This window comes from Caloramator proteoclasticus DSM 10124 (assembly GCF_900129265.1).
GTDB lineage: Bacteria > Bacillota > Clostridia > Clostridiales > Caloramatoraceae > Thermobrachium > Thermobrachium proteoclasticum.
In genome coordinates this window covers 1-51,655 of sequence record NZ_FQVG01000011.1, presented here as the reverse complement: position 1 = coordinate 51,655, position 51,655 = coordinate 1, and the positions used below count along the sequence as shown (strand labels likewise).

Genomic DNA, 51,655 nt, shown 5'->3' with positions numbered 1-51,655 from the left:
AAATAGCCTCAAGAATAGTAAGAAGTAGTCGCTACATAATATTTAAGCTTTGCAGTAGCTACGCATATAAAAATGATTTTTATGAGATTGTAGCAAATATTCACAAGTTAGAATGAAATTCTTTTATTATTGTTCTTTGATAAGTTCAAAAAGTAAAATTTTATACTATAGGTGAAATCTATTCTTCTTTAATGTAAATATCTGTAATTTATGAAAATTTTATTCATATAACAATTATACTAAGATTTCTTATAAATATTTTTCAGTTTAATTTTTGGTTGGTGAATAATTCAGGATAATTATACATTAACTATAAAAATTTATAGTTCTACAGACAGTTTACAATATTGCTGTAGAGCTAATCATAGTAAAATATTATTTCAGTCCTTGCTTTCTTCTAACAATTTCATTAACCTTTGCAATCATAATATCTATTGCTACTTTATTGTATCCACCTTCAGGTATAATTATATCTGCATATCTCTTTGTAGGTTCAACAAATTGTAGATGCATTGGTCTAACCACATTAATGTATTGATCAATAACAGAGTCTAATGTCCTTCCTCTCTCTTTTATATCTCTCTTAATTCTTCTTATTATTCTAACATCAGCATCTGTGTCTACAAATATCTTAATATCTAACATATTTCTAATTTCTGGCTCAACTAAAATCATAATACCTTCTAAAACTATTATGTCTCTTGGTTCAACCCTGACAGTTTCTTTTTTTCTTGTATGATTTGAAAAATCATATATAGGCTTGTCTATTGCCTCTCCCATTGACAACTTTTTTAGGTGTTCAAGTAACAAGGCTGTATCAAAGGCATCTGGATGATCATAATTAGTTTTTATTCTTTCCTCAAATGAAAGATGGCTTTGATCTTTGTAATAATTATCCTGTTCTATAACTGCAATGCTCTCTTCTGGGAGACTATTATAAATCTCCTGTGCTACCGTACTTTTACCAGAACCTGTTCCTCCTGCAATACCAATAATTATAGGTCTACTCATTTCAATCCCCTTTCTCTTTTACCAACATATCGTATGGCTTTAATTCTTTTTCTGACTTTATTTTATATATCATCTGTGGATGAGGTGCAACTTCTATTTCTTGTCCTTCCTCGTTCCACATATTATCTATAGTTAATTCAAAATTTGATCCCTTTGAAGTTAATATTTCAACCTTTTCTCCTTTAAATACTCTATTTCTTTGCTCTATTGTTGCCATTTTTGTCTCTTTATCATAATCTAAAACAAGCCCTACTATATCGTGGGTTCTTATATAAGATGAACTATCATATATTTGTTTTTGTGGTTTTCCAAAATAAAAACCAGTTGAAAATTCTCTATGGCTGGATTTAGATACATCCTCAAGCCATTTTGGATTAAATTTGTAATTATCTCCTAAATCATTATAAGAATCTATCGCCTCCCTGTAGGCTTTAACAACTGACGCAACATAATAGGAACTCTTCATACGTCCCTCAATCTTGAAACTTGATATACCTGCTCTAATTAGCTCAGGTATGTATTCTATCATACATAGATCTTGAGAATTCATAATATATGTTCCTCTTTCATCCTCAAAGACAGGAAAATATTGTCCAGGTCTTTTTTCTTCAACTAAATAATATTTGTATCTACACGGATGAGCACACATACCTCTATTTGAATCTCTATTGGTCATATAATTTGACAAAAGACATCTACCTGAATAGGATATACACATAGCACCGTGTACAAACGCTTCAAGTTCTAAATCTTTTGGGACTTTATCCCTAATTTCTCTTATTTCATCAAGTGTTAATTCTCTTGCTAATACAACTCTACTTGCTCCTAATTTATACCAAGCTTCTGCTGATTTATAATTAGTATTATTGGCCTGTGTACTTATGTGAACTTCTAAGTCTGGTGCAACCTCTTTTACAATTGAAAAAATACCTAAATCTGATACAATCACAGCATCAACATTTATCTCCCTTAATGCTTTTATATACGCAGGAAGTCCAATTAAATCATTATTATGAGGGAATATGTTTATTGTAACATACACCTTTTTACCTAAATTATGTGCAAATTCAATTCCTTCCTTCATTTCCTCAATTGTAAAGTTATCTGCCATAGCTCTTAGGCTAAAATTTTCCCCACCTATATAAACTGCATCTGCTCCATAAACAAATGCTGTCTTCAACTTTTCTAAATTACCAGCTGGTGCTAATAATTCTACCCTCTTCATTATAATTCCTCCTTTATTTTGGTGCTCAAGGCCACCCCGTCTCCAACAGGAAGAACAACTGTTTCAAATGTTGATGAATCAGATATTTCCTTAAGATACTTACGCATCCTTTTTACAATTGTTATTTTTCTCCTTATGAGCAGTTCATTTGAACAAACCATACCTCTAAATAAAACGTTATCAGCAAATACAATTCCATTTAATTTTAAAAGTCTATTTATTTTATTAAGCATTTCACTATAATGTCCCTTTGCTCCATCAATAAATATCATATCATATTTACCATCTAATTTATCTAAAACCTCAAGGGCATCTCCCTTAATTATTTTTATTTTTTCTTCTGCCTTTGCCCTTTTTATATTTTCTAAGGCAGTATTATACATATTTTCATCTCTTTCAATTGTTACAATTTCACAATCACTTCCTGCAGCATCAGCCATTAAAAGTGCTGAATACCCAATTGCAGTTCCAACCTCAAGAATTCTTTTAATATTATTTGCCTTAATTATAACCTTTAGAAATTGTGCTACTTCCTTGTGAACAATCGGAACATTATTTTCCTCGGCATACAATCTTAACTCATTTAATAATTCATTATTCTCAGTTATTAAACCCCTTATATAATCTTCAACATAATCGTGAACTATTTTACTCATAATCTCCTCCAACTAAATAGAAGATAATCATTTATTACTGTGCTTTTTTCTTAAGAACTCTTCATAGGATTTGGTGAAAAAATGACTACCATCCCTTTTACTTTCATCAACTAAAAAATATAAATAGTCAACATTCGCTGGATTTAAAGCTGCTTCTATTGAAGCTAAACCAGGGTTACATATAGGTCCAATTGGTAAACCCTTTATAATATAAGTATTATATGGTGAATTTATCTTTAAATCATCAAAGGATAGTTTTTCTTTTGTTCTTCCTAAAGCATATTGAACTGTTGCACAGGATTCTAATTTTATATCCTTTTCAAGTCTGTTATAAAAAACTGCTGCTATAATTGGTCTTTCTTCCTTAACCTTTGCTTCTCTTTCAACAATTGAAGCTAATTTAATTACATCATCTAATGTCATATTTTCTTTTTTTATTTTTCCTTTTATTTTCTTTTTATAAACATCATCAAATCTTTTTAACATAATATTTATAATTTCATAATTAGACATTCCTTTTTTTATTTCGTATGTATCAGGGAAAAGATATCCTTCAAGTCTTGAAGGTCTATCTTTGATCCCATCTAAAAATTCATAATTAAAACTGCCATTTTGAGCTTCTTCTAAAAAAGAATCAATATCTTTTATTATCTCTAAGCTTTTTAATTTTTCTGCTATTTGTTTTACCGTAAATCCCTCAGGAACTGTTACCATAATAATATTTTTATCAGTTTCACCGTTATTTATCATATTAAATATTTTCTTTAAAGACATAGTTTGATTGAATTCATATGGTCCTACATTAAGTTTCAAGTTATTTAGCTTAAAATAGTATTTAGCAACAAGATAACTTCTAACTAACCCCTTCTTTTTTAAACTCTTTGCAACAAAGTCTATATCCGCCTTCGTTCCAATTCTGAAATCTACTCCCTTATTATTTGTCTTAGACATTGGAACATTTATCACATAGTATATACTTCCCAGAACAACTGCCATAATCAAAAGAAACACAATGAAAATCTTTTTACTTTTACCCATAAACCCAAAAACCTCCTATTGCTTTTTTCTTGCAGCTTCCCTCTTTCTCATTGTTGAATCTAATATTTTTTTCCTCATTCTAATACTTTTTGGTGTAACTTCAATAAGTTCATCAGATGAAATAAGTTCTATACATTTTTCCAACGTAAGCTCCATTGGTGGAGATAATTTTAAGGCTTCATCAGAACCTGCTGCTCTCATATTTGTTACGTGCTTCTTTTTACATACATTAACATCTATATCCTCATTTCTTGAACACATACCAACTATCATACCTTGATATACTGGTGTACCAGGTGTAATAAATAACGTACCTCTCTCCTGTGCATTGTACAATCCATAAGTTACAGCTTCACCTGTCTCAAAAGCAACAAGCATTCCTCTACTTCTCTCTTGTATATCCCCCTTATATGGTTCATAGCCATTAAATACGTGATTCATTATTCCATTACCCTTAGTATCTGTTAAGAATTCATTTCTATATCCTATTAATCCTCTTGCTGGTATTTTAAACTCTAACCTTACATATCCATTAATTGCTGATGTCATATTAACCATTTCTGCTTTTCTTGTACCTAATTTTTCCATTACCGCCCCCATAAATTCTTCAGGAACATCTATTGTTAAGTATTCAATTGGTTCGTGTAAAACTCCATCTATCTCCTTATATATTACCTGTGGCTTTGATACTTGGAACTCATATCCTTCACGTCTCATTGTTTCTATCAAAATAGATAAATGCAGTTCCCCTCTTCCTGAAACTTCAACGGCATCCGGTGAATCTGTTTCTTTTACCCTTAGTGCAACATTTGTTTCAAGTTCCTTAAATAGTCTGTCCCTTAAATGTCTTGTTGTTACATATTCTCCCTCTTTACCTGCAAATGGGCTGTCATTAACACAAAATGTCATAGATAATGTAGGTTCATCAATCTCAACAAAGGGTAGTGCTTCAACATTTTCAATATCTGATACTGTTTCTCCAATATTTATATCACTTATTCCTGCAACTGCGACTATATCACCTACAACGCCTTCCTCTATCTCTTCCCTCTTTAGTCCATTAAATGTATATAATGTAACAACCTTTGCATTTCTAACTAAACCATCCTTACCCACTACAGCAACCTGTTGATTTTTCCTTATTCTACCTCTATAAACTTTACCTATTCCTATTCTTCCAACATACTCATTTGAATCTATCGTAGTTACAAGCATCTGTAATGGAAGATTAATATCTCCCTCTGGAGAAGGTATATTGTCAACTAAAGTTTCAAATAGTGGCTTTAAATTATTTGATTCTTCATCAAGTGAATATTTTGCAATTCCTTCTTTTGCAGAACAATAAACTACAGGAAACTCTAATTGTTCATCATCTGCACCAAGTTCGATAAATAAATCTAAAACTTCATCAACAACCTCTAAAGTTCTTGCATCAGGCCTGTCTATCTTATTAACTACAACTATAGGCTTTAGTTTCAATTCAAGTGCCTTTCTTAAAACAAATCTTGTCTGAGGCATAACCCCTTCAAAGGCATCAACAAGTAACAGTACTCCATCTACCATCTTTAAAACTCTCTCTACTTCTCCTCCAAAATCAGCGTGCCCAGGAGTATCAACAATGTTTATCTTTATGTCATTGTAATATACTGAAGTGTTTTTAGCAAGAATTGTAATGCCTCTTTCACGTTCTAAATCATTAGAATCCATTACTCTCTCTTCTACCTTTTCGTTGCTTCTAAAGATTCCGCTTTGTTTTAACATTGCATCCACAAGTGTAGTCTTTCCGTGGTCTACGTGTGCGATTATTGCTACATTTCTTATGTTTAAATTGTTCATCTATGTCCCTCCATAACAAAAAAATAAATAGGATATCATAACGATATCCTATATAATAATCATATTTATTTTACGAAAAATGAATATGATTGTCAACGTGTGTGTTTTTTTGTCAAAACTTCAATTGCAGTAGCAAGTATAACTCCTAATATACCAGCTGAAACAAATTCTCCAAAACCAATTGTACCAACTGTTGCTATGTATGGAGTATTTGACATTTTACTTACCCAAATTGGTATAATTAATGCATTTAAAAGAATTGGTGGTAAAACACCTATATATTTATTAGGTGCCTTTGATGTTAAATAAGCTGCTGCTAAAGTCGTTAAACTTCCAAAAACTATATCTATTAACCCAAATCCGCCAAAAATATTAGATAGCATACAACCTATAAAAAGCCCAGGTATTGCTGATGTTTCAAATAAAGGCAAAATTGTTAGTGCCTCAGATACCCTAAATTGTATAGGCCCAAATGAAAAATTTGCAAAGGGTAGTGTTAACACAACATAGAGTGCTGCAATAAGCCCTGCCTTAACATAATATATAGTTGGCTTTTTCATAAAAGACCCCCATTCTATATGTTATTAAAATCAATATCTACAGCTTCACCTAATATTTTAATTATATCCTGCCACATTATAGAAAATCTTCTCTCGGCTTCTAAGTATTCTCTAATCACTGAATTGTGCTGAATAATTCCATATAGATTATTTATAGCTTCCATTTCTTCTTTTGTTATTTGAATTCCCTGTAGTTGCTTAGAATAAACTTCAAATTCCTTTTTTCTTAAGTCTTCAATTATTTTCTTGTTTTCTTCATTTTCTTTAATCTTCTTCATCATTTTTTTGTATTCAATTACTTCTGGTGAATTTTTTAGTAATCTTGCAAGCTCGTGTGCCTTATCATAGATATTCATCATAATCCCCCCTACAATTTATATTTCCATAATTATTGGAAGAATCATTGGATTACGTTTTGTTTTTTCATATAAGTATGTTTTCAATTCATCCTTTATATTTGATTTAATTGTAGCCCAATCCTTTATTTGATTCATTACACAATTATCTAATACCTTCTTAACAATCTTCTTTGATTCTTCTATTAGATCCTCTGACTCTCTAACATATACAAATCCTCTTGAGATTATATCTGGTCCTGCTATTACTTTACCAGTTTCTTTTTCAATTGTAACAACTACAGTTAAAATACCATCTTGTGAAAGATGTTTTCTATCTCTTAAAACTATATTACCTACGTCACCAACTCCAAGGCCATCTACTAAAACCTGTCCTGCAGTAACATTTCCATTTATTTTAGCACCATCGTGTGTTATTTCTAATACCTGACCTATATCTGCTATAAATATATTATCTTCATCCATACCAAGTTTTTGTGCTAAAAGTGAATGCTGTTTTAAATGTCTATATTCACCGTGAACTGGCATAAAATATTTAGGTTTAACAAGAGTATGTATCAATTTAAGTTCCTCTTGGCAAGCGTGTCCTGATACGTGAATATCCGCCAACGATTCGTATACCACATTTGCACCCTTCTTAAATAGCTGATTTATAACTCTTGATATAAACTTTTCATTACCTGGAATAGGTGTTGCAGAAATTATTACTAAATCTCCTCTTTGTATTTCAACCTTTTTATGCTCTGATACAGACATTCTTGCTAATGCAGACATTGGTTCCCCTTGACTGCCTGTTGTTATTATAACAATTTTATGATCTGGGTATTTATTTATATCATCAATACTTATAAATAAATCCTCTGGAATTCTTAAATACCCAAGATTTGAAGCAACCTCAACAATATTTTCTATACTTCTTCCTGAAATAGCAACCTTTCTTTTGTACTTCATTGCTGCATCAATTATTTGCTGTATTCTGTGAATATTTGATGCAAAGGTTGCAACAATAATTCTTCCTCTTGTTTCATTAAATATCTTTTGGAAAGTTTCTCCAACTGTTCTTTCTGACATTGTATAGCCTGGTCTTTCTACGTTTGTACTATCTGCAAGAAGTAAAATTACTCCCTGTCTACCTAATTCTGCTAACCTTGCAAAATCCATAACTACACCATCAATTGGAGTGTAATCTACTTTAAAGTCACCAGTATGTAATATTGTTCCTAATGGCGTATGTATAGCAAGAGAACAAGAATCTGCAATACTATGGCTGTTCTTAATAAATTCCACGCTTAAATCATTAAAGGTAATAACATCATTATGTTTTACAACCTTTAATGTGCAATCACTTAAAAGCCCGTGCTCCTTAAGTTTTGTTTCAACAATACCAAGAGTCAAACGAGTCCCATAAACAGGTACATTTAACTGTTTTAAAACATATGGTAACGCTCCAATGTGATCTTCGTGTCCGTGGGTTAAAACTATCCCCTTTACCTTATTTTTATTTTTTAATAGATAGGATATGTCTGGAATAACTATGTCTATACCAAACATCTCCTCCTCTGGGAACATCATACCGCAGTCAATAACAATAATTTCATTTTTGTATTCTACAACGGTCATATTCTTACCGATTTCATTTACTCCACCAAGTGGAATTACCTTCACTTTTTCTTTTCTTATCAAATACTTTCCCTCCTTTTTATTTTTAGCCGAACATTACCAATACTGCTATTATACTGTATATTAACTTAATTAATCAACTCAAATATGTTATTCTTTTTTTATTTTTTACATTTTGTAAAAAAGAATACTTTCCTGATATACAAAAATCATCTAATTTAAATAAAATAAAGTATCAAATTTATATTTTGATATACACAATTAAAATATATTCAATACAAAAATAATCAAATACTTTTTATAAAAAAAAGGCAGATTTTACTGCCTTAAGTTCTTTCTACATTCGCTACAATATCCATAAAACTTTACGCTGTGGTCATTTATCTTAAAATTATATTTTTCTTCTATTTTTTCTTCTAAAACTTCAAGAAGGTCGTCTTCAACCTCTTCCACTTTACCACAGCCTCTACATATAAGATGATGATGTTGGTGGTCCTCTTCATCGTGAACAAGTTCATATCTATTACATCCATCATCAAAATTCATTTTACACACTACACCCATTTTTTCTAATAAATTAAGTGTTCTATATACTGTAGCAAGTCCTATATCTGGGCAGTTTTGTTTTACTATATCATATATTTCCTCAGGTGATAAATGCTTACCTTCATTATCTATAATAACATCAAGTACGGCTCTTCTTTGTGGTGTCAATTTATATCCTTGACTTTTTAAAGTATGCTTTAGCTTTTCTGCATCCTCTTTAAACATAAATAGCACCTCAGCTTCTAATATATGTTAATTTGAGTGTACACTGTATTTTAACTATTGTCAAGTGATAAGCAATTGAAAAAGCCCCATAAAGGATTTCAAAATGGCATATTTGTTACACTTTTGAAAATGCCTAAAAAATCCTTTATAAGGCTAATACATAACTTGATAACAGTTTTAGTAATTAATTACTTCTTCTTTAACTGGCACTTTAAGCAATTGCCTGAACACTTTAAGCAAGAATTCAATTCTGTTCTACATCTTGGACATATAGTCGAATTTTTTACCAACATTCCACATGTTGGACATTTAATCTCCATATAATCATCTCCTTATACAATTAAGAAAGCAAGAACTCCACCAACTAAAAATGCAAGAACGAAACTACCTAACCATATTAAAGCTGCTTCCTTTTTAGAACGCTCTTTAAAAATAACAATAATTGATGCAATGCAGGGAACAAATAATGTAATAGTAACTAAGGCAACTACAGTCTGCTCTGGTGTTAAACTTAACTCAGTAAGACCAGCAGCCCCAAAATCTCTTCTTATTATTCCCATAATAAATGCATTTGCAGCTTCCTTAGGAAGTCTTAAAAGGCTTTCTGTTATAGGTTTAAACACATCCTGTATTTTATATATTATTTTTGTTTCTTCAAGCAGCGTTATTATAAGAGCACCTAATGCAAATAGGGGTGTTGCTTCTTTTAAAAACATTATGGTTTTTGTCCAAGTCTTTTTTAATACATTAGAAATCTTAGGCAATCTCATAGGAGGAAGGTCTATAAATAGCTCTGATGATTCACCAGGCAAAGTCTTATTTAGTATTGTACCTGTTAAAGCAAATACTATTAATATTGTAAATGCATAAATAAGTATATATTTCGTTCCAAGTGGCGCTATCATCCCAGCAATGACACCAAGCTGTGCTGAACAAGGTATTGTAAATCCTAACAGAATAGTAGCTATTATTTTTTCCCTTTTCGTTCCTAAAAGTCTTGTTGTTATTGTTGCCATAGTTATACAACCAAACCCTAAGATAATCGGGATAATTGCTCTTCCATTTAATCCAAAGAAGGATAAAACTCTATCTACTAAAGCTGCTATTCTTGGTAGATATCCTGAATCCTCCATAAGAGACATAAAGAAATAAAAAGCAATCACAAGTGGTGTTAACAATCCAATCACATAAGTTGGTGTTAAAGTTAAAATTCCAAACTCACCAGCTAAAAGTCTATACATAAAGGTATTTTGATTAAATATTTTTAAAATTATATTTCTAATAAATGGTTCATAATACCCAACCATAATAGTTTCTTCTGTAACTCCAACTACATCTCCTGCAACCCACACACCTATAACTTTAAACACCAAATAAAGAACTACCACAAGTATCGGTATTCCAGTTATAGGGTTCAAAGTCATTGAGCTTATCTTTTGTCTTAGTCTATTTCCTTTACCTTCTTTAATTATTACAGATTCAACTATTTTATCTACTCTTTCTCTTCTTAACCTATATATCTCTTCTCTTTTACCTGATGTTTTAATATTTAATCTCTCTGAAATCGCATCATCATCTTCAAGAAGCATCAAAGCTTCACTTTGGTGCTCTACCTTATTTTTATATTCCTCAAGATATTCTTTAATTTTATTATCAATGTTTCCAACTTTAGCATTTTTAATATTGTTTTTAACTTCCTCTAACCCTCTTCCCTTAACAGCAACTGTCGGAATTACAGGCACTCCTAAAAGTTCACTTAATTTATCTATATCAATTTTAATTCCATTTCTTTCAACATCGTCCATCATATTTAGTGCAACAATTACAGGTTTGCCCATATCAATTATCTGTAGAGTTAGAAATAAATCCCTCTCAAGATGGAGAGCATCAACAACATTAAGTATGACATCTCCATAAAGAATTACATCTCTTGCAACTCTTTCTTCGTCATTAAAGGATGATACCCCATATACACCTGGAGTATCTATTACAACGTAGTTTTCAAACTTTCCGTGTGAAACATCAACTGTTGTACCTGGAAAATTAGAAACATCTACATACATACCCGTTAAAGCATTAAAAAAAACTGACTTTCCTACATTAGGGTTACCTGCTAAGACAAGCTTTTTAAATCCCTTAGGAATGTCAATTTTTATTCCTGAGCAACAATCCATCAAGCTCCCTCCTTAATCACGTCTATTTCAATTTTTTTAGCTAAAGTTCTTCCTACAGCTATCTCCTGCATCCTATTACTTAATATTACTGGCCCAAATGGTATTTTTAAAGAGCAGTCAACCTTTGCACCTTCATATATTCCAAGTCTTATTGCTTGAACTTTAATTTTTTCATCATTTATTTTTTTTATATAAATCTTTTGTCCCCTTTTAGCCATATCAAGTGTCATACTAACATCCCCCTTTTAGTATTGAAATTCATTTTCAATTATATTATATGATTAATGATAATGATTGTCAATATCTAATTTAACAGGAATTTCATTTAAAATGCCAATTTCATCAAGAGTTATATAACATCTAAAACATTTAATGTCTACACCATTCTCTTTTGCCTTCAAAAGAGTTTTATAAAATTTATCATCCATTTCTTTATAAGGAGTAAAATATTTTGCGTAATCCATAAATGCAATAAAAATTACTTTACTCTCATAACCAAGCTTTTTTAAATTAATCAATTCTTCTACGTGCCTACTCCCCCTATCAGTTGGTGCGTCTGGGAACCTTGCAATCCCATCTAATTCATATGTAGCACATTTAACTTCTATAAATGTATGCTTTTCACCTTTTATGTAAAAATCAAATTTACTATTCCCATAAGTTACTTCCCTTTTTAATTCACCATCTCCTAAATATACATCTCCTTTTATTATTGCCTCCTCTAATACCCTATTGGCTAAGCTTGAATTGATACAGATTAATTTGTCATTTTTATTTACAAACATTAAGGAATATCTGGTCTTTCTCTTCATATTATTGCTATCCAATAAATATACCTTTGTTTCAGGAATCAAAAGTTCCTTTAATCTCCCGGTATTAGGTACGTGTACAAGTTCCTCCTTGCCATCGACTTCAACTATAGCTTCAAATCTATTTAATCTTTTTATAAATATTGCTTCTTTTTTATTTCCTGCTATCTTGTATCCCATAGTATACCTCCCTTTAGCATAAAAAAAGGATATACCCGAAGGTACATCCTCTTTATTCTTCATCAAATTCAAAATCTTCGTCGCTGTCTAACCATTCTTGGTATGCTTCAGCAACCTTTTCAAACTCATCATCATCTTCTATAACTGAAAGTACTTCTTGGCCCTCTTCATCAACTTCAACCTTAAATACTACAGCATCCTCTTCTTCTGAATCAACTGGATAAAGTACATAGTAAACATTTCCATCAACTTCTAAGTCAGTTATAAATTCAAAAGATGTTTCTTGACCATTTTCATCTGTTAAAACGATTACATTATCCATATTTTCCATAAAATTCACCTCTTTCTTGTTTATAATTAGATTGTAAGTTTTATTTTAAAAATTGTCAACTAAATTATTTCTTTATTTTGTCAAGGTACCCTTGTAAAATATATGTTGCTGCAATAGTATCTATTACTTTTTTTCTTTTTGACCAGTGCATATCAGCCTCTATTAACATTCTCTCTGCAGCAACCGTTGTAAGCCTCTCATCCTCTAATATTATTTCCAAATTACAGACTTCCTTTAATTTATCACAAAAATTTAATACTTTTTCGCTTTGTGGCCCTAATGTACCATTCATATTTTTAGGAAGGCCTACAACTATCTTTTCTATATTATATTCTTTTATTATATTTAGTATCTCTTGCAAATCTTTTTTAATTCCTATTCTTTTTATTGTTTTTACACCCTGTGCAGTCCACCCCAATGGATCGCTGACAGCAACTCCTATAGTTTTATCACCTACATCTAAACCTAATATTCTCATTGTATCCTCCTACACAATTTTTATACAAAAATCTCTACAATATTGTGAACAATAGCCACATAGAAGGCATTTTTCTAGATTAACTCTTACACTATTTTCATTTATAAAAAGTGCATTATTAGGACAAGCTTCTGCACATTTACCACAGCCTGAACACCAATCCTCGATTAAAAGTCTTTTCTTTTTATTCTTAAGTTTATTTCTTAAATTCTCATCTATTTCATTACCATTAAATTTAGCTATGTTAGCATCTACCTCTTCTATACTTTGCATACCTAACGCTATAGAATGAACATAGGGTATATTTAAAACAAATTCTAAACATTCATCATATGAATTAAGTAGATTTCCTCCACCTAAGGGCTTCATTGCAAAAATACCCTTTCCATTAACATATGCAAATTTAATAGCCTTAAGCATATCATCAATAGTCCCATCAATTATACCTAATCCCTTTATATTTACAATAGGATGTATAACTTCAATTTCTGGTATTGTGGCAGCTGCTTCTACAACCTCTACAGCGTGGGTTGAAACCCCTACTGCTTCAATCAATCCCATTTTCTTTGCATCAACTAAATACCTTAATGCATCCCAATGGCCCTTTAATGTTAATCTGCTTTCCTGTTCATGAAGCATAAAGATACCTATTTTTTTAACACCTAAACATTCTAATGCCTCTTGTACACTTTCCTTCATTCCTTCATAGGTATAATCATAGGATTTAGAGGATATAATTATATTTTTATTTTTAGTTATTTCTAAGGCTCTTTTAATATATGGGTAAGTTTTATAAAGTTTTGCAGTATCTATAAAATTTACCCCTTTATCAAAGGCGTGTGCAATAATTTTAGCACCATCTTCAATAGGTAAATTTGCTTGAAGTGGGCCAACAGTTAAACTACCAAAACATAATTTTGATACCTTTAAATTAGTTTTACCTAAATAATAGTATTCCACATAAATCACCCTTTTAAAATTAAGTTGCATTGGGATAATCCCAATGCAACATTTTACTTGTTTTCAAGATATACTTTAAAAAGCTCCTCTAATATTTCATCACGTTCAACTCTTCTAATTATTGTTCTTGCACTTTTATGACTGGTTATATACGTTGGATCACCTGATAATATATATCCAACTAATTGATTTATTGGATTATATCCCTTTTCCTTAAGAGCTTGATATACTTCATCTAATACCTCTCTAACCTTCTGATTAGGCTCAAACTCAAAATTAAACTTCATTGTTTCATGGTGCTCTGCCATAATAACACCTTCCTTTGTTTATTCTTTATACATAATATACCATTATTTTATCATAGTTTCAACAATATCAAATACTTTGTTTAATGCTTCATCTATCTTTGAGGCATCACGACCACCAGCTTGTGCTATGTCTGGTCTTCCACCTCCGCCGCCTCCTGCTATTTTTGCAACTTCTCTTATTATGTTTCCTGCGTGTGCTCCCATTTGTACTGCATCCTTACTTGCCATAGAAACAAATACAACTTTTCCTTCTTTGCTGCTTCCAAGAACTATTACACAAGTTCCCAATTTTTCCTTAAGTCTATCTCCCAATGTTCTTAAACCATCCGCATCTAAGTCTACCTTAGCTGTAGCAACCTTTACACCCTTTATATCTCTTGCAGAATTTACAATTTCATCAGCAACACTGTTGGCCATCTTACTCTTTAAAGTCTCAATTTCTCTTTCTTTTTCCTTAAGTTCATTAATTAAGCCTTCAGCCTTTCTAACTACTTCTTTAGTTGTAGTCTTTAGAACCTTCGAAACGTCATTTAGTGTAGCTTCAACCGAATTAATAAAATCAATAGCACCTCTGCCTGTTACAGCTTCAATTCTTCTAATGCCTGCTGCAACTCCACCTTCAGAGATTATTTTAAACATACCTATTGTTGATGTATTTGAAACGTGAGTTCCTCCACAAAGTTCCATACTAAAGTTACCTACTCTTACAACTCTAACCTTACTTCCATATTTTTCACCAAATAGTGCTGTAGCCCCCATCTTTTTAGCTTCATCCAGTGAAGTTTCAATAGTTTCAACACTTAAAGACTCTAATATTTTTTCGTTTACTAATGCCTCTACCTTCTTGATTTCATCACTTGACATTGCCTCAAAATGTGTAAAGTCAAATCTCAATCTATCACCTGCAACTAAGGAACCTGATTGTTCAACGTGGCTACCTAAAACTTCTCTTAATGCCTTGTGTAATATATGTGTTGCAGTATGATTTCTTGCAATATCCATCCTTCTTTGTGCATCAACCTTTGTTATAACTTCAGCGTCTCTTTTTACATCTCCCTTAACAACCTTACAGATGTGTATTATTTTATTGTTATGTGTCTTTTTACAATCTAAAACATTAATTTCAAAATCCTTTCCTACTATAACACCCGTATCGCCTACTTGACCACCCATTTCTGGATAGAAGGTTGTCTTATCTAATATTAATGTTACTTCTTCATTATCCTTTGCAGTTTCAACAAATTGTCCTTCTCTAATTATATATAGTATTTTTGCATCTGTTTCTAAGTTTGAATAGCCAACAAATTCTGTTTTTAAATCAGCTGGTAAAGTGGCATATATGTCTAAATCTGTTCCCATATAATTAGTTTCTTCTCTTGCTGAACGTGCTCTTTCTTTTTGAGCCTCCATTTCTTTTTCAAATCCTTCTAAGTCAACAGTCATATTTTGTTCTTCTAAAATTTCTATTGTAAGCTCAATTGGGAAACCATATGTATCATATAACTTAAATGCACTTTCTCCATCTAAAACATTTTTATTATTCACTTTTAATGCTTCAATAAATCCATTTAAAATGCTTAATCCTTGATCTATAGTTTCATCAAATCTCTCTTCTTCAAGCTTTATAACCTTCTTTATAAACTCTCTTTTTTCATCTAATTCTGGATAAGCTGCCTTTGAATTTTCAATTACCACATCACATATATCATACAGAAAGGCATTATTTATTCCAAGAAGTTTGCCGTGTCTTGCAGCTCTTCTTAAAAGTCTTCTCAATACGTATCCACGTCCCTCATTTGAAGGAAGTATTCCATCACTTACCATAAATGTAACACTTCTTATGTGGTCAGTAATGACCCTTATAGAAACATCCTTTTTATCATCTGTATTATATTTGTAATTAGCAACTTGACATACCTTATCTAAAATTGCCTTTATAGTATCTACCTCAAAAATTGAATCTACACCCTGCATAATAGTTGCTATTCTCTCTAATCCCATTCCAGTGTCTATATTTGGATTTTCAAGTTTTGAATATGTGCCATCTTCTTCTTTGTTAAATTGTGTAAATACAAGGTTCCAAAATTCAATAAATCTATCGCAATCACATCCTACCCTACAATCTGGTTTGCCACAACCTTTATCCTCTCCTCTATCAAAATATAGCTCTGAACAAGGTCCACAAGGCCCTTGGCCTATCTCCCAGAAATTATCCTCTTTACCCATTCTATAAATTCTATCTGCAGGTACACCAACCTTCTTTGTCCATATTTCAAAGGCTTCATCATCATTTTCATATATTGTTACATATAGTCTATCCTTTGGAAGTTTTAAAACCTCTGTTGCAAACTCCCAAGCCCAAGCAGTTGCTTCTTCTTTAAAATAATCACCAAAGGAAAAATTACCTAACATTTCAAAGAAGGTACCGTGTCTTGCTGTCTTACCTACTCTTTCTATGTCACCTGTTCTAATACACTTTTGGCAAGTTGTAACTCTCTTACTTGGAGGAACTTCTTGCCCTGTAAAATATGGTTTAAGTGGTGCCATACCTGCATTTATTAATAATAAACTTTTATCATTTTGTGGAACAAGAGAAAAACTTGGTAATCTTAAATGTGCTTTACTTTCGAAGAAAGATAGATATTTTTCTCTAATTTCATTCAAACCCATATAATTCATACTTCTAACCTCCTTAGTGTAAAAATGCTATAATTCCATATAAAATTAAATAAAAAATCCTTCATCCCTAAAAATTAGGGACGAAAGATTACTTCCGCGGTACCACCCTATTTACCAAAATGGTCACTTAAAGCCTTAACGACAGCCAACGGTAATGCCTACTTAAATTTCAGCACACAGCTTAGGGACTGCTTCCATACCTATCTGTAAAGGTTTTCACCAACCACCTTCTCTCTGAAACAGCATTAGTATGTACTCCTTCCCTTCATTGCCTTTTAAAATATTTTTTTCAATAAATAATTATAAGTTACTTTTATAATTCCTGCAATAGGTACTGCTAATAAAAGTCCAATTCCTCCAAAAAATTTTCCACCTATTAACAAAATAATAATTATATAAACAGGATGAATACCTAAACTATCTCCTAATATTTTTGGTGCTATTATACTACTCTCAACCTCTTGAATTATAAAGAAAAAGATTGTAACTATAATCGCTTTATTTATAGATTGAGTTAATGCTATAAGAAGTGCAGGAATAAAGCCTAAAACAGGTCCAAAATAAGGTATTATATTTGTAAATCCATTTATTATAGCAATAAAAAGAGGAAATCTAATTTTAAGCACAACAAGTCCAATAAAGGTAAAAACTGATATAATAATTGATAGAATTAACTGACCCTTTATATATTTTCCTATAATTTCATCTATATCCTTAGCCAATTCAAATAATGCTAATCTGAATTTAGCTGGAACTATGTTTACTAATTGTTTTTTAAAATAGTCTGTATCTATCAAAAAATAATAGGTGAATATTGGTGTTAATAAATATAATGGAACCTTTTTTGAAACAACAATTGTATTTACAAATATTTTGTCTAAGTACAATGTAATATTATTTTTGACTTTATTGAGTAAAATTTCTATATTTCCCTTAAGATATGCTGGAATTCTATTTAAAAATATAAAATACCTTTTAAGCGTATCCTCTATAATGTCAATGCTTGATGCAATAATAAATATTTCTTTTATTATACTTGGTACAATTACAAGAAAAACAAATATTATTAGAATTATAATAAAGATTAGTGCTACTAATGCCGCCAATTTTGAAGAAAAACCTCTTTTTTCAAGATGTCTTTTTATAGGATAAAGTATGTATGCAAATATTATTGAAACAATGATAGGTTCAAGCAAGTCTTTAATTATATATAAACTTAAAACAAACAATATAAAAAATATAAAATAAATTATAAATGTTTTTTTATTAATCATAAATAAACACTACCTTAGTATTTTATTAATTGATGCTTTATTTAAGATTCTTATGTCATCATTTACAATTATAAATTTAGATTTAAACTTAGTGTCCTTATCAACCAAAATTATATTTCTACCATTTATCAAATCATTTAGTATACCATTTGTTACACAAAGTGCCTTTATTTCTCCAGTATATTCATCGAATATTATATCCTTTAAACTGCCTAAATAACTTGTATTTTTTGAAAAAACACTATTACCTAATCTCTCAGCTAAACTCAATTTTCTAATCACCTTATATTTAATTTTGCTTAAATTTTTATCAAGATTAGAAATTATAATAACATCAGATACTATATTAATTTGTTTTGGGGTCACAAAATAATACCTACTCAATATTCCTCTTCTTTTAGAAATTATATAACCTGTAACATTTAACTTTCTGCAATCAAATAAAACATCAATTATTTTTCCTAAATCCTCTCCTGAATAAGTAACAACCTTTTTATTTAAAATATCTGTAAGCCTTTTCATACTATCACCTCTTTTTTAGATATTTTTTGCAAAACATCTAAAAAAATACCTATAAAAAACAAAAATAAGTAAACAAAGGTGACAATCACCTTTGTTTACTTATTTTATTATTCCTCCGCCTACAACTATATCTCCATCATAAAATACAACCGATTGTCCCTTTGTTATAGCCCTTTGAGGAGTTTCAAACTTTACTAAAACACCATTCCCATATGGTTTTATTATAGCATCAGCTTCCTTTGCTGAATATCTAATCTTTGCTGTAACCTTCATTTCACCTTCAAGCTTTTCAAAAGGAATAAAATTTACATCTTCAGCATACAGTGTATCCTTGAATATATCCTTTTCATCTCCAACCACAACTAAATTCTTTTCTGGTATTATATCAATTACATATACTGGCTTTCCTAATGATAATCCAAGACCTTTCCTTTGACCGATTGTATAATGTACTATTCCTTTATGTTTTCCTAGCCTATTTCCCTCAACATCAACAAAATAACCTGCTTTAATATCATTTGGTCTTCTTTCTTTTATAAACCTTGCATAATCATTGTCAGGAATAAAACATATCTCTTCGCTGTCCTTTTTATTCGCAACAGATAGTCCAATTTCTCTTGCTATCTCTCTTACTTTATCTTTAGTAAATCCACCAAGTGGCATAAGAGTATGTTCAAGTTGATATTGTGTCATATTATAAAGTACATAGGTTTGGTCTTTCTTATCGTCTTTAGATCTTTTTAATAAAAACCTGCCTGTTTTTTCATCCTTTTCAATAATTGCATAGTGTCCAGTTGCTATATATTTTGCACCAAGTAATTCTGCTCTTTTTAAAAACTCATCAAATTTAATAAACTTATTGCAGGCAATACAAGGATTGGGTGTCTTACCTGCTAAATATTCATCTATGAAATAATTAATAACTTTAGATTCAAATACTTCTTTGAAATTCAAAACATAGTATGGAATATCAAGTTTAGCTGCAACTCTTGTAGCATCATTAACAGCAGAAAGAGAACAGCATCCTCCTTCTCTCTCTTCAAATTCTAAATTTCTTGGTATAACCTCCATAGTTATACCAATTACATCATATCCCTGTTCCTTAAGTAAATATGCAGCGACGGAGCTATCTACTCCGCCGCTCATCCCTATTACAACCTTTTCCTTCATACATTCACCTACTTATTATTCGTGATGATGGTCGTCATCGTCACTAAATCTATCTTCCCAAGGTTCTAATCCTTGCTTAATTCTATAATCGTTAATTGCCTTATGAATTGCTTGTTCTGCTAAAACTGAACAGTGCATTTTAGCTGGTGGAAGTCCATCTAAAGCTTCTGCAACTGCAACATTTGTAAGTTCCCAAGCTTCTTCTAAAGTTTTTCCCTTTATTAGTTCTGTTGCCATTGAACTTGAAGCAATAGCTGAACCACATCCAAAAGTTTTAAACTTTACATCTACTATTCTATTATCTTCAACCTTAAGATAAATCTTCATTATATCTCCACACTTTGCATTTCCAACTTCACCTATACCATCAGCGTTTTCTATTTCTCCAACATTTCTTGGATTCATAAAATGGTCCATTACTTTATCACTATACATTTTTATTTTCCCCCTTCTTTAATAAATGATTCGTATAATGGTGACATATCTCTTAATCTTTGTACTATTTGTGGTAAAACTTCTAAGACATAATCAACATCTTCTTCTTTATTTAAATCTCCAAGACTTAGTCTTAAAGAACCGTGTGCAATTTCGTGTGGAAGCCCTATGGCCATAAGTACGTGTGAAGGATCAAGAGAACCTGAAGAACAAGCACTGCCTGTTGAAGCACAAATTCCATAATGATCTAATAATAGAAGCAGTGATTCTCCTTCTATAAACTGAAAACTTACATTTATGTTGCCTGGTAATCTTTTCTCTGGATGACCATTTAACTTAGTATATGGTATCTTATCCATAATTCCTTTAAGAAGTCTGTCCCTCATAGATTTTATTTTTCTATTGTGTTCTTCTATATTTGATGTTGCAAGCTCAATTGCTCTTGCTAATCCAACTATTCCTGGAAGATTTTCTGTTCCTGCTCTTCTCTTTCTTTCTTGTCCTCCACCGTGTATTAAATTATCAATTTTTACACCTTTTCTTATATATAGAGCTCCAACACCCTTTGGTCCATAGAATTTATGTCCTGCAAGAGACAACATATCTATATTCATTTCTTTAACATCAATTTCTACATTTCCTACAGCTTGAACAGCATCTGTGTGGAAATATATTCCTCTTTCCCTTGCAATTTTACCTATTTCAGCTATAGGTTGAATAGTACCTATTTCATTATTTGCAAACATTATTGTTATTAAAATTGTTTTATCAGTTATTGCATTCTTTAAATCTTCAAGATTTATTAAACCATATTCATCAACATCAAGGTATGTTACCTCAAAACCTTGTTTTTCAAGATATTCACAAGTATGCAATACCGCGTGATGCTCTATTTTAGTTGTTATAATATGATTACCTTTATTCCTATTTGCAAAGGCTACTCCCTTTATAGCCCAGTTATCAGCCTCAGAACCACCACCTGTAAAATATATCTCATCTGGTAGTGCATTTAATGCCTTAGCAACCTTCTCTCTTGCTTCTTCTATTGCTGCCTTTGATCTTCTACCAAAGTTGTATATTGATGATGCATTCCCAAATTGTTCAGTAAAGTAAGGCATCATCGCCTCTAAAACTTCTGGTTTAGTATATGTTGTGGCTGCATGATCCATATAAACAAACCTTTTTTCCATAGTTATTCTCCCCTTTTAATACTTGTTATAATATTCATTGATTTATAGTCATTCACCATATCTTCTAATGTTATTGAATGAGTCACTTGATTTACACTATCCCTTATTTTTATCCACAAAAGTCTTGTTGCACAATACTCAATTCTTGAACAATTATCTTCATCATCTATGCATTCAGAAATTTCAATTGGTCCTTCTAATACATCTAAAATGTCCCCAACCGTTATTTCTGAAGGTGGTCTACTTAGTACATATCCGCCCTGTGCACCTCTTATGCTTTTAACAAGACCTGCCTTCCTTAAGGAACCAAACAATTGCTCAAGATAATATTCGGATATATTTTGTTTTTCAGAGATAGTTTTTATTGATAGAGGCTCACTACCATAATTTAAAGCAAGCTCAAACATTGCCTTAACACCATATCTCCCTCGTGTTGATAGTTTCAAAACAATCACCTCAAATTAAATTCCGAGTAAATTAATATGATTTACATTTTCAGCTTATCATAGCAGACTATTTTTGTCAACTTTGAATTTAAAAATATTAATTTTAACATTTACTATTATTTCTGCATTATACCTAAATTATTCATATACTTCCTTTAATTTATTTAACCTTTCTCTTATCTTAGACTCATATCCTATATTTTTAGGTATGTAATACTTATTTCCAATGTGCGACTTAGGCAGATAATCCTGTTTAACATATCCATTATAGTCGTGTGGATACTTATAACCTATTCCTCTACTTAATTTATTTGCTCCTTCATAATGTACATCTCTTAAATAAGGTGGCACCCCAGAATCATTATTTTTTCTAACATCCTCAAGTGCACTATCAATTGCCAAATAGCAAGCATTACTTTTAGGTGCACAAGCAACGTATGCAGTTGCTTGTGCAAGTATTATTCTTGCCTCAGGAAAACCAATCATACTCACAGCTGTTGCTGCATTAGTTGCAACAACCAGTGCCATAGGATCAGCATTCCCTACATCTTCACTTGCACAAATCATAATTCTTCTTGCAATAAACATTGGGTCTTCTCCAGATTCAATAAGTTTTGCAAGATAATATATTGCTGCATCTGGATCTGTACCTCTCATACTTTTTATAAAGGCTGAAATCAAATCATAATGATAATCGCCATTTTTATCATATAAAATTACTCTTTTTTGAATACATTCATAGGCATCCTCTAATGTTACCTTGATTTTACCCTCAACTCTTTCAGATGTTTTTACTGCCATCTCTAACGCATTTAATGCACGTCTTACATCCCCACCAGCATTATATGCAATGTATTTAAGGGCCTCTTCATCTATATCAACATTATATTCCTTAAGACCCTTTGGACTCTCTAAAGCATTTTTTAAAACATCTAATATTTCATCCTGCGTTAATTCCTTTAATTCAAATATCATCGACCTTGACAAGAGTGCCTTGTTTACTTCAAAATATGGATTTTCTGTAGTTGCCCCTATTAAAACAACAATACCCCTCTCAACATAAGGCAACAAGGCATCCTGCTGTAATTTGTTAAACCTATGTATTTCATCTATAAAAAGAATTGTTCTTTTAGAATTTATTTTTAAATTATTTTGAGCCTCTTCTATAATTTTTTTAATATCGGATACACCTGAAGAAACCGCATTTATTTGTCTAAACTCCGATTTAGTAGTATTTGCTATAATCATAGCAAGAGTTGTTTTACCAGTACCAGGAGGACCATATAATATTATAGAGGATAAATTATCAGTCATAATTGCCCTATATAGCATTTTGTTTTTTCCAAGTATATGTTTTTGACCAACAAACTCATCTAAAGTTTCTGGCCTCATTCTTTCTGCAAGTGGCCTATTGTCTTTGTTTTTTTTAAGTATTTCAAACATATCCATATATCAATTCACCTCAAATTGATTTTTTTATACTAAGTGGTATAATTATTTATTATTAAATTTTGATAACCAATTATTATTTATTTTAAGGAGGATGATAGGTTTGAATAGATTTTATTATCTTTTTCTATCCTTTGTAATCTACTCATTTTTTGGTTGGACTATAGAAGTATTATATCATATTTATAAAAATAAACGTTTTATAAATCGAGGATTTTTATACGGTCCAGTTTGTCCTATATATGGTTTTTCAGCAGTTATATTTATAATTTCTTTAACTCCCTTTAAAAACAACTTTGTATTAACCTTTTTAATAGGTTCAATAATTGCCAGTATCATTGAATACATAACCGGATACTTACTTGAAATTTTATTCCATTCAAAGTGGTGGGATTATTCAAACGAAAAGTTCAATATAAAAGGTTACGTATGTTTAAAATTCTCTATTTATTGGGGTATATTCGCAGTAATTTTTATGAATTTGATTCATCCAAAAATAAACAAAATTATATTATTTATAAGTGAGAGATATGGAGAATGGATATATAATATCTTATTTGCCTGTATTTTAATAGATGCTGTCTTAACTATAAATAGCCTATTCCAATTAAAATCAATCTATATTGAATTACAAGAAATTCTAACTGAAATTAAAAATACATTAGACAAACTTAGCGAGTCTGTAAGTTCTGAAACTAAATTTAAACTTGAAAATAAAATTGAAAATCTAAACTTTATAAAAGAAAAAATACTAAACAGATTAAGCTTTAAACAAAAATTACTTTTACGTGCATATCCTAAGATTAAGTCAAATAAATTTGAAAATGCACTTCAATATATTAAAGAAAAATATAGGATAAATAACTAAAATAAATAGGGTCCTATATAGGATTTTAGGAATGTTTTCTCCTTTAAAATCCATTATAGAACCCTTTACCATTTTGTTTTACAACTATTCAGTAAGTAGGGATACCCCCTATTTCATTGTTATTGCTCTTGCTGGACAATAGCTTACACACTTTCCACATCCAACACATTTACTTTCGTCTACCTTTGAAATACCTCCACCGAAAAATCCTGCTTTATCTTGAGTTATAGCACCTACTGGGCAAACTCTCTTAGCAGGACAAAATGGTGATCTATCACATTTTTGTGGATCGATATAAGCCTTCTTCATTTTTTCTCCTCCTTTTATACCTCTGTGGGGTATGTTATAATTATAATATATGTATTCTATTTTATCAAGTTTTTTAAATAATATTTTTTATATTCTACACCTCCTCTTACTATCTATTTTTAATTTATGTGATTTAAAAATATTTAATTCTACTATTAAATGCTAATTTTTTTGCACATTTTAATAATTTTATTAAAAAATTATTAAAATTATTGTTGACTTTTTTCGAATTTTCTGTAATTATAAAAATATACGACAAAATTTTTGCATGAGGGGGATTATTATGGAACTAAAACTCGACATGATTCAAACGGTCGGACTTGCCGTAGTAGTTTACTATTTGGGTGTGTATATACGCTCAAAGGTAAAAGTACTTGAAAAGTTCTGTATACCTGCACCAGTTGTTGGTGGATTACTATTTGCAATTGTAAATTTAATCCTAAGAGAAAATGGAATACTAAAACTCACTCTTGACACTACTCTTCAAAAACCATTTATGCTTGTATTCTTTACAACAATAGGTCTAACTGCCAGTTTAAAGCTTCTTAAAAAAGGTGGACTTGCTGTATTGGTATTCTTCCTATGTACTGTTGTTCTTGTGCTTCTACAAGATACATTAGGAGTACTTGTAGCAAAGGCTGTTGGAGCTAACCCATTGCTTGGACTTATAGCTGGTTCAGTAACAATGGTAGGAGGACACGGTACGGGTGCAGCCTTTGGAGAACTATTTGAAAAATCCTATGGATTTAATGGTGCTGTGACTGCTGCAATGGCAGCCGCTACATTTGGACTTGTTATGGGAAGCTTAATTGGTGGTCCAATAGGCAGAAAACTTATAGTTAAAAACAATCTAAAATCTCATGCTTCAGACTATTTAGATGAAGTAGCTATTACAACTGATGTTGTGAATTATGAAGAAATGTTTAAAACATTTACTGTAATTATAATTTCAATGTCACTTGGTGCTGTACTTGAATTATGGTTTAAGAGCAAAAACATTACTCTGCCATCCTACATAAACGCAATGATTATAGCAGCAATAATTTTAAATATTGGAGAATCAACAGGAAAATATCATATAAACCAAAAATGTGCCGATATATTAGGCTCAATAGGATTAAACGTATTCCTATCTATGGCTTTAATAGGACTTAAACTTTGGGAACTTAAAGAAGTTGCAGGGCCAATGCTTGCAATACTAATTGTTCAAACAATTCTTATGGCTCTATTTGCTTACTTTATAGTATTTAGATTCAATGGTAAAGATTATGATGCAGCTGTAATGGCAGCAGGTACTTGCGGATTTGGTATGGGAGCAACTCCAAATGCTATGGCCAATATGACTGCCATTTCTGAAAAATATGGTCCTGCTCCAAAGGCATTCTTCGTAATACCAATAGTTGGTGCATTCCTAATAGACTTTACAAACTCAATAATTATTACTACATTTGCAAACTTCATTAAATGATTTAAGGGGCGATTATTCGCCCCTTATTATTTCTTCAAGTGATTTTACAAATCTTTGACACTGTTCCATTGTCCCAACTGTAACTCTAAGCCATCCTGGCATATCAAACAAAGAACCTGGTCTTACAATTACACCCTTTCTTAAAAGTTTATTAAACACCTCCATATCATCTTTGCCTGTATCAACCATAACAAAATTTGCTTGGCTTTCTATAAACTTTAACCCTAATCTATTAAATTCCTTATAATAATATTGCCTTCCCTCTTCATTTTTTTCAACAACAAATTTTAAAAATTCCTCATCCTGTAAAGCTGCTATACCTGCCTCCTGTGCAATTAAATTTGTATCAAAGGGACCTATAACTGAATTCATATATTGAGTAATTTCTTCGCTTGCAATTCCATAACCTAATCTTAAACCCGCAAGACCGTATGCCTTTGAAAAAGTTCTTAAAATTACAATATTTTTATATTTATCAAGAAGTGGTACTGTTTCAGGATAGTCTTTGTCATTTACATATTCACGATACGCTTCATCAATTACAACAATAATATCATCTGATATATTTTCTAATGCCCACATTAATTCATTACTTTTAACAATTGTACCAATAGGATTATTGGGTGTAGCAAACCATATAATTTTTGTTTTATCTGTTATTGCATTTACCATTGCCTCAACATCTAATCTATAATCCTTCATTTTAACCTTTATTACTTTTCCACCCATTATTTTAGCAGAATCCTCATATCTTTGAAATGATATATCTCCCATTATAATTTCATCATCTTTATCAATAAAAACACTGCATAAAACCCTTATTAATAGGTCAGAACCTGTGCCACAAAATATCATTGATGGTTTAACCCCAATATGTTCAGCAAGAGCTTTTTTTAACTCATAGTTTGATGCATCTGGATATAAATTGATTGAATCAACTGCATTGTACATTGCTTTTTTTACTTTTTCTGAACAACCATATGGATTTTCGTTAGATGCAAGTTTTATTATGTCTTCTAATCCTAACTGCCTTTTTACTTCACTTATCGGTTTACCAGCTTGATAAGGCCTTACTCCTTTAATAGCCTCTCTTATTTTCAATGTTACCCCCTCCTCAATTAAAATAAGTCTGCCTAATATTATAATAACTAATTTTTAGTCATTACTCAATGTTTAATATTGAATATTTTGAATTTTCTATATATAAAATTAAAATAATAGGCAAGGATTAATCCTCGCCTATTATTTTAACTTCTGTCTCTAGTTTTACTCCAAACTTTTCATATACAACATCTTGAACGTGTTTTATAACTTCTAAAACATCTTTTGCTGTCGCATTTTCATAATTTATTACAAAACCCGCGTGCTTTTCTGATACCATAGCACCACCATATCTATATCCCTTAAGTCCTGAATCTTCAATAAGTTTACCTGCAAAATATCCAGTTGGTCTTTTAAATGTACTTCCTGCACTTGGGTAATTTAAAGGCTGTTTTTCAATTCTACGTCTATTTAGTTCCTCCATATTGCTCTTAATCTCATCATAATTACCCTTATCAAGATTAAAACAAGCCTCAACTACCACAAGGTTTTCCTCTTGAACCCTGCTATGCCTATATGATAAATTTAAATCTTCCTTAGTTAATTTGATTAATTCTAAATTATCATTTACACATTCTGCCCATTCGATAATATCCTTTATTTCGCCTCCGTATGCCCCTGCATTCATAGCAACGGCACCTCCAACCGTACCTGGAATTCCAGAGGCAAATTCCATTCCCTTTAGAGAATTTAGCAGGGCTTCCCTTGCAGTATTTGAGAGAGAAGCACCCCCTCCTGCAATAATATTATTATCCTTTACTATAATATAATCAAGTCCAGTCAATTTTAGAATAACTCCTCTAAAACCACCATCTTTTACTATTAAATTACTTCCTTTACCCATTATAAAATAAGGAATATTATATTTTTTTATAAGCTCTAAAGCCTTTATTAGCTTTTCTTTAGAGTTTGGAATTATCATAATATCACAGGGCCCACCAACCTTAAAGGAGGTATGATTCCTCATAGGTTCATCAAACTTTATTTCACCTTCACCAAAAAAGGATTTTAATTCTATTTTAAGTTCATCTATATTCATCATTTCAACTCCTTTTGATTTTTTAAGCAATTTTAAGTATATATATAATTAATGCAGAAATCAAGAATAATGTTACAAATTAATGCATCTATTCTAAAATGTATGTTTACTTTATACTTGCTTTAAAGCTTAAAATCAAAGCCCTATGAATGGATTAAATTCATTAAATCCTTCACAGGGCTAATTATTTAACTATTTATTTCTTCTTAATTTGAGAAATCTTTTTAATCTCTCAACATCGGTGCTTATTATATTCTCTTCGGTTACTCCGCACTCCTTTAACATATTTAAAGCCTCTTTAAACTCACCAATATGATAACATATATGTGCATCACTACCTAATGTAAGTAGGTTTCCCATATCAACAGCCATCCTTGCTATTTCACTACAGTTTTGATAGCTTCCTGGTCTTGATATTCCAAGTGAGCTATTATTTATTTCAATTAAAACATTGTAATCCTTTGCAGCCTTTAAAACTTCTTTTTTATCAATCTCAAAGGCTGGATTCCCTGGATGTGCAATTATATCAACCATTCCACTTTTTATTGCACCTATAATAGCTCTTGTATTGTCCTTTTTACTCCCTGGCGTAATACAAACATCGTGCAGACTGGCTACAACTATATCAAGCCTTGACAATCTTTCTTCATCTAAATCTAATCTACCATCATAATCTATAATATTTGCTTCAACACCCTTTAAAACTTCAACTCCATTTATTTCACTTGGAATTGCCTTAAGGTTACCAAAATAGAAAATGTGCGGGCCTCCTGGCATTGCTGGTCCGTGATCAGTTAATGCAATAAGCTTTATTCTCTTCTTACTTGCCTCTAAACAATTTTCTAATAAAGTACTATAAGCGTGGCCACTTGCTATAGTATGGGTATGTGTATCAACAAGTATCTTCATTTATATCACTCCTAAGAATTTATTTCATTAATCATTATACATTATTGTTAAGTTTTGTTAAAGATTATTATTGTTAAAATAATTATAAATAGATAACGCGGCCTTTTCATTCATCCCATCTACTTTTAATAGTTCATCTATGCTTGCTTTTTTTATTTCCTCTATACTATTAAAATGCTTTAAAAGTGCCATTTTTCTCTTTTTACCTATTTCAGGTATATCATCTAAAATAGATGATAAGGTATTTTTAGCTTTTAATCCCCTATGATAACTTATTGCAAATCTATGCACTTCCTCTTGAACTGCAGAAATAAATCTATATAAATACGAGTGTCTATCTAAAACTATCTCTCTACCTTCATAAAAGAGTGCCTTTGTTTTATGTTTATCATCCTTTACCATCCCACATATAGGTATTACTAATCCCATTTCCTCCAAAACTCTTTTAACAGCCTTTACTTGCAGTTCTCCACCATCAAGTAATATTAAATCTGGAAAAATCGAAAATTTTCCATCCTCTAGCCCATTTTCTCCATCTAAAAGATTTTTGATTTCTTTTAATCCTCTTTTAAACCTTCTCTCAACTATTTCAGCCATACTATTAAAATCATCTGCACCAATTACTGTTTTTATCTTAAATCTCCTGTACTGCTTTTTATTTGGCTTTCCATTTTCAAAAACCACCATCCCACCTACACTATCTGTCCCCTGTATATTGGAGATATCATAGGCTTCAATTCTCTTGGGTAGTATATCCAAATCAAGTACTCTTTTTAGTTCATATAGTACAAATTCTGTCTTTAATTTTTCCTCCTGTATTTTATTTCTTATATTTCTAAGTGCCTCATAGGCATTCTTTTTAGCAAGCTCGATAATTTCACTTTTTTCTCCTCTTTTTGGAACTTTAACAGTAACTTTACTTCCCCTCTTGCTTGTTAAATATGATTCAATTATATTTACCTCTGGTATTTCATTAGATAGAAGTATCTCCTTAGGTATAAACTCTCTCTCCTCATAAAACTGAACTATAAATTGAGACACAGCATCTTCATTTACATCTTCAAAATAAAAATTTTCTCTTCCAAGCAACTTACCATTTCTAATAAAAAATACTTCAAAGGACATACCTTCATCATCTTTAGCATAGGCAATAACATCCTCATCCTCTAAATAACTGGATATAATTCTTTGCTTTTCTTGAATCTTCTTAATAGAATTTATTTGATCTCTATATTCTGCAGCCTTTTCAAAATTTAACTTACTAGATTCATCATACATTTTTTCTTCTAAAATTTTAATTAGCTCATCATATTTACCCTGAAGAAGTTTAATAACTTCATCAATTATCTGCCTGTACTCTATAACATCAACCTTTCCCGTACAGGGTGCTAAACATCTATTTATATGGTAATTCAAGCAAGGTCTATCAACTTCAACACCATACTTTAAGCTTTTTCTGCAGGTTCTTAATTTAAATAATTTTCTAATTAAATTTATAGTTTCCTTTACTGCCGAAACATCAGTAAAAGGCCCAAAATATTTTGAACCATCCTTCTCGTATCTTCTTGTTACAAAAACACGCGGATATTCCTCATTAAGAGTAACCTTTATAAAGGGATATTGTTTATCATCCTTAAGAAGAATGTTATATTTTGGTTTATATTTTTTAATTAAATTACACTCTAAAATAAGAGCCTCAAGTTCTGAATTAGTTATAATGTATTCAAAATCTGAAATGTTTGAAACCATTACTCTTACCTTAGGTGGATGATTTCCCCCTTTAAAATACTGTCTGACTCTATTTTTAAGATTTATTGCCTTACCAACATAAATAATTTCACCAAGCTCATTTTTCATAATATAAACACCTGGTTGTTCAGGCAAATTTTTTAACCTTTCTTCAAACATTAAATCAGCTCCTACTTATAGTTAGTTATGATAATAGGTAATCTCCAAGCAACATAAACTAAAAAGGTTAATATTATAGCCGATTCAATTATATTGCCAAGCCAAGAACCAACTTTAAATGTGAAGGGCATTTTAAACTTCTTTTTTTTAAAGGGATACATTATAGGTATGCCTTTACTCGTAAACATATCTGCAATTAGATGCATTATATATCCTAATGAAAATGGAATTATACATTCCCTAAATCCATATAAAATTGCAGCATATCCAAATAAAGAAACAAAACAAATAAAACCAAATAAACTATGCGTAAGGCCATTCCTATGTGTAGAAAACCCAATAAGAACACTAAAAAAAGAGAGTATTTTAAAATAGGTATAATTAAAGTAAAACGAATTTATTAGATATATAACAACTCCTAAAGTAATATAAAATGTTGTCTTTGTTAATTTATTTTTAAAAGGAAGTATATACTGATTTATGAAACTCTTTGGATGGTCAATATCAGGCAAAAGTGAAGCTAACGCACAAGCAACTAAAGCACCTGTTGTTAAGGATAATTTAAAGTATTCTGATAATATAACAGTAAACATAACTCCAATAACTAAGTGCGTTTTGCCAGTCATTTGTTTGCTCCTTCTGTTTACATAATCTCAATAATAGTATATTACAAAAGAAGCAAGCGAACAAGTGTTTTGTTATCTGTTTAAATAATGTGATATAGCCTCCTTTGCTATGTCTAATGCCCTACCAGAACCAGCACCTGCATTTTCAACTACAACCGCTATAACAATTTGTGGATTGTTTGCTGGTGCAAATGCAACAAACCAAGAATGTGCCTCCTTACCAATTGCATTTTCAGCAGTACCTGTTTTTGCTGCTATTGGTATGCTGTTTCTTGCTTTTTTTGCAGTACCCTCTTTTACTGTTAAAATCATATAATTCTTAATCGTTTCTGCAGTTTTTAAATCAATTGCATCTGCCAACTTTTCAGGTTTTGTTTTATATTTTAAATTACCTTTATAATTAACAATTGAATCTAAAATATATGGTTGCATTATTTTACCATCATTTGCTACTGCACACGTCATAAGTGCCATAGTCATCGGGTTTGCCTTAACCTCGTGCTGTCCTATTGCACTTATACCTACCGAAAACTCATCCCTTTCATTGAATTCATATAACGCAGGTTTTATCTTTATCTTTGCAAAATCATCCTTAATATAAATTTCTTTATTAAACAGGAATTTCTCTGCTTCATTCTTTAAAACATCATAACCAAGTTTTAATCCTAATTTAGCAAATGTATTATTACAGGACACCTTAAAGGCATTTTTAATATCTACTTTTCCGTGTTTTTCTTCCCTATAATCCTTTATAATCTTGTCTCCAACCTTTAATATACCATCACAATTATTTATATAACTATCTATATCTTCTATATTTTCAAGAGCTGCTGCTGTAGTAACAATTTTAAATACAGAGCCAGGAGGATAATATTCCTGAATTGCTCTATTTAAAAAGGGTTTACCAATATTGTCATTAGAATATTCATTAAAGTTTTCATCTATTTTATTTGGATTTATTGATGGTTTTGAAACCATAGCTAATATTTCTCCAGTTTTTGGATTAATACACACTGCTGCTCCTTTATCATTTCTAAAACTATTATATATTTTATTTTGAAGTTTTGAATCTATTGTTAAAACTACATTATCTCCTTTTTTCTTTTGGCCTAAAACTGATTGTCTAAGGCTACCAAAAACATCAACAAAATCTCCTAAAAACTGTTCTCTTCCAAGTAGAATGTTATTATAAAATGCCTCAACACCAGCTTTGCCAAATTTATTACTTATGTACCCTGTCACATTTCCAAAAGAACTTCCAAAGGGATATTTTCTTTCACCCTTTTTATCCGTTTCTGCTAAAATTTCACCGTATCTATCCAATATCATACCCCTTATTGTATTTTTTTCTTCTTCTATTACTCTTTGATTAGAAATATCATATTTTATTTTATCTGCAGTATATAAATTAAAATATATTAAGTAAGTTATTATTGATAAAAAGCATAAAACAAAGAAGACAATAACTTTTTTAATATTTTCTTCCCTATCCTTCATTTTTATCTCCCTTCAGAAATTTTATATAGAACACCTAAAGATAAAAAGTTTAATAGCATAGAACTTCCACCATAACTTACAAAGGGTAATGTTATACCTGTCATCGGTATCATTTTTGTTACCCCACCAATTACTACAAAAACCTGAAAGGCCAGCATACTTGAAATACCTACCGCTACAAGTTGTGAAAAATTATCCTTAGAATAAATTGCAGTTCTTAGCCCTCTATATACAAGCAAAAAATATAGAATTATTAGAGCAGAGGCACCAATTAATCCAAATTCCTCTGCAATTGCAGAAAATATAAAATCATTTATTGCAAGAGGAATTAGGTAAGGATAACCAAGTCCAAGGCCTCGGCCAAATAGACCACCAGATGCTATAGCAAATAGGGATTGACATATCTGATAACCTTTATCCAGTTTATATTTCCAAGGATTTAACCATATTTGTACTCTAATTCTAACGTGATTAAATATGAAATAACTTAAAAGTCCACCTAAACTGAAGGCTAAAAGACCTAATCCCACGTATTTTGCATCAGACGTTGCTATATACAACATTACAAGATAAATACCAAAGAAAATAAGTGCAGCACCCAAATCCTTCTCTAAAACTAAAAATCCTATTGCAAAAAAAGTAAAAACAACAGTCTCTATTATGTCTCTTTTATTTATCTGTTTTGAAAGTGCTGAAGCTAAATATAAAATAATAAAAAATTTCGCTATTTCCGAAGGCTGAAAACTAAAGGCTCCTATTACAATCCAATTTTTAGAACCTTTTATTTCCTTTCCAATAAATAGAGTTGACATAAGAAGTGAAAGTGCAATAAATATATATACATACTTATACCTTGAGATTCTTATCATTTTAGGAGCAATAAATAGTATAATCATAAAAATAGTGATACCTATAGTGAACCAAGTCATCTGCTTTAAAGCATAGCGTGGAATTTCAAAGTTTTTTGTTTTTATATCGAGTCTATATATCATTACAATTCCTATTTGACATAGCAATACTGAAATTAAAAATAAAAATTTATCTCCTCTTGGATAAAATTTTCTTATAATAAAATTTGAATATGCAATTAAAATTATTGATGACAAACAAAAAATTAGCGGAACTAAATCTATTTTTTCTGTAATAAAACATAAATTAAAAAATAAAAAGAAGGTTACAAAATAAATGCTATGTAGTACCTTTTTTTCAAGTTCCATAATATTACACCTCTATATTACCTTAAATGTAATTCTGCCTATTTCAATTAAATCTCCTTCTGATATCTTAGTTAACCTATCAATCCTTTTACCATTTACATACGTACCATTTGTACTATCTAAATCCTTTATATATATATCATCCTCTAATATAATTTTTGCGTGATAGTTAGATACATATGCATCTTCAATTACTATTGAATTATCTTCTTTTCTTCCAATTGTAATGCTATCCCTTATAGGATAAACACTGCCCCTTGAAATATTTATATCCTCTGGAGCATCAAGAACTTCAAGAGCTAAGTCCATATCCTCCTTTAATCTCCCTTTTCTTTTTAAATCTATATACATTAACCTTATAATCCTAAATATAATTACATAGATAATTGCTATTATAATAAATTTTAATGCTGTTGAAACATATCTTACCATATCAACACCTCGTATTCTTTTTTAAATATTATACCATATTTTATCTTTTTAAACCAAAAATAAAAGTAAACAAAAGCTATACTCCTTTTGTTTACTTCTTTAATATTTATGAAACTTTATTCTTATTTTTATACATTTTAAAATCTGTATTTTTAAACAGATTAGCTTCTCCCTGACCGTGATACATCTCTATACCATAGGAAAAATCTAAAATTATTTTTACATCATCAATAAATAGTGGATTATTTTTTAATTCTAATTTAACCTTGTATATTAAAGCTTCAACCTTTTTATAATCCTCTTCAAAAAGAAGAATAAACTCATCCCCTCCATAGCGTATTATTTCAGCAGTATTTTGCATTTCATTTTTAAGTATTTTAGCAAAATGTTTTATAGCACTATCTCCTGCCTCGTGCCCAAACTTATCATTTATCTGTTTAAACTTATTTAAGTCCATAAGTGCCATACCAAATTCAATATTATTTTTGTTATATCTTTGGATCAATTCCTTAATTCTTTTATTGTAATAGGCTGCATTCTTAAGCCCTGTCATATAATCGGTTACTACACTAAGTTTTATCGTTTCCAGTTGACATATATTTTTATATTTTAAAAACATATTATTCACAAGAAGATTAAAGGTCTTTACCTGTTCTAAATTAAAATACCAATCACTTTTAGAATCATTACAGAGAACAAAATAATATAATCCCTCATCGTCCATTATCTTTGAAACAATACAGGATTTTGTGCATTCGTTATTTAAATTTATTACTCCGCTATCCATTCTAAAATTATCTACTAATTCCTTTATAAAACCTACGCCTTTTTCCTTTAAATCACTGTCTGAATATATAACTAAAACCTGCTGTGTATCATAGGAAAATACTAACAAACTCTTAGAGAGGAAGTACTTGTTCAATACATCTGAAGCTGTTTTAAACAAATCCTCTATATTTTGACAAGAAGAAATACTAAAGGACAGTTCTTCAAAAATTTCATAATCCCTACTCTTTCTTGTTTCAAGAAGTATTTGTTTCCTTTGCAATGAAAGCAGTCTAAAGAAATTAAGAGGATTTGATAAAACATTAAACTCATCTATTCTATAGTTTTCTAATATAGTTCTTTTAAGTGCCTCAAACTGTTTTTCTAAGCAATACTTTTCTGCAATATTTTTTGCCATATTAAATTTAGATTCATCCATAGATAAACTATAATAATATGTTAAAAACTCCATAAGAATAATCTGTACATATAAATTATCGCTTCCCTTTTGGATTAACAAATCAATTGTCTTGTGGAATAAATCAAGTCCATCTTGATATTTATTATAATTTATCAAAGCATCTAAAAGTAACTTTTTACTTCTTTTAATATAATGCTCATTTTCATCTGTATAATTGTATGCTAATTTTAAATAATATTCAGCCCTATTTATATCATTTTTATATATCAAATAATCAATTCCTAAGTCAGTATATACCTTGCTTAAGTTGTGTACTTCATTAACCCTATTAATATAATTAATATTCTCAAGAATATCCTTACTCAATTCCTGCATATATATTGAAGCCTCTATATCACCCAAAAACTTACAAGTCAAGGCTATATTATCAAAGGTTTTAACTGATTCATCTAAAAGCTTCGTTACATTGCTAAGATTTGTTAAAATATTTATTGCTCTTTTAAAGGTTTCAATAGAAGATTTAAAATCTCCCTTTAAAAACTCAACATAACCTAAGGTGTTTAATAACTTAATATATTCCATCTTATCTTCAATGTGTTCTATACATCTTATAGCCTTTTCAAAATAATATGAGGCTCTTTCAAAATTTCCCTTTGTGACATAAATAATACCAGCATTTTTATATGTTGAAAAAACAACATCAGGAATGTTTATCTCATCTGCAATATTTAGGGCTCTGTTAATATATTTTATAGAATCATCTATTCTTTCGATATTATGGTAGTGATAAGATATAGCATTAAGTATAGCAATTTCTGCAAGCTTGTCTACTCCTTTTACAAGCCTTAGAGCCTTTAAAAAATATGCCTCCGAGCCGCTTATAAATATATCCTTTGTCTTTTGTAGAAAATTTGCAGTTAAAGAATATATGCACATCCTTTCATAATCTGTACATTCATTCTTTTTTATATAATTTAGAGCATACTTTAAATACTGTTCAGCCATCTCATAATTATTTGTATCAAAATAATAGAAGGATAGAAAAGCATTTATATAAAATACATACTTTCCCTCAAATGTTTCAATATTTTTTTCTACTTCGTCAAAATAATTAGAAGAAGATTCTCTATTATTTAAGTATGTAATCATTTGTTTAACCAAATAGTCAATATTAAATATAGAATATTCATCACAAAATATATCATCCTCTAATAAATTTCTAAATCTAATGTTTAAAGCATCTCTATTTTGTTTTATGATGTGAAATTTAATATCAATATTAGGAGATATAAAAAATATAGGTTCTTTAGATAAATCATATATTTCACTTAAAATACTCATAGCACTTCCCCCAAATCACTTCCTTAATCTAATTATAATAAATTTTTTAATTTTTTTAAATATATGATTTTACAATATATTTAATTAAAGCAAAGGGTTCCCTTAAATATCCATAAATTTCATCACCAATGTGCTTTTTAACAAACACTCCTTGATAAGAGGCATTTATACCAAACTTTTTTGCAACTACCATAGAGCGAAAAAGATGAAACTTATTTGAAACAATAATGGCTGATTTAAGATTTTTTCTATTCATAATTTCTTTACTGTATTTTAAATTTTCATATGTATTTTTCGATTTATTTTCAACTAAAATCTTTTCCTTACTAACACCTTTTGCTATCAAATACTCCTTCATTGCCTCTGCTTCCTCTATACCTTCCCCCTGTCCTTTACCACCTGACACAATTATATGCTTAACTTTACCTTCGTTTAAAAGACTTAACCCTTTATCAGTTCTTTCCATCAAAAAAGGACTCATAAGTTTACCATATACCCTACATCCTAAAACAATAACACAATCGGCCTCTTTTTCTTTACTTGAAAAACCAAAGCCTATTATCATTGAAAGAAGAAATAAATACACAAATACCCCAAAAGCCAACACTGTTAAAACAAACCTTTTTAATTTATTCATAAAATCCCCTCCAAAATTAAAGAGGAAGAAAAACTTCCCCTTTATAAATATTTCTTTAAATACATTCCTGTGTAGGACTTTTTAACTTTTATAATCTCCTCTGGAGTTCCCTTTGCTATTACTGTTCCTCCTAAGTCTCCACCCTCTGGGCCTAAATCTATTATATAATCAGCACATTTTATAACGTCTAAATTATGTTCAATTACAATTACGGTATTGCCTGCATCAGTTAATCTCTGTATTATTTCAATAAGCCTTCTCACATCTTCAATATGAAGACCTGTTGTTGGTTCATCTAAGATATAAAGCGTTCGTCCAGTACTTCTTTTTGATAATTCATATGCAAGCTTAATCCTTTGTGCTTCTCCACCTGATAGTTGTGTTGATGGCTGACCAAGTTTAATATAGGATAACCCAACATCATAGAGTGTTTGAAGTTTATTTTTTATCCTTGGTATATTTTCAAAGAATTCTAATGCCTCCTCAACTGTCATATCAAGAACTTCTGCTATATTTTTACCCTTATATTTAACCTCTAACGTTTCACTATTGTATCTTTTTCCTTTGCAAACCTCACAAGGAATGTAGACATCAGATAAAAACTGCATTTCAATTTTAATTATACCATCACCCGAACAAGCCTCACAACGTCCACCCTTAACATTAAAACTAAATCTTCCAGGTTTATATCCCCTCATTTTTGCCTCTGGAGTTTGAGCAAATACTTCTCTTATATAATCAAAGACTCCCGTATACGTTGCAGGATTTGAACGTGGTGTTCTACCTATTGGAGATTGGTCAATATCTATTATTTTATCTATCTGTTCAAGCCCTAATATATCCTTATGTTTTCCTGGTGTATCTTTGATATTTAATATTCTCTTTGCTGCACCTTTATAAAGAATTTCGTTTATTAGCGTACTTTTACCTGAACCTGAAACTCCAGTTACACAAGTAAAAACACCAAGCGGAAATTTTACATTTATATTTTTAAGATTATTTTCTGCTGCACCTACAACTTCAATATATCCCTTAGGTTCTCTTCTTTTTTCTGGAACTTCAATCCTTCTTCTACCTGATAGATATTGTCCTGTTATTGAGTTTTCATCTGCTGCAATCTCATCAGGTGTACCCTGTGCCACAATTCTTCCTCCGTGGGTTCCTGCACCAGGACCAATATCAATTATATGGTCTGCTGCTCTTATAGTATCTTCATCGTGTTCTACAACAATTAACGTGTTGCCTAAATCCCTTAAGTGTTTTAAAGTATCAAGAAGTCTATCGTTATCCCTTTGATGAAGTCCTATACTTGGTTCATCAAGTATATATAAAACTCCGACAAGACTTGAGCCTATCTGTGTTGCCAGTCTTATTCTTTGAGACTCACCACCTGATAATGTAGATGCTGCCCTTGATAGAGTTAGATAGTCTAATCCGACATTTATCAGGAAGGTTAATCTTGCCTTTATCTCCTTTAAAATTTGGTGGGCAATCTTTTCCTCCTTCTCTGTTAAATTTAAATTTTCTATAAACTCAAGCTCCTTTTTTATTGACATATCACAAAATTTATCTATTGAAAGTCCACCTATTGTAACTGACAAGCTCTCCTCCCTAAGTCTTGCTCCTTTACACTTTGGACAAGTTTTGAACTCCATATACCCCTCTATTTCATTCCTGATATACTCAGAATTAGTCTCCTTATATCTTCTTTGGAGGTTTGGAATTATACCCTCAAAGCTATACATCATTTCGCCTTTCCCATATTCCCTCTCAAAACTCACCATAAACTTTTCGCCATCATTACCATAAAGAAGTAAATTTAATATATCCTTAGGCAGATTTTTAAGGGGTTCATCAAGACTAAATCCATAATGTTTTGAAAGGCCATAAAGTATTGAATATGTCCAAGTATCATCTCTAAGTTCACCCCAAGGCTTTATGGCTCCTTCATTTATTGATAGCTCCATATCCTTTATAACAAGATGAGGGCTTATCTCCATCAATGAACCTAAACCATCACACACGTCACATTTACCAAAGGGGCTGTTGAAGGAAAACATCCTTGGTGTAATCTCTCCTATACTAATATTACAATCAGGACAAGCAAAGTTTTCACTAAAGAGCATCTCTTCTTTTTCTATTACATCAATTATAACAAGTCCCTCAGAAAGTTTCAGAGCAGTTTCAATTGAATCTGTAAGTCTTGATTTAATTCCTTCCTTTATTACTATTCTATCAACAACTACCTCTATATTATGCTTTTTATTCTTTTCCAGCTTTATTTCATCATTTATATCATAAACTGTTCCATCTACTCTTACCCTAACAAATCCATCCTTCTTTATCTTTTCAAATAGCTTTGAATGTTCTCCTTTTCTGCCTCTAACAACAGGTGCTAAAACCTGTATTTTTGTTCTTTCTTCAAGTTGAAGAACCCTTTCTACTATTTGATCTATACTCATCTTAGTTATTTCTCTACCACATTTTGGACAATGAGGCTTACCTATTCTTGCATATAGAAGTCTTAAATAATCATATATTTCTGTAACAGTTCCAACAGTTGAACGCGGATTTTTGCTGGTTGTCTTTTGATCTATAGATATAGCTGGAGAAAGTCCCTCTATATAATCAACATCTGGTTTATTCATCTGACCTAAAAACTGTCTTGCATAGGCAGAAAGGGACTCTACATATCTTCTCTGTCCCTCTGCATAAATTGTATCAAAAGCAAGAGAAGATTTGCCTGAACCTGAAAGACCAGTCAAAACAACAAATTTATTTCTTGGTATTTCAACATCAATATTTTTAAGATTGTGTTCTCTTGCTCCCTTTATAATAATTTTATCTACAGCCATCTTTTCACCTCTTGTTCTTATATTAAAACTTATGCATAATAAAGGTACAAATTGTGATAAAACAACCATTTACCACATTATGTACCCAAATTAATTATGATATACCTTTGAGTTTATATATTTTATCTCTAAGCTCTGCTGCCCTTTCAAACTCAAGATTTTTAGCCGCTTCAAGCATCATCTCTTCTAATGTCCTAATTAATAAATCCTTATCCTCTGCCTTATAGATTTCCTTATCTTCAGCAACCTTAGTTGCTTCGATAATTTCGTGTACTGGTTTTACAACGGTCTTAGGTACTATTCCGTGTTTCTTATTGTAATCCATTTGTATCTTTCTTCTTCTATTAGTTTCATCAATTGCTCTTTTCATAGAGTCAGTCATTTTATCTGCATACATTATAACCTTACTCTCTGCGTTTCTTGCTGCTCTACCTATTGTCTGTATAAGTGAAGTTTCTGAACGCAAGAAGCCTTCTTTATCTGCATCAAGTATTGCAACAAGGGCAACCTCTGGTATATCAAGCCCCTCTCTTAAAAGGTTTATTCCTACTAATACATCAAAATCACCTTTTCTTAGATCTCTAATAATCCTCATTCTCTCAAGAGTATCTATATCTGAATGTAAATATCTAACCTTTATGCCTACATCCTTTAGGTATTCAGTTAAATCTTCAGCCATCTTTTTTGTAAGAGTAGTAACCAATATTCTAAATCCTCTTGAAATAGTTGCTTTAATCTCTCCAATTAAATCATCAATTTGTCCCTTAATTGGTTTTACTACTATTTCTGGATCAAGAAGTCCAGTTGGTCTTATAATCTGTTCCACCACTTGAGTTGAATTTTCTATCTCATATTGTGATGGTGTTGCACTTACAAACAAAACTTGATTTATCTTCTTTTCAAACTCCTCAAATTTTAAAGGTCTATTATCATAGGCACAAGGAAGTCTAAATCCATACTCAACTAAATTATCCTTTCTTGATTTATCTCCTGCATACATAGCCCTAAGCTGTGGAAGTGTTACGTGGGATTCATCTATAAAAATCAAAAAATCATCTGGGAAGTAATCAAGTAAAGTGTATGGAGGTTCTCCTTTTTGCCTTCCATCAAAGTGTCTTGAGTAATTTTCAATCCCATTACAATAACCAACTTCCCTTAGCATCTCTATATCATAATTTGTTCTTTGTTTTAATCTTTGAGCTTCAAGAAGTCTCTCCTTCTGCAATAATTCATTATACCTTTCCTCTAATTCCTTTTCTATTCCCTCTATTGCCTTTTCAATCTTTTCTCTTGATGCAGCATAGTGGGATGCAGGGAAAATAGAAATATGCTTTCTCTCTCCTAATATTTCACCAGTCAGTACATCTATCTCAGTTATTCTATCTATCTCATCACCAAAAAATTCAACTCTTATAGCCTTTTCCGATTGAGAGGCTGGGAATATTTCAAGCACATCTCCTCTTACTCTAAAGGTTCCTCTTACAAAATTTATATCATTTCTTTGATATTGTATATCAACAAGCCTTCTTATAACCTCATCCCTGTCCCTTTCCATTCCTACTCTTAAAGAAACTACAAGGTCTCTATATTCATTAGGATCCCCTAAACCATATATACAGGAAACACTTGCTACAATTATTACATCCCTTCTTTCAAACAGGGCAGAAGTTGCAGAGTGTCTCAGCTTATCTATTTCATCGTTTATGGATGCATCCTTTTCTATATATGTGTCTGTATGAGGCACATAGGCTTCTGGTTGATAATAGTCATAATAACTAACAAAATATTCAACTGCATTTTCAGGAAAAAATTCTTTAAACTCACTACAAAGCTGTGCTGCTAAAGTTTTATTATGGGCAATAACAAGAGTTGGTTTTTGAACTCTTTCTATTATATTTGCCATAGTAAAGGTCTTTCCTGAACCTGTAACTCCTAAAAGAGTTTGACACCTATCTCCTCTTTTTATCCCCTCCACAAGTTTCTCTATTGCCTGTGGTTGGTCTCCTGTTGGTTTAAAATTTGATACTATTTTAAATTCTCCCATCTAATTCACCTCTGAACATATGTTCGCTATTTTAATTATATAACTTTATATTTTAAACGTCCAGTAGTATATTTAAATATTTCAATATAAAAAATAGGGGACTATCCCCCTATTTAAAATCCATATCAATATTATATTTCTTTAGCCACGTGTTTACTTGAATTAAATATGCTAATGTTTGAGGCCCACTCATAAGCTGTCCAAACCAATTATCATTAATATTTTTAGCACCAATATTAGCCGTATATTCAACAAAATCTTTATCAATTATATAGAGTATAGGTTCATTTTTATTTGATAAAATATCTATCATATATTTACATACAAGCTCAGTATACTTTGGATTATGTGTTTTAGGATATGGTGATTTTTTTCTTTCAATTATATCATCTGGTAAAATACCTTTAAGTGCACGTCTTAATATTCCCTTCTCTCTTCCATCACAGAATTTGAATTTAGGTGGAATATTATAAGCAAATTCCACAAGTCTATAATCTGCAAATGGAACTCTTACTTCTAAACTATTTGACATACTCATCCTATCTTTTCTATTTAGGAGTGTAACCATAAACCACTTAATATTTAGATAAAACATCTCCCTTAGTCTTTTTGTCAGTTCATCATCTTCGTCTAGGTACTCTACTTGATTAATTGTTTCTTCATAATGCCTCTTTATTTTGCTTTCTAAATCCAATTTTAGATTTTTGTTTATAATTGATTTCCTTACATCAACAGATTTTAACCAAGGAAAACCTTTATAGTTTAAATCTTCTCTTTTTATATACCAAGGATATCCACCAAACACTTCATCTGCACATTCTCCTGATAATGCAACTGTAGCATATTTTCTAATTTCTCTACAAAATAGATATAATGATGAATCAATATCAGCCATACCAGGAAGATCATTTGCTAATACAGCTTCTTCTAAATAATTTACAAGTTGTTCTTGAGATAATACTACATTTTTGTGAATACTTTCAATTTCACTAACCATTAAATCAATATATTCATTGTCATTATTGGGTATATAATCATTTGCTTTAAAGTACTTTTCGTTATCTTCATAATCTATCGAAAATGTTTCAAGCTGCATTCCCTTTTCTTTAAAAAAATTTGATGCAACATAAGATATTATACTTGAATCTAATCCTCCAGATAAAAATGTGCAAACCTTTACATCAGCAGAGAGCTGTCTATATATTGCATCAATAACCAAACTTCTTACATTATCAATGCATTCATCTAATGTTTGATTGTTTTTATAAGCTGTAGGTTTCCAATATTCTTTTATTATAAAATTTCCATTTTCAAAAATCAAATAACTTGCCGGTGGCACTTCTTTTATCCCTTTTAATATTCCATCTCCAAGGGGTCTTGATGGTCCAAGTGCAAATAATGTTTCAAGCCCATCTTTATCTAAAATAGGTTTAATTTTTGAATGTGAAAGAATGCTTTTAATTTCTGATGCAAAAATAATTTCATTGTTTTGTTTGAAATAAAATAGTGGTTTTACTCCTAAATGATCTCTTGCCATAAAGAGTCTACTTTTATTTTCATCCCAAACAGCAAATGCAAAAATACCATTTAAATGGTTTATACAATCTTCTTTATAATGAACATATGCAGTTAATAAAACCTCTGTATCAGAATAAGAATTAAATGTATAGCCTAACTTTTTAAGTTCATCTCTTAATTCATTTGTATTATATAATTCTCCATTATAGACAAGAATATATCTGTTTCCTCCAAATTCCTTAATCATTGGTTGCTGTCCGCCTACAGGGTCAACAACAACTAATCTTCTATGACCAAATAAAACATTACTACCTTGATAAAATCCCTCTTCATCTGGTCCTCTTTTTATAAGTTTTCTTGTCATTCTTTCAACTTCATTCATTCTATCCTTTATATTTTCATCAAAATTAATCCAACCTACAATTCCACACAAACTTAACACCTCTAATTAATACTATTTTAGAGTTATAAAATAATCTACCAGTCGTCTTCTTAAGGCATCTACTTCACTAAAGTCTGTTGCCTGTATATAGTATTTTTCAAGATCGTCGTGTAGATTCTTAATTAATGAGTATACTTCTTTTGCTTCATTTATTTTATCTCTATATCTAACTTCTATTGTCTTAATTGGATCTTCGTTTTCTTTGACTATATTTTGATCTATACACTCAAACATATCAACAACTTTGTCATTTTCATTTGGATTATATACGTGTGGTGCTGTTCCATCAAGCATTACAAAGCTACGAGCTGGTATAATAATCATATCTATACTTGACGGATCAAAGGCACAGTGATAAAATTCAACATCCAATCCCGCCTCAATTGCTGCCTTTGCAACTTTTTTAGTCATAGTTGATTTACCTGTACCTGGTCTTCCCTTTACAATTATTCTATTTTTTAATCCTTGAATTAAATCCTCATAAAAACACTGCTGCCCCTGAGGTGTCATTGCTCCTGCAAATCTATGAACCTCTTCTCCCTTTCTATCAAAGGATGTTAAATTAAGTCCATCTATTATGTCTTGTGTAATTTTGTCTGCCTTTTCAAAATCCATTCCCTTTAAATATTCCTTTTCCCATTCATCGTGTATTAACTTTGCCTCTCTAAGTAGTGAGAAAAATATTGAATATTGTTCGCTAATCTTATCAGTGTAATATATTATTGGCTTTTTGTACTTTCTAATCAAATCAATATCCCAGTAATCTCCAAAATTTAATATTCTTTCAACTGCACCTGGGTATTTAGGGTCAATAACATGAGATAATTTTCCATAAACACACTAAAATAGCCAGTGGATTATTATTTCCTGCTCATTTGTGTTTTTATCCTTTTCTCCTATTTCAATGTAGTCTATAAGCTCATTGACCATATCGTGGGTTAGTTTATCAAAATTTAAAAAGGCCCTAACTTTTTCTGTTATTCTACTTTTCTTTTCTAATGAAGCCCTTAAACTTTCTATTTGGGACTCAATATATTCTTTACGTGCCAACAGGCTGTTTTTTTCATCTAAGAAAGCCTTATTAAACTCTAAAAACTGCTCTTCTGATATAGTTCCCTTTGTTTTATCAAGATAAATATTTTTAAGTGCAGTATCCCTTGTTTTAATTTCGTTGTTTATCCTATTTAGTTCCTTTTCTAAATTTTTAATCTCCAAATCAAAGGCCATATCGTTAAGGCCTTCTACAATCTCATTTTCGTCTAATATTCTAAAATGTTCTTTAATTCTTTCTGCCACTATATTTTCAAGCCTATCAAGCCTTATTGTATGCTTTGTACATAGCCTTCCCTTTGACACACAATATAGCTTACACCTTAAATATGACCTTTTGGAATTGTTGGTTGCCTTTTGCATCGTACTTTTACAATCTAAGCATTTAACCTTCCCTGCAAAAATATGTGATTTACCTGTTCCTAAACTTCTAACATTGTTTTTTAGTCTCTTTTGAACTTTATCAAACGTCTCTCTATCAATAATTGGTTGGTGGGTATTTTCCACTATAATCCAGTCACTTTCCTTAAGCTTTACAGTCTTTTTTGACTTATAATTGAGCTTTTCATATACGTGCTGTACCATATCTCCAACATACATTCTATTTTTTAAAATCCTTTTTACAGTTGTTTTATTCCAATAACCTCGACTTTTATTAACAAAGCTATTGTTTACATTCATCCCCTTTAAAAGCTTATATTTGCTTGGGTTTGGGATATTTTTTTCGTTTAGCATATCTGCAATCTTTTGTGTTCCATATCCTTCTAAATACCAATTGAATATATCTCTAACTATCTTCGCAGCTTCCTCATCTATTACAAGCTTATTTTTATCCTTTTCATCCTTTTTGTAGCCAAAACAAGGGAAAGAACCTATAAATTTGCCTGACTTTTGTTTTACTCTAAATACAGCCTTTATTGATTCACTTATATCCTCACAATACCATTCATTAACAAGAGCATTAACCTGCCTGCTCTTTTTATTATGCTTATCCTTTGTATCTACCCCATCCACAACACTTACAAATCTTATATTCCACTCTATAAACTTATTGTGAAGGTACTTCTCAATAAGCTCCATATCCCTTGAAAACCTTGATTGGTGCTTACAGAGAATTATATTAAACTTACCCTCTTTAGCATCCTTTATCATCTGATTAAACTCTGGCCTATCTTTATCAAGCCCTGAATAATCCTCATCACTATATATCTTATATATCCTCCATCCTCGTTCATTAGCGTATCTTATGAGCATATCCTTTTGGTTTTGTATACTCTCACTCTCATCCATCTTATTTGCTTTATCCCTATCTTCATCACTTAGCCTTACATATATAGCAACAACCTCCAAGCTATACCTCCTTCACCTTACTCACTGGCTAAGAAGTATAACTACCTACTTTATCTTTAAGCAGATAGCTTTATCTGCTGTTTCTATCTTCTTTCTTCTTAATTAACTTAATTACCTTCTCAATTAGCTTCTTTTTTCTCTCTTCACCATCCTTTGTAGCAAATACTTCAGTTAGAATTATTTTTTCAGTAGCCCTATCCCCCACAAAAAACTCCTTAACTTAATTCACTTATCATTTTATTCAAAGAGAATTATTGGTATTACTTATATGTTGAACATCTTCTTTCACTTTTATGTATTTTTCATCAATATGAATTTATTGTAGACAAGTATAAACTCGTCCAACATTGTCAATAATCAAAACTGAAAGGGGGATTTAAATGGAAACACTACAAATTGAGTTTGGTAAGATGGTTAGAAAATATAGAAAGGATAAGGGATACTCCACTCAAAAGTTGGCTGAACTTTTAGGAGTAAGCGTTGGACTTGTAAATAATATTGAAAATGGGAAGAGTGATGTGTTTAAGTTAACTTTATTTATTAATTTAATCTCTACTTTAAATATACCGCAGAAAAATATAATAAAATTTTTATATAGCAGCAACCATATAAACTTTAATAATCTTTTAAGTGAAAGTGATTTTGAATTTACAATGGATAATATAACTCTTGGAGAGAAAGAATACTTTGTATCAAAAATTAAAAATATAGTAAATAGCTTAATAAAAATACTTAACAAAATTAATTATGACTATGACCTATCTAAAAATCTTTTTAAAAACTTAGATGTGGAACTGGATTGTTTCTATTATATTATTAAGAATTCAAATAAATTACAAAAATAATTTTTGACCTATGTTAAAAAGGATGAAGTATTGTATACCTCATCCTTTTATTTTTATAAATCTTTCATAGATATATTTCACAATATTATAGCATCTAATATATTATTAAAGTTTTTTAGTCTATAGCCTCTAAAATAAATTCTGAAGGGTCTTTTTCTGGTCCTTTAAAATCTACTCCTAATTCTTTAAAATGTCTTTTTGCACATTCTATTTTGATTTCTTCCTTTGGTCTTAAATCTTCTTGATATTCAGTTCCTTTAGTTTCAACAACAAAATACAATTTTTCCTCATTATCCTTTTCCACTACAACAGCCCAGTCTGGATTATAATCTCCTAAAGGTGTCGGTATCTTAAACCAATTAGGTAGTTTAGCGTATACCTTTACATGTTCATCATTTTCAAACCTCTTTGCAAAGTTAGCTTCAACAGTTGAATCAAAAATTATCTTATCATAAGGACTTTTTTTACTTTCTTCAAATTTTTCTGCTATAAATTCAATTATTTCTTTTTCATAGAATAACTCCACCTTATAATAATCATCTATTTTATGATATCTTATACCATCCTTTACAACATTTCTAAGTTCTCTATTTATAATGTCTGCAACCTGTTCAATAAATTTTTGTGGGTTAACTTTAAATTCTTCAAGTCTATTTGAACCAACTAAAATATCAACTATAGTTCCACGAGTTAATCTTGTTCTGTTTTGAAGTTCTGTTAATATATCTGGTAAATTAATTTTTATATTAATATCTTCTTTACCCTCACTTACTAATTCATCAGAAACTCCTTTTTCCTTGTCCATATATATACGTGATTTTTCAACAATTAACTCTGGTGGTGCTATTTTAGGCATATTGTTAATTTTATCTATGCACTTTTTTACCATCTCTTTACTATCAAATTGTAAAGAATATATGGTCTTTTGATTTATTTTATTCCATAGATTTCTAAACTCTTCACTATCCAATACCACTCTATTTAATTTTGCTGTATTCTTTTTTGTTGCATCTTTAATATCTAACTTATTAATTCTTCTCTTTAATTCCTTTATAATGCTATTATGCCAATTTGCAAATTCTTGTGGTAACTCTAAATCATCATTTAAAACTGAGTTAGATAATTCTTCTGTTATTTTATCATTCTTTAAATAACCACTTTTAGTTAAATATTCGTGTAATTTTTTTGACAATTCATATCCCATTTGAACTTTATTTCCATCTTCATTTTCATAAAATAACCCTGCAAACATATGCTTTTCTACTGCACCGAATTTGATACCTGTGTCTTCTTCGATTTCTCTTTGTAGATTAGCAACAAAATCATGATAAGACTCATTTGCCATTACTGTAAGTATATTTATACTTACATTCTTCCCTCTCTCTTCTATTCTTTCTCCACTATTATCCACACAAAGTCTTAATCCTCTTCCTATTTCCTGTCTTCTTTTTATATATGTTCCTGCTGTATCCTTTAATGTACATATTTGAAAAACATTAGGATTATCCCATCCTTCTCTAAGTGCAGAGTGTGAAAAAATAAACTTCAAAGGTTCATCTAAGCTTAATAACCTCTCCTTATCCCTCATTATAAGACTATATACATCATCGTCATCCTTTGTATTTCCCTTTGTGTCTTTAAATCTTCCCTTTTTATCCTGAGCAAAATAACCATTATGTATCTTCTCAATATCCTCTAAATTAAAATCTTCAAAAAGAGTTTTATATTTGGATTTTGTTATTAATTTTTTATATTCCTCTTCAAACATAGTAGCATATTTGCCCTTGACTGGGTTTCCATCTTGGTCATAATCTCTATAATTAGCTACCTTATCTATAAAAAATAAACTCAATACCTTTATTTTTTTATTCATAGTTTTAAATTTTAATTCTTTATTTAAATGTTCCTCTATTGTCTTTCTTATCATAAATCTTTTTATTTCGTCATCATCTATATCTCCAATGCTTTGATTTAAATAAATAATATTGCCATTTACCTCAATAAACTCATCACCAACACCCCAGCTTATATCTTCTATTTTAAATCCACGATATATCTCTCTTTTAGTTATATCATACAAGTCATCACCTGGTTTAACTGTTTTGATAGTTCTTTTTATTTTTCCATTATTTTCAACATCAACTTCAACCTTTGCTTTTCTTTCCGCAACTTCTACTAATTTTATATATGGAAGGTTAAAGTTATTAAAGGATTTAACAGACATCACCTCAATCTTTTTTACCAAATTTTTTTCATAAGCATCAACAGCATCTAATTTATAAACCATGTTATATTTATCAACATGCGTTGCTGAATATCTTAATGTACATAATGGATTTAAAGACGCTATTGCCTCCTTTGCCTTATCTGTTGTATCAACACTTTGGGGTTCATCTATAATTACAATTGGATTTGTTTCCTGTATATATTGTATTGGCTTTAATCCATTTAATTTATCATTTGGCCTATGAATAATGTTAGATTTACTTTCCATATCAGGGTCAGAAAAGGATTTTCTAAAGGCATCTATGTTTATAATCATTATCTGTATTGTATTTGATGTTGCAAAGCTTCTAACCTGTGTCAGTTTCGATGCATCGTAAATAAAAAACTCAGCTGGCTTGTTGTCATAAAGTTCATTAAAGTGGTCTTTTGTTATTTGCAATGTTTTATATACACCTTCTCTTATTGCAACTGAAGGTACAACAATTATAAATTTAGTAAATCCATAGTTTTTATTTAACTCATATATTGTTTTTAAATAAACATAGGTTTTTCCAGTACCTGTTTCCATTTCCACTGTAAAATTCATTCCCTGCAATTTTTCGCTTATTGGCAAGCCATTTCTCATTTGTATTTCTTGAACATTTTTTAAAATTTCATTTTCTGTCAATTCAAGATAATTTCCTATTCCTAATTCAGTATGCTTTACACCACACATTACTTCTTCTGAATAAACGGTAAAATTACTCTGCATTATTCTTTGTCCTCTAAATATATCAACAACAGACTTTATAGCATCCCATTGATAACTTAAGTCTGACTTAAATTTAAGCTTCATTTTAAACACTCCTTATATTTTCTTCCTTTATTCCAAGCTGTTTAAGTGTTTGAACTGTGTTTAACTTAAGTGAATCTTTACCTGAAAATGCAGTCTCTAAAAACACTATTCTTACATCATCCTTCATAAATTCTGACACTAAACTTGGTATTTGTTTTACTAATTCTATTGTTATTTCATCTTCTAAGCATACAATTAATGCTCCATCTGCAACTCTATATAGCTTTTTATTATCTATATTTATCTCTTCTATCTTCGTTGTTAAATCAAGTCCAAGTTTCAGTATTATTTCATAAAGCACATCTTCCTTTGTTCTTCCTTCTACAATATTGTTTTTAATATCAAGTAGTGTAGATTTTATATCATCATAATTTGGATTCCATATTTTTATGTTTGAATAATCAAGCTTGAATACCTTAAAACCTATATCTAAGTCCTCTCTTCCTGTTTCTTTCTTTATCTTTTCTCCTGCTC

The 51,655-nt window shown here is 30.5% G+C and carries 45 protein-coding genes, 1 pseudogene and 1 other annotated feature; of the genes and pseudogenes, 3 read left to right on the top strand and 43 right to left on the bottom strand.

The window, feature by feature from the left end; all coding sequences use genetic code 11:
- Positions 1-375 precede the first annotated feature (375 nt).
- The 24 genes from udk to BUB63_RS04200 form a co-directional block, all read right to left on the bottom strand.
- Positions 376-1,011, bottom strand: a complete 636-nt coding sequence (udk, locus tag BUB63_RS04315) for a uridine kinase (protein WP_027308303.1) — start codon at positions 1,009-1,011, stop codon at positions 376-378.
- Position 1,012: 1 nt separating this feature from the next.
- Positions 1,013-2,236: a peptidase U32 family protein gene (locus tag BUB63_RS04310; RefSeq protein ID WP_073248069.1), complete on the bottom strand. Its 1,224-nt coding sequence runs from the start codon at positions 2,234-2,236 to the stop codon at positions 1,013-1,015.
- On the bottom strand, positions 2,236-2,892 hold the full coding sequence (locus BUB63_RS04305; RefSeq protein WP_027308305.1) for an O-methyltransferase: 657 nt from the start codon (positions 2,890-2,892) through the stop codon (positions 2,236-2,238). The genes BUB63_RS04310 and BUB63_RS04305 overlap by 1 nt, the downstream gene beginning before the upstream one ends.
- A gap of 27 nt (positions 2,893-2,919) precedes the next feature.
- A complete protein-coding gene (mltG, locus tag BUB63_RS04300) occupies positions 2,920-3,930 on the bottom strand; it encodes an endolytic transglycosylase MltG (RefSeq protein WP_073248068.1) in 1,011 nt (336 codons plus the stop codon).
- A 15-nt stretch (positions 3,931-3,945) separates the two neighbouring features.
- Complete coding sequence (gene typA, locus BUB63_RS04295) at positions 3,946-5,766, bottom strand: translational GTPase TypA (protein WP_073248067.1); 1,821 nt, start codon at positions 5,764-5,766, stop codon at positions 3,946-3,948.
- 92 nt (positions 5,767-5,858) lie between these two features.
- Positions 5,859-6,326, bottom strand: coding sequence for a QueT transporter family protein (locus BUB63_RS04290; protein ID WP_027308307.1), 468 nt, complete (start codon positions 6,324-6,326; stop codon positions 5,859-5,861).
- A gap of 14 nt (positions 6,327-6,340) precedes the next feature.
- Positions 6,341-6,682, bottom strand: a complete 342-nt coding sequence (locus BUB63_RS04285; protein WP_073248066.1) for a YlbF family regulator — start codon at positions 6,680-6,682, stop codon at positions 6,341-6,343.
- A gap of 18 nt (positions 6,683-6,700) precedes the next feature.
- A complete protein-coding gene (locus tag BUB63_RS04280; RefSeq protein WP_073248071.1) occupies positions 6,701-8,362 on the bottom strand; it encodes a ribonuclease J in 1,662 nt (553 codons plus the stop codon).
- 258 nt (positions 8,363-8,620) lie between these two features.
- Complete coding sequence (locus tag BUB63_RS04275) at positions 8,621-9,073, bottom strand: Fur family transcriptional regulator (RefSeq protein ID WP_027308310.1); 453 nt, start codon at positions 9,071-9,073, stop codon at positions 8,621-8,623.
- Positions 9,074-9,405: 332 nt separating this feature from the next.
- Positions 9,406-11,247, bottom strand: coding sequence for a ferrous iron transport protein B (gene feoB, locus BUB63_RS04270; protein WP_027308311.1), 1,842 nt, complete (start codon positions 11,245-11,247; stop codon positions 9,406-9,408).
- Complete coding sequence (locus BUB63_RS04265; RefSeq protein ID WP_073248065.1) at positions 11,247-11,477, bottom strand: FeoA family protein; 231 nt, start codon at positions 11,475-11,477, stop codon at positions 11,247-11,249. The genes feoB and BUB63_RS04265 overlap by 1 nt, the downstream gene beginning before the upstream one ends.
- Before the next feature lie 51 nt (positions 11,478-11,528).
- Positions 11,529-12,236: a DNA/RNA nuclease SfsA gene (gene sfsA / locus BUB63_RS04260; RefSeq protein ID WP_027308313.1), complete on the bottom strand. Its 708-nt coding sequence runs from the start codon at positions 12,234-12,236 to the stop codon at positions 11,529-11,531.
- Between the two features lie 52 nt (positions 12,237-12,288).
- Positions 12,289-12,567 carry a DUF1292 domain-containing protein gene (locus BUB63_RS04255; protein WP_027308314.1) on the bottom strand — a complete coding sequence of 93 codons (279 nt, stop codon included), beginning with the start codon at positions 12,565-12,567 and terminating at the stop codon, positions 12,289-12,291.
- A 64-nt stretch (positions 12,568-12,631) separates the two neighbouring features.
- The gene (gene ruvX / locus BUB63_RS04250; RefSeq protein WP_073248064.1) at positions 12,632-13,045 is read right to left on the bottom strand and encodes a Holliday junction resolvase RuvX; all 414 of its coding nucleotides are present in this window, start codon (positions 13,043-13,045) and stop codon (positions 12,632-12,634) included.
- 9 nt (positions 13,046-13,054) lie between these two features.
- A complete protein-coding gene (locus tag BUB63_RS04245) occupies positions 13,055-14,005 on the bottom strand; it encodes an aldo/keto reductase (protein WP_073248063.1) in 951 nt (316 codons plus the stop codon).
- Positions 14,006-14,058: 53 nt separating this feature from the next.
- Positions 14,059-14,313, bottom strand: coding sequence for an IreB family regulatory phosphoprotein (locus tag BUB63_RS04240; protein ID WP_027308317.1), 255 nt, complete (start codon positions 14,311-14,313; stop codon positions 14,059-14,061).
- A gap of 42 nt (positions 14,314-14,355) precedes the next feature.
- Positions 14,356-16,992: an alanine--tRNA ligase gene (gene alaS / locus BUB63_RS04235; RefSeq protein ID WP_073248062.1), complete on the bottom strand. Its 2,637-nt coding sequence runs from the start codon at positions 16,990-16,992 to the stop codon at positions 14,356-14,358.
- Positions 16,993-17,065: 73 nt separating this feature from the next.
- Positions 17,066-17,270 (bottom strand) — a binding site (T-box leader).
- On the bottom strand, positions 17,268-18,266 hold the full coding sequence (locus BUB63_RS04230; RefSeq protein WP_051350609.1) for an AI-2E family transporter: 999 nt from the start codon (positions 18,264-18,266) through the stop codon (positions 17,268-17,270). Its footprint overlaps the feature before it by 3 nt.
- Before the next feature lie 9 nt (positions 18,267-18,275).
- Positions 18,276-18,788, bottom strand: a complete 513-nt coding sequence (locus BUB63_RS04225; RefSeq protein ID WP_027308319.1) for a PRC-barrel domain-containing protein — start codon at positions 18,786-18,788, stop codon at positions 18,276-18,278.
- A 99-nt stretch (positions 18,789-18,887) separates the two neighbouring features.
- Entirely contained in the window at positions 18,888-19,958 is a 1,071-nt protein-coding gene (gene mnmA / locus BUB63_RS04220) for a tRNA 2-thiouridine(34) synthase MnmA (protein WP_027307987.1), read from the bottom strand.
- 15 nt (positions 19,959-19,973) lie between these two features.
- Complete coding sequence (gene nifU / locus BUB63_RS04215; protein WP_027307988.1) at positions 19,974-20,393, bottom strand: Fe-S cluster assembly scaffold protein NifU; 420 nt, start codon at positions 20,391-20,393, stop codon at positions 19,974-19,976.
- Between the two features lie 2 nt (positions 20,394-20,395).
- Complete coding sequence (gene nifS, locus BUB63_RS04210) at positions 20,396-21,583, bottom strand: cysteine desulfurase NifS (protein ID WP_073248061.1); 1,188 nt, start codon at positions 21,581-21,583, stop codon at positions 20,396-20,398.
- 2 nt (positions 21,584-21,585) lie between these two features.
- Entirely contained in the window at positions 21,586-22,029 is a 444-nt protein-coding gene (locus tag BUB63_RS04205) for an RrF2 family transcriptional regulator (RefSeq protein ID WP_073248060.1), read from the bottom strand.
- 138 nt (positions 22,030-22,167) lie between these two features.
- A complete protein-coding gene (locus BUB63_RS04200; protein WP_073248059.1) occupies positions 22,168-23,478 on the bottom strand; it encodes a replication-associated recombination protein A in 1,311 nt (436 codons plus the stop codon).
- A gap of 103 nt (positions 23,479-23,581) precedes the next feature.
- Here BUB63_RS04200 and BUB63_RS04195 point away from each other — a divergent pair, with 103 nt between their 5' ends.
- On the top strand, positions 23,582-24,346 hold the full coding sequence (locus tag BUB63_RS04195) for a putative ABC transporter permease (protein ID WP_159431454.1): 765 nt from the start codon (positions 23,582-23,584) through the stop codon (positions 24,344-24,346).
- 108 nt (positions 24,347-24,454) lie between these two features.
- Here BUB63_RS04195 and BUB63_RS04190 read toward each other — a convergent pair whose 3' ends face one another.
- A complete protein-coding gene (locus BUB63_RS04190) occupies positions 24,455-24,655 on the bottom strand; it encodes a 4Fe-4S binding protein (protein WP_027307993.1) in 201 nt (66 codons plus the stop codon).
- Between the two features lie 283 nt (positions 24,656-24,938).
- On the opposite strand from BUB63_RS04190, the gene gltS reads away from it, so the two are divergent.
- Positions 24,939-26,123: a sodium/glutamate symporter gene (gltS, locus tag BUB63_RS04185; protein ID WP_073248058.1), complete on the top strand. Its 1,185-nt coding sequence runs from the start codon at positions 24,939-24,941 to the stop codon at positions 26,121-26,123.
- 12 nt (positions 26,124-26,135) lie between these two features.
- Here gltS and hisC read toward each other — a convergent pair whose 3' ends face one another.
- From hisC to BUB63_RS13975, 16 genes are all read right to left on the bottom strand, one after another.
- The gene (hisC, locus tag BUB63_RS04180) at positions 26,136-27,224 is read right to left on the bottom strand and encodes a histidinol-phosphate transaminase (protein ID WP_084106500.1); all 1,089 of its coding nucleotides are present in this window, start codon (positions 27,222-27,224) and stop codon (positions 26,136-26,138) included.
- A 127-nt stretch (positions 27,225-27,351) separates the two neighbouring features.
- A complete protein-coding gene (murB, locus tag BUB63_RS04175) occupies positions 27,352-28,266 on the bottom strand; it encodes a UDP-N-acetylmuramate dehydrogenase (protein ID WP_370882841.1) in 915 nt (304 codons plus the stop codon).
- A gap of 189 nt (positions 28,267-28,455) precedes the next feature.
- Complete coding sequence (locus BUB63_RS04170) at positions 28,456-29,172, bottom strand: phosphatase (protein ID WP_073248056.1); 717 nt, start codon at positions 29,170-29,172, stop codon at positions 28,456-28,458.
- A gap of 57 nt (positions 29,173-29,229) precedes the next feature.
- Positions 29,230-31,080 (bottom strand): excinuclease ABC subunit UvrC, encoded by a 1,851-nt coding sequence (uvrC, locus tag BUB63_RS04165; protein ID WP_073248055.1) that lies wholly within the window; start codon positions 31,078-31,080, stop codon positions 29,230-29,232.
- An 11-nt stretch (positions 31,081-31,091) separates the two neighbouring features.
- Positions 31,092-31,706 (bottom strand): metal-dependent hydrolase, encoded by a 615-nt coding sequence (locus BUB63_RS04160; protein ID WP_073248054.1) that lies wholly within the window; start codon positions 31,704-31,706, stop codon positions 31,092-31,094.
- Between the two features lie 72 nt (positions 31,707-31,778).
- Positions 31,779-33,203, bottom strand: a complete 1,425-nt coding sequence (locus BUB63_RS04155) for a peptidoglycan D,D-transpeptidase FtsI family protein (RefSeq protein ID WP_027308000.1) — start codon at positions 33,201-33,203, stop codon at positions 31,779-31,781.
- 2 nt (positions 33,204-33,205) lie between these two features.
- A complete protein-coding gene (locus BUB63_RS04150; protein ID WP_073248053.1) occupies positions 33,206-34,420 on the bottom strand; it encodes an FtsW/RodA/SpoVE family cell cycle protein in 1,215 nt (404 codons plus the stop codon).
- Positions 34,421-34,432: 12 nt separating this feature from the next.
- Positions 34,433-34,852, bottom strand: coding sequence for an FHA domain-containing protein (locus BUB63_RS04145; protein WP_073248052.1), 420 nt, complete (start codon positions 34,850-34,852; stop codon positions 34,433-34,435).
- Positions 34,853-34,958: 106 nt separating this feature from the next.
- Complete coding sequence (locus BUB63_RS04140) at positions 34,959-37,379, bottom strand: tetratricopeptide repeat-containing diguanylate cyclase (RefSeq protein ID WP_073248051.1); 2,421 nt, start codon at positions 37,377-37,379, stop codon at positions 34,959-34,961.
- A 55-nt stretch (positions 37,380-37,434) separates the two neighbouring features.
- Entirely contained in the window at positions 37,435-38,016 is a 582-nt protein-coding gene (locus tag BUB63_RS04135) for a YdcF family protein (RefSeq protein ID WP_073248050.1), read from the bottom strand.
- Positions 38,017-38,057: 41 nt separating this feature from the next.
- On the bottom strand, positions 38,058-40,871 hold the full coding sequence (uvrA, locus tag BUB63_RS04130; RefSeq protein ID WP_073248070.1) for an excinuclease ABC subunit UvrA: 2,814 nt from the start codon (positions 40,869-40,871) through the stop codon (positions 38,058-38,060).
- A 94-nt stretch (positions 40,872-40,965) separates the two neighbouring features.
- Positions 40,966-42,915 (bottom strand): excinuclease ABC subunit UvrB, encoded by a 1,950-nt coding sequence (uvrB, locus tag BUB63_RS04125; RefSeq protein WP_073248049.1) that lies wholly within the window; start codon positions 42,913-42,915, stop codon positions 40,966-40,968.
- A 109-nt stretch (positions 42,916-43,024) separates the two neighbouring features.
- A complete protein-coding gene (gene asnB / locus BUB63_RS04120) occupies positions 43,025-44,866 on the bottom strand; it encodes an asparagine synthase (glutamine-hydrolyzing) (RefSeq protein WP_073248048.1) in 1,842 nt (613 codons plus the stop codon).
- A 21-nt stretch (positions 44,867-44,887) separates the two neighbouring features.
- Positions 44,888-45,622, bottom strand: a complete 735-nt coding sequence (locus BUB63_RS04115; RefSeq protein WP_073248047.1) for a hypothetical protein — start codon at positions 45,620-45,622, stop codon at positions 44,888-44,890.
- Between the two features lie 93 nt (positions 45,623-45,715).
- A complete protein-coding gene (locus tag BUB63_RS04110; protein WP_073248046.1) occupies positions 45,716-47,275 on the bottom strand; it encodes a recombinase family protein in 1,560 nt (519 codons plus the stop codon).
- 70 nt (positions 47,276-47,345) lie between these two features.
- The gene (locus BUB63_RS13975; protein ID WP_278298295.1) at positions 47,346-47,480 is read right to left on the bottom strand and encodes a hypothetical protein; all 135 of its coding nucleotides are present in this window, start codon (positions 47,478-47,480) and stop codon (positions 47,346-47,348) included.
- A 175-nt stretch (positions 47,481-47,655) separates the two neighbouring features.
- Between BUB63_RS13975 and BUB63_RS04105 the strand changes: the two genes are divergently transcribed.
- Complete coding sequence (locus BUB63_RS04105) at positions 47,656-48,120, top strand: helix-turn-helix domain-containing protein (RefSeq protein ID WP_073248045.1); 465 nt, start codon at positions 47,656-47,658, stop codon at positions 48,118-48,120.
- 115 nt (positions 48,121-48,235) lie between these two features.
- On the opposite strand, the gene BUB63_RS04100 is transcribed toward BUB63_RS04105, so the two are convergent.
- Together BUB63_RS04100 and BUB63_RS13585 are read right to left on the bottom strand one after the other, a co-directional pair.
- Entirely contained in the window at positions 48,236-51,181 is a 2,946-nt protein-coding gene (locus BUB63_RS04100; RefSeq protein WP_073248044.1) for a type III restriction-modification system endonuclease, read from the bottom strand.
- 1 nt (position 51,182) lies between these two features.
- A pseudogene (locus tag BUB63_RS13585) lies at positions 51,183-51,655 on the bottom strand (site-specific DNA-methyltransferase); the annotation flags it as partial.

Excerpts from the sequence above, each read along its gene's own strand:
- alaS (WP_073248062.1), bottom strand. The coding sequence starts at position 16,992 with ATGAATTATATGGGTTTGAATGAAATTAGAGAAAAATATCTATCTTTC.
- BUB63_RS04155 (WP_027308000.1), bottom strand. The coding sequence starts at position 33,203 with ATGAAGGATAGGGAAGAAAATATTAAAAAAGTTATTGTCTTCTTTGTT.
- BUB63_RS04145 (WP_073248052.1), bottom strand. The coding sequence starts at position 34,852 with ATGGTAAGATATGTTTCAACAGCATTAAAATTTATTATAATAGCAATT.
- typA (WP_073248067.1), bottom strand. The coding sequence starts at position 5,766 with ATGAACAATTTAAACATAAGAAATGTAGCAATAATCGCACACGTAGAC.
- BUB63_RS04190 (WP_027307993.1), bottom strand. The coding sequence starts at position 24,655 with ATGAAGAAGGCTTATATCGATCCACAAAAATGTGATAGATCACCATTT.
- BUB63_RS04290 (WP_027308307.1), bottom strand. The coding sequence starts at position 6,326 with ATGAAAAAGCCAACTATATATTATGTTAAGGCAGGGCTTATTGCAGCA.
- feoB (WP_027308311.1), bottom strand. The coding sequence starts at position 11,247 with ATGGATTGTTGCTCAGGAATAAAAATTGACATTCCTAAGGGATTTAAA.
- BUB63_RS04230 (WP_051350609.1), bottom strand. The coding sequence starts at position 18,266 with ATGATTAATAAAAAAACATTTATAATTTATTTTATATTTTTTATATTG.
- sfsA (WP_027308313.1), bottom strand. The coding sequence starts at position 12,236 with ATGGGATACAAGATAGCAGGAAATAAAAAAGAAGCAATATTTATAAAA.
- ruvX (WP_073248064.1), bottom strand. The coding sequence starts at position 13,045 with ATGAGAATATTAGGTTTAGATGTAGGTGATAAAACTATAGGAGTTGCT.
- BUB63_RS04255 (WP_027308314.1), bottom strand. The coding sequence starts at position 12,567 with ATGGAAAATATGGATAATGTAATCGTTTTAACAGATGAAAATGGTCAA.
- udk (WP_027308303.1), bottom strand. The coding sequence starts at position 1,011 with ATGAGTAGACCTATAATTATTGGTATTGCAGGAGGAACAGGTTCTGGT.
- BUB63_RS04240 (WP_027308317.1), bottom strand. The coding sequence starts at position 14,313 with ATGGCAGAGCACCATGAAACAATGAAGTTTAATTTTGAGTTTGAGCCT.
- BUB63_RS04150 (WP_073248053.1), bottom strand. The coding sequence starts at position 34,420 with ATGGAACTTGAAAAAAAGGTACTACATAGCATTTATTTTGTAACCTTC.
- BUB63_RS04225 (WP_027308319.1), bottom strand. The coding sequence starts at position 18,788 with ATGAAAAGGCTTACAGATATTTTAAATAAAAAGGTTGTTACTTATTCA.
- BUB63_RS04140 (WP_073248051.1), bottom strand. The coding sequence starts at position 37,379 with ATGAGTATTTTAAGTGAAATATATGATTTATCTAAAGAACCTATATTT.
- BUB63_RS04285 (WP_073248066.1), bottom strand. The coding sequence starts at position 6,682 with ATGAATATCTATGATAAGGCACACGAGCTTGCAAGATTACTAAAAAAT.
- BUB63_RS04200 (WP_073248059.1), bottom strand. The coding sequence starts at position 23,478 with ATGGATATGTTTGAAATACTTAAAAAAAACAAAGACAATAGGCCACTT.
- uvrC (WP_073248055.1), bottom strand. The coding sequence starts at position 31,080 with ATGTTTGAAGAAAGGTTAAAAAATTTGCCTGAACAACCAGGTGTTTAT.
- BUB63_RS04310 (WP_073248069.1), bottom strand. The coding sequence starts at position 2,236 with ATGAAGAGGGTAGAATTATTAGCACCAGCTGGTAATTTAGAAAAGTTG.
- BUB63_RS04135 (WP_073248050.1), bottom strand. The coding sequence starts at position 38,016 with ATGAATAAATTAAAAAGGTTTGTTTTAACAGTGTTGGCTTTTGGGGTA.
- BUB63_RS04160 (WP_073248054.1), bottom strand. The coding sequence starts at position 31,706 with ATGACTGGCAAAACGCACTTAGTTATTGGAGTTATGTTTACTGTTATA.
- nifS (WP_073248061.1), bottom strand. The coding sequence starts at position 21,583 with ATGGAAAAAAGGTTTGTTTATATGGATCATGCAGCCACAACATATACT.
- mltG (WP_073248068.1), bottom strand. The coding sequence starts at position 3,930 with ATGGGTAAAAGTAAAAAGATTTTCATTGTGTTTCTTTTGATTATGGCA.
- murB (WP_370882841.1), bottom strand. The coding sequence starts at position 28,266 with ATGATGAATATAGATGAACTTAAAATAGAATTAAAATCCTTTTTTGGT.
- BUB63_RS04265 (WP_073248065.1), bottom strand. The coding sequence starts at position 11,477 with ATGACACTTGATATGGCTAAAAGGGGACAAAAGATTTATATAAAAAAA.
- BUB63_RS04170 (WP_073248056.1), bottom strand. The coding sequence starts at position 29,172 with ATGAAGATACTTGTTGATACACATACCCATACTATAGCAAGTGGCCAC.
- BUB63_RS04100 (WP_073248044.1), bottom strand. The coding sequence starts at position 51,181 with ATGAAGCTTAAATTTAAGTCAGACTTAAGTTATCAATGGGATGCTATA.
- mnmA (WP_027307987.1), bottom strand. The coding sequence starts at position 19,958 with ATGAAGGAAAAGGTTGTAATAGGGATGAGCGGCGGAGTAGATAGCTCC.
- BUB63_RS04105 (WP_073248045.1), top strand. The coding sequence starts at position 47,656 with ATGGAAACACTACAAATTGAGTTTGGTAAGATGGTTAGAAAATATAGA.
- BUB63_RS04275 (WP_027308310.1), bottom strand. The coding sequence starts at position 9,073 with ATGTTTAAAGAGGATGCAGAAAAGCTAAAGCATACTTTAAAAAGTCAA.
- nifU (WP_027307988.1), bottom strand. The coding sequence starts at position 20,393 with ATGTATAGTGATAAAGTAATGGACCATTTTATGAATCCAAGAAATGTT.
- BUB63_RS04305 (WP_027308305.1), bottom strand. The coding sequence starts at position 2,892 with ATGAGTAAAATAGTTCACGATTATGTTGAAGATTATATAAGGGGTTTA.
- uvrB (WP_073248049.1), bottom strand. The coding sequence starts at position 42,915 with ATGGGAGAATTTAAAATAGTATCAAATTTTAAACCAACAGGAGACCAA.
- uvrA (WP_073248070.1), bottom strand. The coding sequence starts at position 40,871 with ATGGCTGTAGATAAAATTATTATAAAGGGAGCAAGAGAACACAATCTT.
- gltS (WP_073248058.1), top strand. The coding sequence starts at position 24,939 with ATGGAACTAAAACTCGACATGATTCAAACGGTCGGACTTGCCGTAGTA.